48 protein-coding genes, 5 tRNA genes, 1 pseudogene and 1 riboswitch (1 of these 55 cut by a window edge) are annotated in these 57,671 nt (G+C 69.8%); of the genes and pseudogenes, 42 read left to right on the top strand and 12 right to left on the bottom strand.

Features of this window, described 5'->3' with window-relative positions; translation table 11 throughout:
• Positions 1 to 30 precede the first annotated feature (30 nt).
• From nrdH to FS770_RS00530, 5 genes and pseudogenes are all read left to right on the top strand, one after another.
• On the top strand, positions 31 to 267 hold the full coding sequence (gene nrdH, locus FS770_RS00545; RefSeq protein WP_144942617.1) for a glutaredoxin-like protein NrdH: 237 nt from the start codon (positions 31 to 33) through the stop codon (positions 265 to 267).
• A gap of 133 nt (positions 268 to 400) precedes the next feature.
• Positions 401 to 895 carry a class Ib ribonucleoside-diphosphate reductase assembly flavoprotein NrdI gene (gene nrdI, locus FS770_RS00540; RefSeq protein ID WP_244944659.1) on the top strand — a complete coding sequence of 165 codons (495 nt, stop codon included), beginning with the start codon at positions 401 to 403 and terminating at the stop codon, positions 893 to 895.
• Entirely contained in the window at positions 892 to 3,051 is a 2,160-nt protein-coding gene (gene nrdE, locus FS770_RS00535) for a class 1b ribonucleoside-diphosphate reductase subunit alpha (RefSeq protein WP_144942618.1), read from the top strand. Before nrdI ends, nrdE begins: the two co-directional genes overlap by 4 nt.
• A gap of 97 nt (positions 3,052 to 3,148) precedes the next feature.
• Positions 3,149 to 3,319, top strand: a pseudogene (locus FS770_RS13940) (ornithine cyclodeaminase family protein); the annotation flags it as partial.
• Positions 3,320 to 3,321: 2 nt separating this feature from the next.
• Positions 3,322 to 3,666, top strand: a complete 345-nt coding sequence (locus FS770_RS00530; protein WP_244944742.1) for a hypothetical protein — start codon at positions 3,322 to 3,324, stop codon at positions 3,664 to 3,666.
• A gap of 42 nt (positions 3,667 to 3,708) precedes the next feature.
• Here FS770_RS00530 and FS770_RS00525 read toward each other — a convergent pair whose 3' ends face one another.
• On the bottom strand, positions 3,709 to 4,062 hold the full coding sequence (locus tag FS770_RS00525; RefSeq protein WP_244944658.1) for a DUF2306 domain-containing protein: 354 nt from the start codon (positions 4,060 to 4,062) through the stop codon (positions 3,709 to 3,711).
• Between the two features lie 79 nt (positions 4,063 to 4,141).
• Between FS770_RS00525 and FS770_RS00520 the strand changes: the two genes are divergently transcribed.
• On the top strand, positions 4,142 to 4,822 hold the full coding sequence (locus FS770_RS00520; protein ID WP_144942619.1) for a MerR family transcriptional regulator: 681 nt from the start codon (positions 4,142 to 4,144) through the stop codon (positions 4,820 to 4,822).
• Positions 4,823 to 4,874: 52 nt separating this feature from the next.
• Here the strand turns inward: FS770_RS00520 and FS770_RS00515 are convergent.
• The 3 genes from FS770_RS00515 to FS770_RS00505 form a co-directional block, all read right to left on the bottom strand.
• Positions 4,875 to 4,949, bottom strand: a tRNA-Val gene (locus FS770_RS00515).
• 29 nt (positions 4,950 to 4,978) lie between these two features.
• Positions 4,979 to 5,049, bottom strand: a tRNA-Cys gene (locus FS770_RS00510).
• 57 nt (positions 5,050 to 5,106) lie between these two features.
• Positions 5,107 to 5,179, bottom strand: a tRNA-Gly gene (locus tag FS770_RS00505).
• A gap of 261 nt (positions 5,180 to 5,440) precedes the next feature.
• Between FS770_RS00505 and FS770_RS00500 the strand changes: the two genes are divergently transcribed.
• From FS770_RS00500 to rpe, 6 genes are all read left to right on the top strand, one after another.
• Positions 5,441 to 5,512: transfer RNA gene (locus FS770_RS00500), tRNA-Val, on the top strand.
• Between the two features lie 159 nt (positions 5,513 to 5,671).
• On the top strand, positions 5,672 to 6,592 hold the full coding sequence (locus tag FS770_RS00495) for a cytochrome (protein WP_144942620.1): 921 nt from the start codon (positions 5,672 to 5,674) through the stop codon (positions 6,590 to 6,592).
• 52 nt (positions 6,593 to 6,644) lie between these two features.
• On the top strand, positions 6,645 to 7,292 hold the full coding sequence (gene def, locus FS770_RS00490) for a peptide deformylase (protein ID WP_145009223.1): 648 nt from the start codon (positions 6,645 to 6,647) through the stop codon (positions 7,290 to 7,292).
• 23 nt (positions 7,293 to 7,315) lie between these two features.
• Positions 7,316 to 8,239: a methionyl-tRNA formyltransferase gene (locus FS770_RS00485; protein ID WP_145010285.1), complete on the top strand. Its 924-nt coding sequence runs from the start codon at positions 7,316 to 7,318 to the stop codon at positions 8,237 to 8,239.
• Positions 8,236 to 9,843: an RsmB/NOP family class I SAM-dependent RNA methyltransferase gene (locus tag FS770_RS00480; RefSeq protein ID WP_145009221.1), complete on the top strand. Its 1,608-nt coding sequence runs from the start codon at positions 8,236 to 8,238 to the stop codon at positions 9,841 to 9,843. Before FS770_RS00485 ends, FS770_RS00480 begins: the two co-directional genes overlap by 4 nt.
• 159 nt (positions 9,844 to 10,002) lie before the next feature.
• On the top strand, positions 10,003 to 10,668 hold the full coding sequence (gene rpe, locus FS770_RS00475) for a ribulose-phosphate 3-epimerase (protein WP_144942623.1): 666 nt from the start codon (positions 10,003 to 10,005) through the stop codon (positions 10,666 to 10,668).
• A gap of 46 nt (positions 10,669 to 10,714) precedes the next feature.
• On the opposite strand, the gene FS770_RS00470 is transcribed toward rpe, so the two are convergent.
• The gene (locus FS770_RS00470; RefSeq protein ID WP_052160694.1) at positions 10,715 to 11,071 is read right to left on the bottom strand and encodes an ArsR/SmtB family transcription factor; all 357 of its coding nucleotides are present in this window, start codon (positions 11,069 to 11,071) and stop codon (positions 10,715 to 10,717) included.
• Positions 11,072 to 11,126: 55 nt separating this feature from the next.
• On the opposite strand from FS770_RS00470, the gene arsB reads away from it, so the two are divergent.
• The 20 genes from arsB (at position 11,127) to pyk (ending at position 35,118) form a co-directional block, all read left to right on the top strand.
• Positions 11,127 to 12,260, top strand: coding sequence for an ACR3 family arsenite efflux transporter (gene arsB / locus FS770_RS00465; protein ID WP_144942624.1), 1,134 nt, complete (start codon positions 11,127 to 11,129; stop codon positions 12,258 to 12,260).
• Positions 12,257 to 12,697, top strand: a complete 441-nt coding sequence (locus tag FS770_RS00460) for an arsenate reductase ArsC (RefSeq protein WP_144942625.1) — start codon at positions 12,257 to 12,259, stop codon at positions 12,695 to 12,697. Before arsB ends, FS770_RS00460 begins: the two co-directional genes overlap by 4 nt.
• Positions 12,698 to 12,754: 57 nt before the next feature.
• Positions 12,755 to 12,926, top strand: a riboswitch (FMN riboswitch).
• 143 nt (positions 12,927 to 13,069) lie between these two features.
• Positions 13,070 to 13,777: a nicotinamide riboside transporter PnuC gene (pnuC, locus tag FS770_RS00455; RefSeq protein ID WP_145009219.1), complete on the top strand. Its 708-nt coding sequence runs from the start codon at positions 13,070 to 13,072 to the stop codon at positions 13,775 to 13,777.
• The gene (ribD, locus tag FS770_RS00450) at positions 13,774 to 15,156 is read left to right on the top strand and encodes a bifunctional diaminohydroxyphosphoribosylaminopyrimidine deaminase/5-amino-6-(5-phosphoribosylamino)uracil reductase RibD (protein WP_342353644.1); all 1,383 of its coding nucleotides are present in this window, start codon (positions 13,774 to 13,776) and stop codon (positions 15,154 to 15,156) included. Before pnuC ends, ribD begins: the two co-directional genes overlap by 4 nt.
• 28 nt (positions 15,157 to 15,184) lie before the next feature.
• Entirely contained in the window at positions 15,185 to 16,492 is a 1,308-nt protein-coding gene (gene ribB, locus FS770_RS00445; RefSeq protein ID WP_145009217.1) for a 3,4-dihydroxy-2-butanone-4-phosphate synthase, read from the top strand.
• On the top strand, positions 16,489 to 17,301 hold the full coding sequence (locus FS770_RS00440; protein WP_342353643.1) for a GTP cyclohydrolase II: 813 nt from the start codon (positions 16,489 to 16,491) through the stop codon (positions 17,299 to 17,301). Before ribB ends, FS770_RS00440 begins: the two co-directional genes overlap by 4 nt.
• Positions 17,298 to 17,777, top strand: a complete 480-nt coding sequence (gene ribH / locus FS770_RS00435) for a 6,7-dimethyl-8-ribityllumazine synthase (protein ID WP_144942628.1) — start codon at positions 17,298 to 17,300, stop codon at positions 17,775 to 17,777. Before FS770_RS00440 ends, ribH begins: the two co-directional genes overlap by 4 nt.
• 49 nt (positions 17,778 to 17,826) lie before the next feature.
• The gene (locus FS770_RS00430; RefSeq protein ID WP_145009215.1) at positions 17,827 to 18,090 is read left to right on the top strand and encodes a phosphoribosyl-ATP diphosphatase; all 264 of its coding nucleotides are present in this window, start codon (positions 17,827 to 17,829) and stop codon (positions 18,088 to 18,090) included.
• Between the two features lie 106 nt (positions 18,091 to 18,196).
• The gene (gene hisG, locus FS770_RS00425; RefSeq protein WP_144942630.1) at positions 18,197 to 19,042 is read left to right on the top strand and encodes an ATP phosphoribosyltransferase; all 846 of its coding nucleotides are present in this window, start codon (positions 18,197 to 18,199) and stop codon (positions 19,040 to 19,042) included.
• Between the two features lie 51 nt (positions 19,043 to 19,093).
• The gene (gene hisF / locus FS770_RS00420; RefSeq protein WP_144942716.1) at positions 19,094 to 19,858 is read left to right on the top strand and encodes an imidazole glycerol phosphate synthase subunit HisF; all 765 of its coding nucleotides are present in this window, start codon (positions 19,094 to 19,096) and stop codon (positions 19,856 to 19,858) included.
• Complete coding sequence (gene hisI / locus FS770_RS00415; protein ID WP_144942631.1) at positions 19,858 to 20,238, top strand: phosphoribosyl-AMP cyclohydrolase; 381 nt, start codon at positions 19,858 to 19,860, stop codon at positions 20,236 to 20,238. The genes hisF and hisI overlap by 1 nt, the downstream gene beginning before the upstream one ends.
• Positions 20,239 to 21,798, top strand: a complete 1,560-nt coding sequence (locus tag FS770_RS00410) for an anthranilate synthase component I (protein WP_145009213.1) — start codon at positions 20,239 to 20,241, stop codon at positions 21,796 to 21,798.
• A gap of 32 nt (positions 21,799 to 21,830) precedes the next feature.
• A complete protein-coding gene (locus tag FS770_RS00405; protein ID WP_094394058.1) occupies positions 21,831 to 22,499 on the top strand; it encodes a Trp biosynthesis-associated membrane protein in 669 nt (222 codons plus the stop codon).
• Positions 22,500 to 22,626: 127 nt separating this feature from the next.
• Positions 22,627 to 22,872 carry an HGxxPAAW family protein gene (locus FS770_RS00400; RefSeq protein ID WP_055084765.1) on the top strand — a complete coding sequence of 82 codons (246 nt, stop codon included), beginning with the start codon at positions 22,627 to 22,629 and terminating at the stop codon, positions 22,870 to 22,872.
• 117 nt (positions 22,873 to 22,989) lie between these two features.
• Positions 22,990 to 25,167 (top strand): bifunctional phosphoribosylanthranilate isomerase/tryptophan synthase subunit beta, encoded by a 2,178-nt coding sequence (locus FS770_RS00395; RefSeq protein WP_342353642.1) that lies wholly within the window; start codon positions 22,990 to 22,992, stop codon positions 25,165 to 25,167.
• Positions 25,164 to 26,021 (top strand): tryptophan synthase subunit alpha, encoded by an 858-nt coding sequence (gene trpA, locus FS770_RS00390; protein ID WP_144942634.1) that lies wholly within the window; start codon positions 25,164 to 25,166, stop codon positions 26,019 to 26,021. Before FS770_RS00395 ends, trpA begins: the two co-directional genes overlap by 4 nt.
• Complete coding sequence (lgt, locus tag FS770_RS00385) at positions 26,018 to 26,875, top strand: prolipoprotein diacylglyceryl transferase (protein ID WP_055084760.1); 858 nt, start codon at positions 26,018 to 26,020, stop codon at positions 26,873 to 26,875. Before trpA ends, lgt begins: the two co-directional genes overlap by 4 nt.
• Before the next feature lie 333 nt (positions 26,876 to 27,208).
• Positions 27,209 to 31,921 (top strand): glutamate synthase large subunit, encoded by a 4,713-nt coding sequence (gltB, locus tag FS770_RS00380; RefSeq protein ID WP_244944657.1) that lies wholly within the window; start codon positions 27,209 to 27,211, stop codon positions 31,919 to 31,921.
• A complete protein-coding gene (locus tag FS770_RS00375) occupies positions 31,914 to 33,380 on the top strand; it encodes a glutamate synthase subunit beta (RefSeq protein ID WP_144942636.1) in 1,467 nt (488 codons plus the stop codon). The genes gltB and FS770_RS00375 overlap by 8 nt, the downstream gene beginning before the upstream one ends.
• 229 nt (positions 33,381 to 33,609) lie before the next feature.
• Entirely contained in the window at positions 33,610 to 35,118 is a 1,509-nt protein-coding gene (gene pyk / locus FS770_RS00370; protein WP_144942637.1) for a pyruvate kinase, read from the top strand.
• Between the two features lie 269 nt (positions 35,119 to 35,387).
• Here pyk and FS770_RS00365 read toward each other — a convergent pair.
• Positions 35,388 to 35,472, bottom strand: a tRNA-Leu gene (locus tag FS770_RS00365).
• A gap of 238 nt (positions 35,473 to 35,710) precedes the next feature.
• Between FS770_RS00365 and FS770_RS00360 the strand changes: the two genes are divergently transcribed.
• The 4 genes from FS770_RS00360 to rpsA all read left to right on the top strand — a co-directional run bounded on the left by FS770_RS00360 (position 35,711) and on the right by rpsA (position 42,451).
• On the top strand, positions 35,711 to 36,265 hold the full coding sequence (locus FS770_RS00360) for an ANTAR domain-containing response regulator (protein WP_244944739.1): 555 nt from the start codon (positions 35,711 to 35,713) through the stop codon (positions 36,263 to 36,265).
• Positions 36,266 to 36,324: 59 nt separating this feature from the next.
• Positions 36,325 to 39,219, top strand: coding sequence for a DNA polymerase I (gene polA / locus FS770_RS00355; protein ID WP_145009208.1), 2,895 nt, complete (start codon positions 36,325 to 36,327; stop codon positions 39,217 to 39,219).
• A gap of 136 nt (positions 39,220 to 39,355) precedes the next feature.
• On the top strand, positions 39,356 to 40,753 hold the full coding sequence (locus tag FS770_RS00350; RefSeq protein ID WP_145009206.1) for a GNAT family N-acetyltransferase: 1,398 nt from the start codon (positions 39,356 to 39,358) through the stop codon (positions 40,751 to 40,753).
• A gap of 201 nt (positions 40,754 to 40,954) precedes the next feature.
• Positions 40,955 to 42,451, top strand: coding sequence for a 30S ribosomal protein S1 (gene rpsA, locus FS770_RS00345; RefSeq protein ID WP_055084751.1), 1,497 nt, complete (start codon positions 40,955 to 40,957; stop codon positions 42,449 to 42,451).
• Between the two features lie 292 nt (positions 42,452 to 42,743).
• Here the strand turns inward: rpsA and FS770_RS00340 are convergent, their stop codons facing one another.
• Positions 42,744 to 43,466 (bottom strand): IMPACT family protein, encoded by a 723-nt coding sequence (locus tag FS770_RS00340; RefSeq protein ID WP_244944656.1) that lies wholly within the window; start codon positions 43,464 to 43,466, stop codon positions 42,744 to 42,746.
• 124 nt (positions 43,467 to 43,590) lie between these two features.
• On the opposite strand from FS770_RS00340, the gene FS770_RS00335 reads away from it, so the two are divergent.
• The 5 genes from FS770_RS00335 to FS770_RS00315 all read left to right on the top strand — a co-directional run bounded on the left by FS770_RS00335 (position 43,591) and on the right by FS770_RS00315 (position 51,576).
• On the top strand, positions 43,591 to 45,984 hold the full coding sequence (locus FS770_RS00335; RefSeq protein WP_145009202.1) for a dephospho-CoA kinase: 2,394 nt from the start codon (positions 43,591 to 43,593) through the stop codon (positions 45,982 to 45,984).
• Positions 45,950 to 46,573 carry a dephospho-CoA kinase gene (gene coaE, locus FS770_RS00330; RefSeq protein ID WP_244944655.1) on the top strand — a complete coding sequence of 208 codons (624 nt, stop codon included), beginning with the start codon at positions 45,950 to 45,952 and terminating at the stop codon, positions 46,571 to 46,573. Before FS770_RS00335 ends, coaE begins: the two co-directional genes overlap by 35 nt.
• An 89-nt stretch (positions 46,574 to 46,662) precedes the next feature.
• A complete protein-coding gene (gene uvrB / locus FS770_RS00325; RefSeq protein WP_145009200.1) occupies positions 46,663 to 48,810 on the top strand; it encodes an excinuclease ABC subunit UvrB in 2,148 nt (715 codons plus the stop codon).
• Positions 48,811 to 48,915: 105 nt separating this feature from the next.
• Entirely contained in the window at positions 48,916 to 50,136 is a 1,221-nt protein-coding gene (locus tag FS770_RS00320; RefSeq protein WP_145009198.1) for a TerC family protein, read from the top strand.
• Positions 50,137 to 50,337: 201 nt separating this feature from the next.
• Entirely contained in the window at positions 50,338 to 51,576 is a 1,239-nt protein-coding gene (locus FS770_RS00315; protein WP_145009196.1) for a TerC family protein, read from the top strand.
• A 42-nt stretch (positions 51,577 to 51,618) separates the two neighbouring features.
• On the opposite strand, the gene FS770_RS00310 is transcribed toward FS770_RS00315, so the two are convergent.
• The 5 genes from FS770_RS00310 to FS770_RS00290 all read right to left on the bottom strand — a co-directional run bounded on the left by FS770_RS00310 (position 51,619) and on the right by FS770_RS00290 (position 57,225).
• The gene (locus tag FS770_RS00310) at positions 51,619 to 52,119 is read right to left on the bottom strand and encodes a hypothetical protein (RefSeq protein ID WP_145009194.1); all 501 of its coding nucleotides are present in this window, start codon (positions 52,117 to 52,119) and stop codon (positions 51,619 to 51,621) included.
• Positions 52,116 to 52,712, bottom strand: a complete 597-nt coding sequence (locus FS770_RS00305; RefSeq protein WP_144942646.1) for a transcriptional regulator — start codon at positions 52,710 to 52,712, stop codon at positions 52,116 to 52,118. Before FS770_RS00305 ends, FS770_RS00310 begins: the two co-directional genes overlap by 4 nt.
• 80 nt (positions 52,713 to 52,792) lie before the next feature.
• Positions 52,793 to 55,405 carry a DEAD/DEAH box helicase gene (locus tag FS770_RS00300; RefSeq protein WP_145009192.1) on the bottom strand — a complete coding sequence of 871 codons (2,613 nt, stop codon included), beginning with the start codon at positions 55,403 to 55,405 and terminating at the stop codon, positions 52,793 to 52,795.
• Between the two features lie 159 nt (positions 55,406 to 55,564).
• Positions 55,565 to 56,572 (bottom strand): bile acid:sodium symporter family protein, encoded by a 1,008-nt coding sequence (locus FS770_RS00295; RefSeq protein ID WP_145009190.1) that lies wholly within the window; start codon positions 56,570 to 56,572, stop codon positions 55,565 to 55,567.
• Positions 56,569 to 57,225: an MBL fold metallo-hydrolase gene (locus FS770_RS00290; RefSeq protein ID WP_145009188.1), complete on the bottom strand. Its 657-nt coding sequence runs from the start codon at positions 57,223 to 57,225 to the stop codon at positions 56,569 to 56,571. The genes FS770_RS00295 and FS770_RS00290 overlap by 4 nt, the downstream gene beginning before the upstream one ends.
• A gap of 87 nt (positions 57,226 to 57,312) precedes the next feature.
• Between FS770_RS00290 and FS770_RS00285 the strand changes: the two genes are divergently transcribed.
• A protein-coding gene (locus FS770_RS00285; RefSeq protein WP_244944654.1) for a MarR family winged helix-turn-helix transcriptional regulator crosses the window boundary here: on the top strand, positions 57,313 to 57,671 show its 5' portion. 286 nt of this gene lie beyond the right edge of the window; 359 of the gene's 645 nt are visible here — the first part of the coding sequence; the start codon lies at positions 57,313 to 57,315; its stop codon lies beyond the right edge, outside the window.

Below are 57,671 nucleotides of genomic sequence, written 5' to 3'. Positions count from 1 at the left end.
ATCGGTACTTCCCGCAAGGAGAGATGGGCTATGTCAGTCACCGTGTATTCCAAGCCGTCGTGCGTCCAGTGCAACGCCACCTACCGCGCCCTCACCAAGAAGGGCATCGACTACACCGTCGTGGACGTCACCGAGGACACCGCCGCGTACGACCACGTGGTGGGCCTGGGCTACCAGCAGGTCCCGGTCGTCGAGGCCGGCGGCGAGCACTGGTCCGGGTTCCGCCCGGACAAGATCAACAGCCTGGCGCTGCTGCGCTCGGCATGAGCCCCACGCCGTGGCACCCGAGGGTGCCACGGCGGACGCAGCCCGCACTCGGTGGTCCTGGGAGCGCGAGCGTCCCGGCGGCCACCGGTTCTCGCCACCCACCAACGTTCCCCCAGAATCGAAGTGACCCGGCATGAGTGCCCTGGCCTCCGTTCTAGCCCAGGCGAAGGAATGGGAAGAACGCAACACCCCCGTCGTCGTGGGGGAGGAAGCACCCCTGGTGGTGTACTTCTCCTCCGTCACCCGCAACACGGACCGGTTCGTCGCCAAACTTCCCGTGCGGTCCCTTCGGCTGCCCCTGAAGACCTCTGATCCCGTTCCTCGCCTCACGGAACCGTACGTGCTGGCCGTGCCCAGCTACGGCAGGCCCGGGGGAGCGGGATCCGTTCCCCCGCAAGTCGTCAAGTTCCTCAACGACGCCCCCTCACGGCAGCAGCTCAAGGGTGTGCTCGGCGCGGGCAACACCAACTTCGGCCCCCTGTTCTGCGTGGCGGCGGAGAAGGTGGCCGCCAAGTGCCAGGTGCCCCTGCTCTACAAGTTCGAGCTGATGGGCACGGACGAGGACGTCGAAAAAGTCACCCAAGGATTGGAAGAGTTTTGGCAAGCATTCACGCAACCCCGGGAGTGAGCATTGAGCCCGGCCACGAGGACCCCACCTGCCCCGAGAAGTACCGGGGCCTGGGCTACCACGAGCTCAATGCCCTGCTGAACCTCTACGATGCCGATGGCAACATCCAGTTCGAGGCGGACCGCCAGGCGGCACGGCAGTACTTCCTGCAGCACGTCAACAAGAACACGGTGTTCTTCCACGACCTCGAGGAGAAGCTGCAGTACCTGGTGGACCACCAGTACTACGAGGCCGAGGTGCTCGAGAAGTACAGCATGGAGTTCATCAAGGAGCTATCCAAGCAGGCGTACGGCTACAAGTTCCGCTTCCAGACCTTCCTGGGCGCGTTCAAGTTCTACACGTCCTACACGCTGAAGACGTTCGACGGACAGCGCTACCTGGAGCGCTTCGAGGACCGCGTGGTCATGGTCTCCCTCTACCTCGCGGACGGGGACGAGACCCTGGCGAAGCGTCTGGTGGGCGAGATCATCTCCGGTCGCTTCCAGCCGGCCACTCCCACGTTCCTCAACGCGGGCAAGAAGCAGCGCGGCGAGCTGGTCTCGTGCTTCCTGGTGCGCTTCGAGGACAACATGGAGTCCATCGGGCGCAACATCAACTCGGCGCTGCAGCTGTCCAAGCGCGGCGGCGGTGTGGCGTTCGCGCTGACGAACCTGCGCGAGTCCGGTGCGCCGATCAAGATGATCGAGAACCAGTCCTCGGGCGTCATCCCGGTCATGAAGCTGCTGGAGGACTCGTTCTCCTACGCGAACCAGCTGGGGGCCCGTCAGGGCGCGGGTGCTGTGTACCTGCACGCCCACCACCCGGACATCCTCAATTTCCTGGACACCAAGCGCGAGAACGCGGACGAGAAGATCCGCATCAAGACCCTCTCGCTCGGCGTCGTCATCCCGGACATCACGTTCGAGCTGGCGAAGAAGAACCAGGACATGTACCTGTTCTCGCCGTACGACGTGGAGCGCATCTACGGAATGCCCTTCGCGGACGTGAACGTGAGCGAGAAGTACCACGAGATGGTGGACGACTCTCGGATCACGAAGACCAAGATCAACGCCCGCGAGTTCTTCCAGACCGTCGCTGAGGTGCAGTTCGAGTCCGGCTACCCGTACATCATGTTCGAGGACACGGTGAACCGCGCCAACCCGATCGACGGCAAGATCATCATGTCCAACCTGTGCTCCGAGATCCTGCAGGTCTCCGAGCCCTCGGTCTACAACGAGGACCTCACCTATGCGGAGGTGGGCAAGGACATCTCGTGCAACCTGGGGTCCATGAACATCGCCATGGCCATGGAGTCCCCGGACTTCGGGGCGAGCATCGAGACCGCGATCCGCGGCCTCACCGCCGTGTCGGACATGTCCAACATCGACTCCGTGCCCTCGATCCGCCGCGGCAACCAGATGTCCCACGCGGTGGGCCTGGGCCAGATGAACCTGCACGGGTACCTGGCCAAGGAGCACGTGTTCTACGGTTCCGAGGAGGGCGTGGACTTCACGAACATGTACTTCTACGCCGTGACGTACCACGCGATCCGGGCGTCGAACCTGATCGCCAAGGAGCGCGGGGAGTCCTTCGTGGGCTTCGAGAAGTCCGACTATGCGAAGGGCACATACTTCGACAAGTACATCGACGGCACGTGGGAGCCTGCGACCGCCCGCGTCCGCGAGCTTTTCGCGCGCGCCGGTGTGGCGCTGCCCACCGCGCAGGACTGGCGTGAGCTGCGCGAGAAGGTCATGGCGGACGGGATGTACAACCAGAACCTGCAGGCCGTGCCGCCCACGGGTTCCATCTCGTACATCAACAACTCCACCTCCTCGATCCACCCGATCGCCTCGCGCATCGAGATCCGCAAGGAGGGCAAGCTGGGGCGCGTGTACTACCCGGCGCCCTTCATGGATGACGAGAACCTGGAGTACTTCCAGGACGCGTACGAGATCGGCTACGAGAAGATCATCGACACGTACGCCGCGGCCACGCAGCACGTGGACCAGGGCCTGTCCCTGACGCTGTTCTTCAAGGACACCGCCACCACGCGGGAGATCAACCGCGCGCAGATCTACGCGTGGCGCAAGGGCATCAAGACCATGTACTACTCGCGCATCCGCCAGCTGGCGCTCGAGGGCACCGAGGTCGAGGGCTGCGTCTCCTGCATGCTGTGACCTCCGCCGTCTCCTGACGGCACCGCGTCGGCCGACGCAGCTCCCGCCCCGCCCGGGTCTCTTACCCGGGCGGGGCGGGAGTTTTCCACCCACCTACATGCTCATGGACTCGGCCACCCTGAGTCTTCGAGCTCTGCTGGAAGGCAACGTCCTCACCACCCTGCGGACCCCCGCCTTCTCGGCCGTGGCCACCGACTACCTGGCCCCGAAGGAGACAACCAAGCTCGTGGTGTTCGGCACGGGGCCGCAGGCGCTCGCCCACGGCGCGGCATTCGCCGAGATCCGCTCGTTCACGGAGGTGGTGGTGCGCGGCCGGACGCTGCGTGCGTCGTCGCCAAGGGATCCCACGAGCCACAGTTCCGCGAGCTCGATTCCGCGCTCACGGGTCGCGCCCAGGTGGTCGTGGAGGACCGGGCCACCGCCATGCGTGAAGCCGGGGACGTGATCCAGGCCGTCGCCGACAGTTCCTTGCACGAGGACTCACTCGTGGACCTCGCGGACGTCGTCACGGGCGGGGTGGCCCCTGATACGGCGCGGCCCCGCGTGTTCAAGTGCGTGGGCATGAGCCGGCAGGACCTGGTCGTGGCCGTATGGGTGGTCGATCCGAACGCGTGAGAGGGGAGAGGGCGCCGTCGTCTTGCTTCGTCAACGGCCACATCAGGGCGACGGCGTGCGCTGCGTACGGATGATGGTCCCGCTCCACGCGGCCACCAGGAGGGTGATCCCCAGCGCCGCGCCCAGGAGGGTCACCGGGCTCGAGGCGAAGGTCTGGGAAATGGCCCGTGTGGGCACACCCACGGCGAAACCGAAGGCGGCCAGGGTGCCCAGGTAGCAACCGAGCATGTTCCGCCGGTGCATTCGGACGTCGTCGTGCAGGATCCCCCACATGGCCGACCCCACCGAGAAGAGGGTGAATGCGGCGAGTCCGTGCAGCAATTGCACCGGTCCCAGCAGCAGAACAGAGAACGCGCACGACGCGTGAACGGCGATGATCGGTGTGAAGTGCTCCATACCGCTAAGATAGTTGCGGTATCCAGCGCGCGCCATCAGGACAACTGGCGCGCGGACGACTATCCGAGGGGGCTGCGTCATGCTGCTCAATGCCCTGGCCGAGGTCAGCAACACCACCACGGCCAGCATCAAGTTCTACCGCCGGGAGGGACTGTTGCCGGCCGGTACCAGGCTCACCGCGACGCGGCAGGACTACGGTCAGGGTCACGTGGAACGCCTGCAGCTCATCCGGGTACTGAGGGAGGAGGCCGGTGCCACGATCCCCGACATCCGTGCGCTGGTCACCGTGATCGACGATCCACGGCGGCCCCTCGTGAATGCCCTCGAGATCGCCCAGTCGCTCGCCGAGGGCCTGTCACCTTCCGAGGCAGGCGGGCCCCCGGAGCACCGGGAGGATCCGATGATCCGGGACCTGCTCACGCAGCTGGGGTGGCCGGACGTGGCCAGCGGGCCGCGCCGGGCGCTCGGTGAGTTGTTGGAGGGCATGCGGGCCGCTGGTTCACCCGTGGACAGGGGCGTCCTGCTGCGATACGGCCGCGCGCTCGATGAGCTCACTCGCGTGGACATCGCGGGTATGCACGAGCCCGCGCAGCCTCCGGTGGATTCCCTCTCCGGCGACACCGGTGGAGCGGGGGAGACACCGTCCCGGGACGTCATCGTGGCCCGCGCGGTTTGGGGAATGGTCTCCTGCGATCGGCTGACCCGGGTGCTGCGGGCCCTGGGCCATGTCTCCCACTCGGTGCGCAGCGCCGGGTCGTAGGTCAGCGGTGGCACGCGGAAGGCCCCAGAACGTAGTGTTCCGGGGCCTTGTCTGGTGCGCGATACTGGGATCGAACCAGTGACCTCTTCCGTGTCAGGGAAGCGCGCTACCGCTGCGCCAATCGCGCTCAATCTCTTGAACGAGGTGGTTGCACCGAGGTGGAGACGGGATTCGAACCCGCGTAGACGGCTTTGCAGGCCGCTGCCTAACCACTCGGCCACCCCACCGGGGACCAGATCCTTGGAGGACAAGGTCTCAGGTCTCGACCAGGGTCGAAAACTGCGAGCGGACGACGGGAGTCGAACCCGCGACCCTCACCATGGCAAGGTGATGCTCTACCAGCTGAGCTACGTCCGCATTGTTGGCCGATCGGGACCCTGTTTCTGCAGTGCTCCGTTCTTCCGAGCGGAAACTTTATCACAGGTTCTCGCGCTGTCCTCCGCTGTGCCTTGGGAACCTGAGTTCCTTCGGTGCGTTGCATCGGGGCGTTGCCAACGAGCAGAAACATTACCGACACGATCCGGCGGGGGCAAATCGGGTGGTCGGGCCCGTGGGGGCGGGGGGTGAGCTCAATTTGCCGATCCCCGGGGACGTGCTCTAGAGTTTTCAACGTTGCAAGCGCGATTGGCGCAGCGGTAGCGCGCTTCGTTCACACCGAAGAGGTCACTGGTTCGATCCCAGTATCGCGCACTGTAACGAGGAACCCGGTCCCGGGAGGGGCCGGGTTCCTTTGCGTCCGAGACCTTTTCGGTCGGCTTGCCGAACGCCACCAACCATGCGGCACAGGCACTGGCATCGACGCCCACGCGCTCCACTGTCCGTGTCTGAGCCCTTTCCTACGCTGAGCCCATGACCCAACCTCGCCTGGCCCGCCAAACCGCCACCGGTCGCATGTATGCGCGCGAGGAGGGCGGTGACCTGCAGGTTCCGTCCATCACCACGATCATCGGCTGCGAGGCGAACGACCTCGGTGGCTGGTACGGCTACAGCGCGGCCCAGGCGCTGGCCTCCGACCCCCAGCTGCCGGATGCGCTGCGGGACTCGCGACGTCGTCGCGCCCTGGTGAACCATGCGGCGAAGGCCGCCGAGCGCCACCGGGATCAGGCGGCCCGGCGCGGTGACCGCGTCCACGACTACTGCGAGCAGCTCGCGCTGCGCGCCATGGGCCGGGAGCACCGGGCGGAGGAGGCACGGCGGGACCTTGCCGAGCACCACGAGTCCCGGTTTGCGGACAGCGCGGACCAGTGGTGGGAGCTCTACCGCCCCGAGCCACTGGCCGCAGAGATCACCGTGTGGAACACCACTGTCGGCTACGCGGGCACGCTGGACCTCGTGGCCCGTATCGGGGGCAAGGTGTGCCTGATCGACTACAAGACCCGCGGCACGGACCGTTCGGGGCGTGTTAAGGCCCCGGACCCGAAGGTCGTCACGCAGCTCGTGGCCGGGCTCAAGGCGGAGGAGTCCCTCGTGGACGCGACCACCGGCCGGTGGGAACCGTGGGCCTACGGGGATGCCGAGGTCCTCATGGCCGTGGCCATCGGGGAGACGGAGGCCCTGACCGTGCAGGCGGTGCCGGACCACCTGCCCGTGCACTGGTTCAAGTTCTGCGCCCTTGCCAAGGTGTGGGTGCGCTCCGCGGACCTCGAGGCCGCCGGCGCCCAGCTGCGGCCCCTCGCGCCGCCGCCCCTCGAGGACAACCCCACCGGGCGCGCGGGCGGTGTTCCGCAGAGCGCCACGGCCCGGACGGTCGAGGGCCCGGCCGTAGACTGAGACCCGCCCGCCCCACGTCCCACGACACCCAGCTAGAGGAGTGCATCGCCCGGTGAGTATTCTGCGCATCCGCACGATCGGGGACCCCGTGCTGCGGACCCCCGCCCAGGAGGTCACGCAGTTCGACGAGTCCTTGGAGACGTTGATCCGTGACATGTTCGAGACCATGTACGCCGTGGGTGGAGTGGGCCTCGCCGCGCCCCAGGTGGGCGTGGGCCTGCGCGTCTTCACGTGGGGCGTCCAGGGAGACGAGGGGCACGTGGTCAATCCCGAGGTGAGCCTCGGTGAGGACCCGCAGGAGGGCGGCGAGGGCTGCCTTTCCGTCCCCGGTCTGTCCTACGAGACGCCGCGCCGGAACTCCGTGGTGCTCACGGGCGTGGACCAGCACGGGAAGCCCGTGCGGCGCGAGGCCACGGGACTGCTCGCGAGGTGTTTCCAGCACGAGACCGACCACCTGTCCGGAAAGCTCTACGTGGACCGGCTCGTGGGGGAGGAGCGCAAGGACGCCATGCGGCAGCTGCGGCGGGCCACCTTCCAGGAGACGGCCGCGCGCATCACCCGTGAGCGGGAGGAGCAGCGCATCGGCGGCGGCCCGGGCACCGGGTCCGCACCGTCCGAGGACGACGCCGACCGCGCGGCTCACGCCGGGTCCTCGCGCGGTGCGGGAGGTTCCGCGTTCGGGCACGGAGGTGCACGATGACGACGAACGCTCCCAGCGAACCCTTGAAGGTCCTCTACGCGGGCACGCCCGAGACGGCCGTCCCCCCGCTCGAGGCGCTGCACGCCGATCCCCGCATCACCGTGGTGGCCGTGCTGACCCGGGAACCCGCACCCGTGGGACGCAGGAAGGTTCTCACGCCGTCGGCCGTCGGACGCCGCGCCGAGGAGCTCGGACTGCCCCTGCTCACCGCCAACCGCGTCACCGATGACCTGCTGGACGATCTCCGTGCCACGGGCGCGTCCATCGCGGCTGTCGTGGCCTACGGCGCCCTGCTGCCTGCGCCGGCGCTCGAGGTCTTCGAGCACGGCTGGATCAACCTCCACTTCTCTCTGCTGCCGCGCTGGCGCGGAGCCGCACCCGTCCAGCGCGCACTCATGGCCGGGGACACCACGATCGGTGCCACCACGTTCGTCCTGGACGAGGGCATGGACACCGGGCCCGTGGTCGCCACGGTCATGGACGAGGTGCGCGCCGAGGACACCTCCGGCTCCGTGCTGGAGCGGCTCGCCCACGAGGGCTCGCCGCTGCTCGCGGACTCGCTGCTCGACGTCGCCTCCGGCCGGGTGAGGCCCGAACCGCAGCGCGGTGAACCGAGCCCGGCCCCCAAGCTGAGCGGCGCCGAGGCCCGCGTGCGGTGGGAGGATCCCGCCCCCGCGGTGTCCCACCGGGTCCGCGGTGTCACGCCCGAACCGGGAGCGTGGACCGAGTACCAGGGCCAGCGCTTCAAGCTCGAGCGCGTGGTCCCCGCCCCGGAGGTCACGGGGATCGCACCCGGTCACGTGGAGATCCGCGAGAAGCACGTGTACGTGGGGACCGGGTCCTCAGCGGTGGAGCTGACCCGTGTGCAGCCCTCCGGCAAGAAAGAAATGGCGGCGCTCGACTGGGCGCGCGGCCAGCAGAACAGGGAGCAGGTGGCGTTCGCATGAGCCGGGATCAGCACGAGCTGGGTGGCGCGTCCGACGGGCGCAACGAGCGCCGCAGTCAGGGGCCGGGGGACCGACGGGGTCCCGGAAACAGTCGCGGCGCGTCGCGTGACGGCTCCCGCCGCAACGCCCGTGGGCACGAGCGCAACCGCCGGTCCCAGCAGGAGCGCTCCTACTCCGCGCAGGCCCCGGCCCAGCGGCGTCGGAACTCCGACCCCGCACGGTTGACTGCCTTCCAGGCGCTGCGGGCGGTGAACTCCGAGGACGCCTACGGCAACCTGGTGCTGCCCCGCCTGGTGCGTGAGAACCGCCTGGACAGGAGGGACGCCGCCTTCGCCACGGAACTCGCCTACGGGACAATGCGCTGGCAGGGAACGTGGGACGCCGTGCTCGAGACATGCGTGGACCGCCCGCTCGACCAGCTCGATCCCGCCGTGCTGGATGCCCTGAGACTGGGTACCCACCAGCTGCTCGCCATGCGCGTGCCCGACCACGCGGCCCTCGACGCCACCGTGGGCCTCGTGCGCGGCGAGGTGGGGCAGGGCCCGGCAGGGCTCGTCAACGCGGTGCTGCGCAAGGTCGCGCGCCAGAGCGGGGAGGAGTGGCTGGACCAGCTCGCCGCCGAGCAGTCGGACGAGCTGCGGCGGATGGCCGTCCGGCACGCGCACCCCGCGTGGGAGATCCGTGCCATGCGGCGTGCCCTGCGCGTGAACGGCCGGGGCACGGGGGAGATCGAGGCGCTGCTCGAGGCGGACAACGAACCGCCGAGCGTCCACCTCGTCGCGCTGCCGGGTCTGGGCTCCCTCGACGCCGCGATCGACGAGGGCGCACGCCCGGGCGACCTCGTGCCGGACAGCGCCGTGAGCGCGGGCGGGGACGTCCACCGGATCCCCGGCACCCGCGAGGGTGTGGTAAGGGTGCAGGACGCCGGGTCCCAGCTCGTAGCGCGGGTCCTCGCCAAGGCCCCCGTGCAGGATGACGCCGGCCGGTGGGCGGACCTCTGCGCCGGTCCCGGTGGCAAGGCGGCCCTGCTGGCGGCGCTCGCGAACGAGCGCGGGGCCACGCTGCTGGCCAACGAGGTCGGCGAGCACCGCGCCGACCTCGTCCGCAATGCCCTCGCCCCCGTCCCGGAGGACGCGTGGCAGGTGCGGGTCGGAGATGCACGGGACGTCCCCGGTGCGGAGCCCGCCCGGTTCGACCGTGTCCTCGTGGATGTTCCGTGCACCGGCCTGGGGGCGCTGCGGCGCCGGCCCGAGGCGCGGTGGCGGCGCACGCCGTCGGACGTGGGGAATCTCGCCAGCATCCAGCGGCAGCTTCTCGACGCTGCACTGGACGTGACCCGCCCGGGAGGGGTGGCGCTCTACGCCACGTGCTCGCCGCACACCGCGGAAACGCACGACGTGCTCCAGGAGGTGCTGGACGCCCGCGGGGACGTCGAGGTCCTGGACACGGCGGAACTTGCCCGTTCCGCGGCCCTGCCCGGTGCGCTGGACGGGGAGCGCGCCGTGGGCCACGAGGTGCCCGGCGGTGGCACGAGCGTCCAGCTGTGGCCGCACGTGCACGGTACGGACGCCATGTTCATGGTCGCTCTGCGCCGGCGGTCCTGAGACTCGCGCCGACGTCGGGCGGAAACCCGGCGTCCGTGCGCGAGTCAGACGCCCTGGCGGGCGCCGCCGCCCGCCCCTCACGTACGGGAATGTGCAGACAGACCCCCGGCACGTACATCCCGGCCACACCGGCCGCCCACCGGCTCCCAGGAGGAACCCATGTCACGCTGCGACATCCACCCGTCCATCCTCTCCGCAGACTTCTCGCACCTGGCGGAGGAGCTCCAGCGCATCTCCGGTGCGGACGCCGCGCACGTGGACGTGATGGACAACCACTTCGTCCCCAACCTGACCCTGGGTCTGCCGGCGGTGGAGAGACTCCAGGCGGTCTCGCCCATTCCCCTGGACCTGCACCTGATGATCGATGACCCGGACCGGTGGGCTCCCGCGTACGCGGAGGCCGGCTGCGCGTCCGTTACGTTCCACGCCGAGGCCGCCGCAGCGCCCGTCAAGCTGGCCCGGGAGCTGCGGGCCGCCGGGGCCAAGGCGGGTCTCGCAGTGCGGCCCGCCACCCCGGTCGAGCCCTACCTGGACCTGCTGGCCGAGCTGGACATGCTCCTGATCATGACCGTGGAGCCCGGCTTTGGTGGTCAGAAGTTCCTGGACGTGACGCTGCCCAAGTTGCGCCGGGCCGCCGCCGCCGTGAAGGACCACGGTGGAACGGTGGCCCTGCAGGTGGACGGCGGGATCACGGAGGAGACCATTGCCCGTGCCGCGGAGGCCGGCGCGGACACGTTCGTCGCCGGTTCCGCGGTCTACGGCCAGGACGACCCCGCCGTCGCGATTGAGGCGCTCCGCAGGACCGCGCGGGAGCACCGGGCCTGAATTTATGCGGGCCCCGATGACGGGTCAGCGGAGAACGCCCTGCCTGTCAGCGCAGGTCCAGGAGTTCACGCAGTTCCGTGAAGGCGCCCCGCACCACGGTGTAGTGCGCCCACTTGCCGCGCTGCTCGCGTGTGAGCAGTCCGGCGTCCACCAGCTTCTTGAGGTGATGACTCACGGTGGGCTGGCTGATGTCGAGGACGTCCAGCAGGTCGCAGGCGCACACTGCGTCGCAGCCCTGCGCGGCGATGTGGGAGAGCAACCGCAGGCGCGTCGGGTCGGAGAGCGCCTTGAGCTTCGCGGTCATGCGCTCGGCCTCGCCGGCCCCGAGCGGCGAGGAGGCGAGCGAGCAGCACTCGGTTGCTTTCTCATCGATCAGCTCGGGTCGTTGCGCGGGTGCTTTCATACCGACATTTTATATTGACGGAAATCTATATGACCTCGTAGCGTATGTCCCATAGATGACCGTCGATACGAGGAGCTCGCCGCCCGTGAGTACCACCATCGCCCCCGCACCGGTGAGGCAGAGCATGTCGTTCCTGGACCGGTGGCTGCCGGCCTGGATCCTGCTGGCCATGGGCGTGGGCCTGCTGCTGGGCCGGCTGGTGCCGGGGCTGAACACGGCCTTGGAAGCCATGACGATCGGACAGGTGTCGCTGCCGATCGCAGTCGGTCTGCTGGTGATGATGTATCCCGTCCTGGCGAAGGTGCGCTACGACGAGACCCGCCGCGTGACCGGCGACAAGCGATTGCTTGGCCTGTCGCTCGTGCTCAACTGGGTCGTGGGACCGGCGTTGATGTTCGTGCTCGCCTGGGTGTTCCTGCCCGATCTGCCCGAGTACCGCACCGGGTTGATCATCGTGGGCCTGGCCCGGTGCATCGCCATGGTCCTGATCTGGAACGATCTCGCATGCGGTGACCGGGAGAGTGCGGCCGTGCTCGTGGCCATCAACTCCGTCTTCCAGGTCGTAGCCTTCGGCGCTCTGGGGTGGTTCTACCTCCAGGTCCTGCCGTCGTGGCTGGGGTTGCCCACCACCACGGCCGAATTCTCCGTGGGGGCGATCGTAGGATCCGTCCTGGTGTTCCTCGGCATCCCGCTGCTCGCAGGCTTCCTCACTCGCGTCCTGGGTGAACGGGCGAAGGGCCGGGACTGGTACGAGGAGAAGTTCCTCCCCGCGATCGGCCCGTGGGCCCTGTACGGCCTCCTGTTCACCATCGTGATGCTCTTCGCGCTCCAGGGGGACGCCATCACCTCACAGCCCCTCGACGTGGTCAGGATCGCGCTGCCGTTGCTCGTGTACTTCGCTCTGATGTTCGTCATCGGCCTCTTCGCCTCGAAAGCGGTGGGGCTCGACTACGGCAAGTCGGCCACGGTGGCTTTCACCGCGTCGGGCAACAACTTCGAACTGGCGATCGCCGTGGCCATCAGCACCTTCGGCGTCACCTCCGGGCAGGCACTGGCCGGCGTCGTGGGGCCGTTGATCGAAGTGCCCGTCCTGATTGGCCTGGTCTACGTGGCCCTGTGGGCCGGCCAGCGCGTGTTCCCGAACGATCCTTCTGTCCCCACCGACCGAACCCGGGAGACCGCATCATGAGCGCACCATCACCCACGAAACCGACCGTGCTCTTCGTCTGCGTCCACAACGCGGGCCGCTCCCAGATGGCGGCGGGCTACCTGGCCTCGATGTCAGGCGGGAGCATCGATGTCCGCTCGGCCGGGTCCGAACCGGCAGAGAGCCTGAACCCGGTGGCCGTGGAGGCAATGGCTGAGGAGGGCATCGATATCACCGCAGCCGTGCCCACGATCCTGCGGACGGAGCAGGTCAGGGCCTCCGACGTCGTCATCACCATGGGCTGTGGGGACACCTGCCCCGTGTTTCCGGGCAAGCGCTACGAGGCCTGGGACCTCGACGACCCGGCCGGTCAGCCCCTCGCGGACGTGCGCAGGATCCGCGACGACATCAAGGCCCGCGTCACCGGACTGCTCTCGGATCTGCAGGGCCGTGAGAACGGCCGGAAAACCAGGACGTAACCGCCCGGTGCCCCCGATCACGGGCATGGTGCGGCCGCGTGGCATAATGAGCGCAGCAACGTGTTCCGGGGTCGGTGCAATTCCGAACCGGCGGTGACAGTCCGCGAACCGTGAACACCGTGCGCCACCTCGCCCCGGCCCCTGTGGCCGGCCGGGCAGTGCACGGAACCACGGCCGAACCGGTGGAATTCCGGTGCCGACAGTACAGTCTGGATGGTAGGCACACGTGCGCGTTCCGGCGTTCCGCCGTGCTCATCCGCTGACGGGGGAGCACCCGGTCCCGTCGTGACGCCTTCCGCCGCACGACCCTGACCGGTCGGCGTGCGTCCTTCTCCCCGGAACCACTGGTCGTGGCGGGTGAGAGGAGACTCCATGGATGTCCTGCGGTGGTTGTTCGATGCACAGATCCGCGTGGGTGACGGGTTCATCCTGTGGCGCGAGGTGCTCGGCAACGTGTTCGGCCTGCTCTCCGCCCTGGGCGGGATGCGCCGGAAGGTCTGGGCGTGGCCCGTGGGCATCGTGGGCAACGCGATCCTCCTGACCGTCTTCCTGGGCGCCGTGTTCGACACCCCCAATCCCGTAAACCTGCTGGGCCAGGCGGGGCGCCAGGTCATGTTCATCGCCGTCTCGGTCTACGGCTGGGTGCAGTGGCGCCGGTCGCGGGGCGCGGAGCAGGAGGCCGTCTCGCCGCAGTGGGCGGGTCTGCGGCAGCGCGTCCTCCTGGTCGTCGCGCTGGTGGCAGGCACAGCGGTGCTGACGCCCGTGTTCCGCATGCTGGGCTCCTACGAGCCGGTGTGGGCGGACGCGTGGATCTTCATGGGCTCCCTGCTGGCCACCCTCGGCATGGCCAAGGGGTGGGTTGAGTTCTGGCTGTTCTGGGTCGCGGTGGACCTCGTGGGCGTCCCGCTGCTCTTCTCCGCGGGCTACTACGCCTCCGGGCTCATGTACATCTTCTACGGCGCATTCACCCTTGCGGGATTCTTCGTGTGGTGGCGGGTGAACACGAAGCAGCGCAGGAGCGCCACTATCGGGACGGGCTTCCCGGACCTCCACCTCTCCGTGGGCGAGGAGGAGCGGTGACGCCCGACGACGCCGCGCGGCCGCGTCCCCACGACGGTCACCGAGCGGTGGTCGGCGAGGCCTTCACCCCCGCGGAGGAAGCTGCCATGCGGGCGGCCCTCGCCGCGGCGCAGCGGGGCGTGCGCGGCGCGAACCCCGTGGTTGGTGCGGCCCTCATCGACGCCGCCGGAACCCCGCTGCACGTGGGCCACCACCGCGGCGCAGGCACGGACCACGCCGAGGTGGACGTGCTGCGGCAGGCCCGCGCAGCGGGGACGCCGCTGGGCGACACCATTCTGCTGGTCACCCTGGAACCGTGCCACCACACCGGGCGCACGGGCCCGTGCTCCGCCGCGATCCTTGCGGCCGGGATTCCCCGGGTGGTCTTCGCGGTGCCGGACGCCACGGACACCGCACGCGGCGGCGGGGCCCACCTCGCGGCGCACGGGGTGGACGTGCGCCACGGGCTGCTCGCGGACCCGGCGCGTGACCTCAACGACCGCTGGTTCCTGGCGCAGCGGCGTCGTCGGCCGTTCGTGACCCTCAAGCTCGCCCAGAGCCTCGACGGCAGGGCGGCTGCCGCGGACGGCACGAGCCAGTGGATCACCGGCGCCCCCGCCCGCGCCGAGGGCCACGCCCTGCGCGCGCGGGCGGACGCGATCCTGGTGGGCGGTGGCACGCTGCGTGCGGACGACCCGTCCCTCACGGCCCGGGACGCCCACGGGACTCCGGTCGAGAGTCAGCCGTTGCGCGCAGTGATGTCCACGGGGCCGGTACCGGAGCAGGCGCGCGTACGTCGCGGCGTCGCGGCGGGGCAGAGCGCAGCCCGGCCCGGGGCCTCCGGTGACGACGGGAGGTTCGCCCACCTGCCGACCCACGACCCCGCCGAGGCGCTGCAGACTCTTCGCGAGCTCGGCGCCGCCCACGTGCTCGTGGAGGGCGGGCCCACCGTGAGCGCAGCGTTCCTCGCCGCGGACCTCGTGGACGAGCTGTGGCTCTACCAGGCGCCCCTGCTGCTGGGGGAGGGCTCCGCATCCGTGGCCCCGCTCGGGATCGGCACGCTCACGGACGCCTCGCGCTGGCGGAGCGACCCGGTGGGGCTTCCAGAGGGGGAGCGCCCCGTGGCGGGGCTCGGCGAGGATGTCCGCTGGCACCTGCGGCCCGCACCCCGGGAGACGGTGTCCCCGTACCGAGGCCTGCACGCAGCGACGTTCGACAGGACGGTGACCGGCACCCCGGCGCCGCAGGATTTGACCACGCCTGATCCGGCGCCTCACGACCCTGGCCCATCCCACGCGGACTTGCCCGGTGCGGCACAGCACTGTGCCGCCCCGCCCCGCCCAGCATCCGCCGTTGCTCAGCAACCGTACGCCCACCCGTGCGCGCCGCGCGGCGCCTGACCTGCACCCCCGTCACTGAGGAGACCCGTTGTTCACCGGAATTGTCGAATCCCAGGCCACCGTCGAGCGCGTCGAACGGCTCGCGGAGGACGCCGCCCGCCTGCACGTGTCCGCCGGAGCGCTCGTCGCGGACCTGCCGGAGGGCGGGTCCCTGGCCGTCAACGGCGTGTGCCTCACAGCAGTGCCCGCCCCGGCGTCCGTGCCGGGGGACTTCACCGCGGACGTCATGGGGGAGACACTGCGCCTGACGACGCTGGGCGAGCTCAGCGGCGGGGAGACGGTCAACGTGGAACGCTGCACGGCCGCCGGGCAGCGGCTGGACGGACACGTGGTGCAGGGCCACGTGGACGGTGTCGGCACCGTGCTGCAGCGCACCGCGCACACGGGCTGGGAGACGGTGCGCGTGGGCCTGCCACGCGAGCTCGCACGCTACGTGGCCGTCAAGGGCTCTGTGGCCGTGGACGGCGTGTCCCTCACGGTCACCGCCGTCTCCGGGGTGGACGAGGCCGCGGCGTGGTTCGAGGTGGGGCTGATCCCCGAGACCCTGCGCACCACGACGCTGGGTGTGCGCGGGCCCGGTGCGCGCGTGAACCTGGAGGTGGACGTGATGGCCAAGTACGCGGAGCGGCTCGGGGTCTTCACCGCCCCGCAGGCGGCTTCCACCGACCGGGGCGTGGTGCTCGACGCCGTGCCGGACGCCGTGGCCGCCATCGCCTCCGGCGCCGCGGTGCTGGTCGTGGACGACGAGGACCGCGAGAACGAGGGGGACCTGGTCTTCGCCGCGCAGCACGCCACCCAGCCGCTCATGGGCTTCACCGTGCGTCACAGTTCCGGGGTGGTGTGCGTTCCCATGCCGCAGGAGACCGCGGACCGGCTGGGGCTGCCGCCCATGACCTCCCACAACGAGGACGCGAAGGGCACCGCCTACACCCTCACGTGCGACGCCCGGGTGGGCGTGAGCACCGGCATCAGCGCCCGCGACCGCGCCCTGACCGCCCGTTTGCTCGCCCTGCCCACCACGTCCGCCGCGGACCTGACCCGACCTGGCCACATCCTGCCGCTGCGCGCCGCGGCCGGGGGAGTCCGCGAACGCGCGGGGCACACCGAGGCCGCGGTGGAGCTCGCCCGCCTGGCGGGGTGCGAACCGGTGGGAGCGATAGCGGAGGTCGTGGACGACGGCGGCCAGCCCCTGCGCGCGCCCGCCCTGCGCCGTTTCGCGGACCAGCACGGTCTGGTGATGATCAGCATCGCAGACCTGGTGGAGCACCTGGACGGCACGGCCGCGGCCACGCCGGACGCTCCCACCGGGCAGCGGAAGGGAGGGCTGCCCGCATGAGCGCACGCGAACGAGGCGACGGCACGTCAACCGGGGCCGACGACGTCGGCCCCGAGCGCGGCACGAACGCCGTCGACGCCGTACCGGTGCCCGGGTACGGCACAGGTCCAGCGGCGAGCACCGCGGCCCCGGAGGACCGGGCGGGCCCCGGGACGGACACCGCGGCGGCGTCCTCCGTGGGGGAGCTCGAGCACAGCGAGCCCGTGGTCGTGCCCACCGAGCACGGCACGTTCTCGACCATCGGGTGGCGCGTGCCCGTGCCCTCCGGCGTTCCCGCGGCCGAGCACCTCTCGCTCACGGCACCGCCGCCCCCGGAGGAGGCGCACCTGCCACCCCTCGTGCGGCTGCACTCGGAGTGCCTCACCGGGGACGTCCTCGGCTCGTGGCGCTGCGACTGCGGTCCCCAGCTGCACCTGGCCATGGAGCGGGTGGCCCGTCACGGCGGGGCGGTCCTCTACCTGCGCAACCACGAGGGCCGGGGCATCGGGCTGATCAACAAGCTGCGGGCCTACAAGCTCCAGGACGGCGGCGCGGACACCGTGGACGCCAACACCCTGCTGGGGCTGCCAGCGGAGGCCCGCGACTACACCGCTGCCGGGCGGATCCTCACGGCCATGGGACTCACCGAGATCCGGCTTCTGTCCAACAACCCGGACAAGGTCGCCAAGCTGGAGGCCCTGGGGATCACGGTCACGCAGATGGTGCCCCACGAGGTCCACGCCCGGCACGAGAACATCGACTACCTGCGCACCAAGCGCGATCGCATGCACCACCACCTGACCCACCTCATCCCAGGAGAGAACTCATGAGCGGACACGGCGCCCCCACCATCCAGGTCTCGGACCTCGACGCCTCGCAGCTGACGATTGCCGTCGTGGCGGCGAGCTGGCACACCACCATCATGGACGGGCTGGTGGCCGGGGCCCGCCGTGCCCTGGAGGAGGCGCACACGGGGAAGGTCCTCGAGGTGCGCGTCCCCGGAAGCTTCGAGCTGCCCGTGGCGGCGCGCCGGCTCGCGGAGTCCGCGGACGCCGTCGTGGCCCTGGGCGTCGTCGTGCGCGGCGGCACACCGCACTTCGACTACGTGTGCAGCGCGGCGACCACGGGGCTGACGGACGTCAGCGTGGCCACGGGCACACCGGTGGGTTTCGGCGTGCTCACGTGCGACACCGAGCAGCAGGGCCTGGACCGCGCCGGGCTGGAGGGCTCCACCGAGGACAAGGGCTACGAGGCCGCCCACGCCGCCGTGAGCACCGCCCTGACCCTGCAGGGACTGGGCGTGTGAGCGCGGCCGGCGGTTCGGGGGAGGCATGCGCACCCATTACCCTGGAACGGTGAAAACCTTCGAAGACCTCTTCACCGAACTCAGCGACAAGGCCGCGCGGCGCCCGGAGGGCTCCAAGACCGTCACGGAGCTGGACTCGGGAATCCACGGCATCGGCAAGAAGGTCGTCGAGGAGGCTGCCGAGGTCTGGATGGCGTGCGAGTACGAGACCGAGGCCGAGGCCGCGGAGGAGATCTCCCAGCTGCTCTACCACCTGCAGGTCATGATGATCGCCAAGGGCATGAGCCTCGAGGACGTCTACAAGCACCTGTGAGCCGCGCGCCGCCCGCGCGAAGCCCCCACCACGTCACCAAGGCCTCCCCACGGAGACCACGTCACCGAGTTCTCATCACAGAGTCCGCGTCGCGGAAAGGAACACCATGCTGCGAGTAGCCGTGCCCAACAAGGGTGCGCTGTCGGAAGCCGCCATCACCATGCTCACCGAGGCCGGGTACCGGCAGCGGCGCAGCAGCCGTGAACTCGTGCTCGTGGACAACGAGAACCACGTGGAGTTCTTCTACCTGCGCCCCCGTGACATCGCGATCTACGTGGGCAGCGGCACCCTGGACCTCGGTATCACCGGGCGGGACCTGCTCCTGGACTCCGGAGCCGAGGCCCACGAGGAGCTCGGTCTCGACTTCGCCCGCTCCACGTTCCGTTTGGCCGGTCCCCGCGGCCAGTTCCAGGACCTGCGAGAGCTGGAGGGCAAGCGGATCGCCACGAGCTACCAGCTGCTGCTCGGACGCTACCTTGCAGAGAAGGGCGTGGACGCCGAGGTGGTCCGCCTGGACGGTGCCGTGGAGTCCTCCATCCGCCTGGGGGTCGCGGACGCCATCGCGGACGTCGTGGAGACCGGCAACACGCTGCGCGCCGCAGGCCTCGAGATCTTCGACGAGCCCGTCATGCACTCGGAGGCCCTGCTCATCCGCCGCGGGGACGAGCCGGAGCCCGAGGGGCTGCAGGTGCTGCGACGCCGTCTGAAGGGCGTCCTCGTGGCGCGCCAGTACGTGATGATGGACTACGACATCAGCGAGGACCTGCTGCCCGCGGCCACCGAGATCACCCCCGGCATGGAGGGGCCCACTATCTCCCCGCTGGGCCGCGACGGCGCTGTGGCCGTGCGCGCCATGGTCCGCAAGAGCGACACGAACAACGTCATGGACGCCCTCTACGAGGTGGGTGCGCGGGCGATCCTTGTCTCACCCATCCAGGCCGCGCGGATCTGAGCATCCACGCGGGCAGGAAGCATTGATCGCAACAGTGAGGACGGTGGCGTGATGGGAGTGGCCGTACGGGTCATACCGTGCCTGGACGTGGACGCCGGGCGCGTGGTCAAGGGCGTGAACTTCGAGAATCTGCGCGACGCGGGGGACCCGGTGGAGCTCGCCGCCAGGTACAACCTGGCCGGGGCGGACGAACTGACGTTCCTGGACGTCACCGCGTCCTCGAGCGAGCGGGACACGATGTTCGACGTCGTCTCCCGTGCCGCGGAGGAGGTCTTCATCCCCCTCACCGTCGGCGGCGGGGTCCGCGCGCCCCAGGACGTGGACCGGCTGCTGCGCTGCGGGGCGGACAAGGCCTCGATCAACACCGCGGCGGTCGCGCGCCCGGGGGTGATCGACGAGATCACGGACCGTTTCGGCAACCAGGTGCTCGTGCTCTCCCTGGACGCCAGGCGCACGGGCAACACCCCGTCCGGTTTCGAGGTCACCACGCACGGCGGTCGCACCCTCACGGGCCTCGACGCGCTGGAGTGGGCCCGCGAGGCCGAGGACCGCGGCGTGGGGGAGATCCTGCTGAACTCCATGGACGCGGACGGCACGCGCAACGGCTTCGACCTGGAGATGATCTCCGCGGTGCGCGAGCGTGTGGGCGTGCCCCTGATTGCCTCCGGGGGCGCCGGGGCGCCCGAGCACTTCCCGCCCGCCGTCGCCGCCGGTGCCGACGCCGTGCTGGCGGCCTCGATCTTCCACTTCGGCCCGCACGAGGCGATCGCCCAGGTCAAGGACGCCCTGCGGGCGGCCGGCTGCGAGGTGCGCTGATGAACGGGGCGCAGGAACCCGGCGTCACGGGTGCACTGGACCCCCGGATCGCCGAGCTGCTCAAACGGGACCCGGCGGGGCTCGTGGCGGCCGTGGTGCAGCAGTACGACACCCTCGAGGTGCTCATGCTGGGCTGGATGGACGACGAGGCGCTGCGGCGCACCCTCACGGAGGGCCGGGTGACCTTCTGGTCCCGCTCCCGCCAGGAGTACTGGCGCAAGGGGGACACCTCAGGGCACGTCCAGACGGTGCACTCCGTCCACCTGGACTGCGACGGGGACGCCCTGCTGGTGCGCGTCGACCAGACCGGCGCGGCGTGCCACACGGGCGCGCGCACATGTTTCGACGAGCGGGACCTCCACGCGGAAAAGGCGGTTTGAATGCGGGACCTCGGCACCATCACACCCACCCTCGAGGAGTTCCGGGAGTACGCGCGCACGCGCCGTGTGATCCCGGTGCGCACCACCGTCCTCGCGGACGCCCTGACGCCCGTGGGCCTGTACCGGTGCCTGGTCACCCGCGACGGTGACCCCGCAGCCGGCACGTTCCTGCTGGAGTCCGCGGCCGAGGGCGGCGTGTGGTCGCGCTACTCGTTCGTGGGTGCCGGCTCCGTGGCCACGCTGACGTCGAAGGACGGCCAGGCCCACTGGCTTGGCGAGGCGCCGGCGGGCGCTCCCACGGACGGCGACCCCATGGAGGCCCTGCGTGCCACCATGGAGCTGCTGCACACCGAGCCCTTCGAGGGCGTGCCTCCCCTGACGAGCGGGATGGTCGGCTTCGTGGGCTGGGAGGCCGTGCGGCACTGGGAGAAGCTGCCGGACCCGCCCGAGGATGACCTGCACATGCCCGAGCTCGCCATGAACCTCGTCTCGGACATGGCGGTGCACGACAGCAAGGACGGCACCGTGATGCTCGTCGCCAACGCCGTGAACGTCAACGGCACCGACGAGAACGCGGACGCCGCCTACCACGACGCCGTCCGCCGGCTGCGCTCCATGGTGGACCGGCTGGCCACCCCGCTCGGGCACACCACCGTCTCGGTCACGGACCGGGAGGACCTCGACTCCGGGGACGTGGAGTCCGCCGTGAGTCAGTCGTGGGACCGCGAGCTGTTCATGTCCGCCATCGAGCGCGGCAAGCGGGCGATCGTGGACGGGGACATCTTCCAGGTGGTCGTCTCCCGCCGCTTCGAGGCCGAGTGCGGTGCGAGCTCCCTGGACGTCTACCGCACGCTGCGGCGGATCAACCCGAGCCCGTACATGTACCTGTACTCGTTCCAGGACGCGGACGGGCGGCCCTACTCGATCGTGGGGTCCTCGCCCGAGGCGCTCGTGACGGTCACCGGCAGGGAGGCCGTGACCCACCCCATTGCCGGTTCGCGGCCGCGGGGCGCCACGGTGGACGAGGACGTGGCCCTGGGCCAGGAGCTGCTCGCGGACCAGAAGGAGCGCGCGGAGCACCTCATGCTCGTGGACCTCGCGCGCAACGACCTCTCGCGGATCGCCGAGCCCGGCAGCGTGGACGTCAGCGAGTTCATGGAGATCGAGCGCTTCAGCCACATCATGCACCTGTGCTCCACCGTGGTGGCCCGCATGCGCGAGGACGTCAGCGCGTACGACGTGCTCGCCGCAACCTTCCCTGCCGGGACCCTCTCGGGTGCGCCCAAGCCGCGCGCCCTGCGGCTGCTCGACGAGTACGAACCGCTGCGCCGGGCGGTGTACGGCGGCGTGGTCGGGTACATGGACTTCGCGGGCAACATGGACATGGCCATCGCCATCCGCACCGCGCTGCTTCTCGAGGGCACGGCGTACGTCCAGGCGGGCGGGGGTATCGTGGCGGACTCGGATCCGGAGACGGAAGCCCTCGAGTCCCTCAACAAGGCCACGGCACCGCTGCGCGCGGCGCTGATCGCCGAGTCCCTGCGCTCCCTGCAGCGCTGAGAACCCCCACCGCATCCCGCGAGGAGCTGAGATTGCTGCGCCGTACCGCACCCGCCGTCCTGGTCACGCTGCTGTGTGCCCTGGCCCTGTTCGGCACCACCACACAGACCTGGATCCACGCCGGGGTCACCACGTCCCTGCAGCCGGTCACGGTGGATGTGACGGGTTCCGACGCCGCTCCGGCCGTGACCGCCCTGGGCCTCGTGGCCGCCGTCGCGGCGGTGGCGTCCGTGCTCGGCGGCCGGTGGCTGCGCAGCGTCGTCGGTGTCGTCGTGGCACTGGCGGGTGCGGGGGCGGTGGTGGCGGTCCTGGCCGTCACCACCGACGCCCGCGCCGCGGCGCAGCCCACCGTGGGCACGCGCACCGGCGTGATCAACGAGGGCGGCGACTACGCCCTCACCGGGTGGCCCTGGGGCGCAGTGGCCGCCGCGGTGCTGCTGGGGCTGTGCGGGGTGTGGCTCGTCCTGGTCGCCCAGCGCGTGCGCCGCCAGGCCTCTCAGCGCTACGACCGCGCGGCGGTCACGGGCGCGGGGGCCCAGGGTGGCAACGGCGAGGCGCCGGCAACGGCGACGTCGGGCACCCCCGCGCCGGGCGACGTCGGCACCCCGACCACGGTGGGGCAGGCTCAGGCCGCGGAGCACGCGGACGACATCGACACCTGGGACGCCCTGACCCGCGGCGAGGATCCCACCGGAGACTGAGTCGCGTGGCTGCCCGGGGCAGACGCCGGATAGTGGCACAATGGAGCCAGAGAATCCGACCCGCACACCACGCGGGCGCAGCACACCATGGGCCACAGGCTCAACCGGCACGGGAGAGTGGACACGAATGTCGAACACCGATCAGATCATCCTGGACCACACCGCCGCGGTGGGCCACGGCAACACCGTGGCCGGGTGGGCCTGCGTGGCCGTGATGACCGTGGGCGTCATCGTCGGCTGCACCGGCTTCGTGATGGCCTCCACCCCGGTCACCGTGGTGGGTGTCGGCCTGATCGTGGTGGGCGTGATCGTGGGGATCGTCCTGAAGGCCATGGGCTACGGCAAGGGCGGTTCAAAGACCGCGTCCCACTGATCCCCGAGTCCGGGACCAGCACGCACAACCATCGACGATGACCAGTTCCACGCACCGCGGAACTGGTCATCGTCTTCCGCACGCCGGGTGCTGCGGCACCGGCCTGCGGACCGACGAATGAGGAGACGCATGACGCAGCAGCACAGCGCTACGGTGCTGGACCAGATCATCGAGGGGGTGCGTGAGGACCTCGAGACCCGCCGGGCCGCGGTGAGCCTCGAGGAGCTGCAGCGTGCCGTGGCCCAGCGCGGTCCCGCGCTCGATGCCGAGGCCGCCCTGCGCGGCTCGGAGCCCGCGAGCGTGCAGGTGATCGCGGAGGTCAAGCGCTCGAGCCCCTCCAAGGGGGCGCTCGCCGAGATCACGGACCCGGCGGAGCTGGCCGCGAGCTACGAGCGCGGAGGTGCCTCGGCGATCTCCGTGCTCACGGAGCAGCGCCGATTCGGCGGCTCGCTCGCTGACCTCGACGCCGTCCGCGCCGCGGTGGGCATCCCCGTGCTTCGCAAGGACTTCGTGGTCGAGGACTACCAGGTGTGGGAGGCCCGCGCGCACGGAGCGGACCTCGTTCTGCTCATCGTCGCCGCGCTCGACGACGCCGCACTGCGCCACCTGCTCGAGCTCACCCACGAGCTCGGCATGCACGCCCTCGTGGAGACGCACACGGCGGAGGAGGTCGAGCGAGCGGTGGCCTCCGGCGCGCGGATCATCGGCGTGAACACGCGCAACCTCAAGACCCTGGAGGTGGATGTCCACACCTTCGGCCGGCTCGCCGGAGCCATGCCGCAGGACGTCGTGGTCGTGGCGGAGTCCGGTGTGCTGGGCGAGGAGCAGATTCGGCTCTACGCCGGTCACGGTGCGAACGCCGTCCTCGCCGGGGAGGTCCTCGTGACCTCCGACGATCCCGCACAGAGCATCTCCCGCTTCCGTGAGGTCGGCGCCCTCGCGCGGGCCGAGCACCTGGATGGCGCCACCCCGCCGGCCGCTCAGGCCGCGTTCGCCGCCGCCCAGGTGGCGGGGGAGACCGCCCAGGGCACGGCGTCGTCGCTGCGCGAGGCCCCGGGGCCGTACTTCGGGGACTTCGGCGGGCGCTGGATGCCCGAGTCCCTCGTGGCCGCACTGGACGAGCTCACCGAGACCTTCGACAAGGCCCGCACGGACGAGGAGTTCCTCGAGGAGTTCGCGCGGCTCTCCCGCGACTACGCGGGCCGGCCCTCCATGCTCACCGAGGCCGAACGCTTCGGCGCCGAGCTCGGTGTGCGAGTGTTTCTCAAGCGCGAGGACCTCAACCACACGGGCTCCCACAAGATCAACAACGTGCTCGGCCAGGCGCTGCTCGCCCGTCGCATGGGCAAGACGCGCCTGATCGCGGAGACGGGCGCGGGCCAGCACGGCGTGGCCACCGCCACCGCCGCCGCGCTGTTCGGCATGAAGTGCTGCGTCTACATGGGCGAGGAGGACACCCGCCGCCAGGCGCTGAACGTCGCGCGGATGCGGCTGCTCGGCGCCGAGGTGGTGGCCGTGACCAACGGCTCGCGCACCTTGAAGGACGCGATCAACGAGGCGTTGCGGGACTGGGTGGCCTCCGTGGACACCACCCACTACCTGCTTGGCACAGCGGCCGGCCCGCACCCGTTCCCGGCGATGGTCCGCTACTTCCACGAGCAGATCGGCGAGGAGGCGCGCGCCCAGATCCTCGAGAAGGCCGGGCGCCTGCCGGACGCCGTGACGGCGTGCGTGGGCGGTGGCTCCAACGCCATCGGCATCTTCCATGGTTTCCTGGATGACGCCTCGGTGGAGCTCTACGGCAACGAGGCAGGCGGCGACGGCGTGGAGACCGGCCGCCACGCGGCGACCATCACGCTCGGGCGTCCGGGCGTGATGCACGGCTCCAGGACGTTCCTGATGCAGGACACGGACGGGCAGACGGTGGAGTCCCACTCGATCTCCGCCGGCTTGGACTACCCCGCTGTGGGCCCGGAGCACTCCTATCTGCACTCGATTGGGCGGGTGAAGTACGAGGCCGTCACGGACGCCCAGGCCATGGACGCCTTCCAGCTGCTGTGCCGCACCGAGGGGATCATCCCCGCGATCGAGTCCTCCCACGCGCTGGCGGGGGCCCGCGAGGTCGCCGCGAACTGGGTGCGCGAGCTCGGTCCGGAGGTCGCCGCCCAGAAGATCATCATGGTCTCTCTCTCCGGGCGCGGCGACAAGGACGTCGCCGCCGCCGCCGAGTGGTTCGACATGCTCCCGCAGGACAGCCACGAGGAACGCGTGGCCCAGAAAGGCGAACAACTGTGAGCACCACCGGAACGAACGCCACCACGCCCGCCACGCTGACCGAGCGCATCGTCCCCGCCGGGCTCTCCCGCAACGGTGACTCCGCACTCTCGCGCCGCATCGAGGACTGCCGTGCGCAGGGGCGGCCCGCCCTCGTGGGTTACCTGCCGGCCGGCTTCCCGACCGTCGAGGAGTCGGTCGCGGCCGCCGTCGCGCTCGGGCAGAACGGCGCAGACATCATCGAGATCGGCATCCCGTACTCGGACCCGGTGATGGACGGTCCCGTGATCCAGGCCGCCACCACGAAGGCGCTGGCCAACGGCTTCCGTGTGGCAGACGTGTTCACCGTGGTGCGTGCCGTCGCCGAGCAGACGGACGCCGTGCCCGTGGTGATGACCTACTGGAACCCCGTGCTGCAGACCGGCGTGGACGAGTTCGCCCGCCGGCTGGCGGAGGCCGGGGGAGCGGGGATCATCACCCCGGACCTCATCCCGGACGAGGCCTCCGAGTGGTTTGCCGCATCCGAGGCGCACGGCCTGGACCGGATCTTCCTGGTGGCGCCCTCCACCACGCGCGAGCGCATGAACATGACGGTCGGCGCGGCATCGGGCTTCGTGTACGCCGTCTCGGTCATGGGCGTCACGGGCACCCGCGACCAGGTCTCCTCCGCCGCCGAGGACGTCGTGCGGCGGGCGCGCGAGGCTGGTGCCGAGCGCGTGTGCGTGGGCCTGGGAGTCTCCTCCCGGGAGCACGTGCTGGAGATCGGGGCCTACGCGGACGGCGTGATCGTGGGCACGGCCCTCGTTCGCGCCCTGGGCGAGGGCGGGCCCGACGCCGTCGGCCGCCTGGCCGCGCACCTGGCTGGACGCGAGTGACCGCGCTCGTGGTCCCCGCGTCCATCCCGTCCCCGAGCGTCAGCAGCATCCACCTGGGCCTCTTCACCCTGCACTTCTACGCACTGTGCATCTTGCTGGGCATCGCCCTGGCCATCTGGCTGACGTCCCGCCGCTGGCGTGCGCGGGGCCAGGACCCGGACGTGCTGTGGGACATCATCTTCTGGGCGGTCGTCGCCGGGATTGTGGGCGCGCGGGCCTACCACGTGCTGATCACCGACCCCGCGGGGTACTTCGGCGTCGGGGCGGACCCGCTCGCGGTGTTCCGGATCTGGGAGGGCGGCCTCGGCATCATGGGCGCGGTGCTCTTCGGGGCGGGCGCGGCGTGGTTCGTCTCCCGCCGCAACGGGCTGTCCCTGTCCGTCTTCGCTGACTGCGTGGCCCCGGCCCTGCTGCTGGCCCAGGCCGTTGGCCGCTGGGGGAACTGGTTCAACCAGGAGCTCTTCGGCAGGCCCACCACCCTGCCGTGGGGCCTGGAGATCTCCCCGTCCTCGCCCAACTTCCCGGCGGGGCTGCCCGCGGACACCCTCTTCCACCCCACATTTCTCTATGAGAGCCTGTGGAACCTGCTGGGCGTGGTGCTGCTGCTCGCCCTGGACCGCCGGTTCCAGCTGCGCCACGGTCAGCTGTTCGCGCTGTACATGGTCTTCTACGGCTTCGGGCGGCTCATGATCGAGCTGTTCCTGCGAGTGGACCCCGCACTGATGGTCGCGGGGGTGCGCGTGCACGTGTGGACCTCGCTGCTCATCGTGCTGGCTGGGATCGCGATCTTCGTGGTCGCGGGACGTCACACACGGCGGGAGCGGGAAGTCCCCGCCGTCGGGGCGGCCGCCTGAGACAAGGCGCCGACGGCGCACCACCGCTTGGCAGCACGCGCCGAGGAAGACCCCGGGACCCGGCCCGGGGTCTTCCTGCCGTGGCCGGGGGCGGCCCGCGGGCGCACAGAGTGACCCGGTTAACGTGGTAAATTACCCACGCGCCCGCCGGAACCGCTCACCCGCATGGTTCCCCGGCACGATCCTCGGCTCGTCGCAGAGCCGTCTCCTTCCGCAATGGGGCGGACACCGCGCGTCACACGGATCTCACGACGTCCGCTGCACACCCACCGAGTGTTCCCCGGGCTTCGTCGACGCACCAGACCTGCCCACCCCTCGGTGAGGAGCTCCCACATGAGCAGCCAGCACACCCGGACCACGGGACCCGAGAGCGCACCTGTCACGGACGAGTCCCGTGACGTGCCCACAGAGCCCACGGACGGCGGCGCGCCGGTCGTCTCCCCGTTCGAGCGCTTCTCCGTCGTCCCCCAGGACAGCGGCCTGTACCACCGCGAGGACGAGAAGGACGCGTGCGGCCTCGCTGTGGTCGCGACCCTCGACGGCGTGGCCTCGCACGAGATCGTCGACGCCGCCCTGACGGCCCTGCGCAACCTCGAGCACCGCGGTGCTGTGGGCGGTGACGAGGGCACGGGCGACGGCGCCGGGATGCTCACGCAGATCCCGGACGAGTTCCTGCGCCAGGAGGTCGACTTCCCCCTGCCGCCGCAGGGTGCCTACGTGGTCGGCACAGCCTTCATGCCTGCCGGGGGCAAGCACCTGGAGGACCTCAAGCGCTCCCTCGAGGAGCTCGCGCGCATGGAGCAGCTCACGGTGCTCGGCTGGCGCGACGTCCCCATCGTCGACGACGCCATCGGCGCCTCCGCGCGCGCCGTGATGCCCACGTTCTTGCAGCTCTTCGTCTCGGACCGCAGCCACAACGAGCGCGCCGCATCCCTGTTCGCCCGCGACGCGACGTCGTACGACCCCGTGGCCGCGCAGCGGGAGCTGGACCAGAAGGCGTTCCGCGTGCGCAAGCGCGCACAGAACAAGTTCGGCGTGTACTTCCCGTCCTTTTCCTCGCGCACCCTCGTCTACAAGGGCATGCTGACCACCGCGCAGCTCGAGCCGTTCTACCCGGACCTCTCGGACCCGCGCTACACGACCAAGCTGGCTGTGGTGCACTCACGGTTCTCCACCAACACGTTCCCGTCCTGGCCGCTCGCGCAGCCCATGCGCACGCTGGCCCACAACGGCGAGATCAACACCGTGGTGGGAAACCGAAACTGGATGCGCGCCCGGCAGTCGTCGATGTCCGGGGCGGTGCTGGGCCGCCAGCCCGAGGACCTGTTCCCCATCTGCTCGGAGGGCGCCTCCGACTCGCAGTCACTGGACGAGGTCGCGGAGCTGCTGCAGCTCTCGGGCCGTCCCGTGACCGAGACCATGCTGATGCTCATCCCGGAGGCGTGGCAGAACCACGACACCATGGACCCGCAGCTCAAGGCGTTCTACCAGTACCACTCCACGCTCATGGAGCCGTGGGACGGCCCGGCGTGCGTGTCCTTCACGGACGGCGTGCGCGTGGGCTCCGTGCTGGACCGCAACGGGCTGCGCCCCGGGCGGTTCTGGCAGACCGAGGACGGTCTGGTGATCTTCGCGTCCGAGGTGGGCGTGGTGGACGTGGGGGACCGCCGGATCGTGCGGAAGGGCCGCGTCTCGCCGGGAACGATGTTCCTCGTGGACACGGACGAGGGCCGGATCATCGAGGACAGCGAGATCAAGGCCGAGCTCGCTGCCGCGAAGCCCTGGCAGGACTGGGTCCGCGAGTCCGTGCTGCCGATCGCCGAGCTGCCCGAGCGCGAGCACATGACCCACCCGGCGCACTCGGTGCGGCTGCGCCAGAAGACCTTCGGCTACACGGAGGAGGAGCTGAAGATGATCATCGGCCCCATGGCGCTGGCCGGGGCCGAGCCGATCTACGCCATGGGCACCGACACCCCCGTGGCCGTGCTCTCCAACCGCTCCCGGCTGCTCTACGACTACTTCGTGCAGTCCTTCGCGCAGGTCACCAACCCGCCGCTGGACGCCATCCGCGAGGAGCTGGTCACCTCCATGGCCGGGTCCGTGGGGCCCATGGCCAACATGCTCTCCACGCAGCAGACGCGGACCCGTCAGATCCACCTGACCTTCCCGGTGATCGACAACGACCAGCTGGACCAGTTCGTGCACCTGGACGACGAGGACGGCGTGCCGCTGAGCCTGCGCGTGCGGGGGCTCTACCGGCCCATGGACGGGGCGGAGTCCCTGCGGAGCCGGATCGCTGAGATCTGCGAGAAGGTCTCCGCGGCGGTCAACCGCGGCGTTCAGTTCGTGATCATCTCCGACCGTGACTCCAACGCCGTCTGGGCCCCGATCCCGTCCCTGCTGCTGACCTCCGCCGTGCACCACCACCTGCTGCGCTCGGCGACCCGCACGAAGGTCGCGCTGATCGTGGAGTCCGGCGACGTCCGCGAGGTCCACCACGTGGCCCTGCTGCTCGGCTACGGGGCCTCTGCGGTGAACCCCTACCTGGCCATGGAGTCCGCCGAGGAGCTCGTGCGGCGCGGTCAGGTCAAGGGCGTCACCGAGGAGCAGGCCGTGGCCAATCTCCTCAAGGCCCTGGGCAAGGGCGTGCAGAAGATCATGTCCAAGATGGGCATCTCCACGGTGCAGTCCTACTGCGGCGCGCAGACCTTCGAGGCGCTGGGACTCTCCAGCGAGCTTGTGGAGGACTACTTCGCGGGCACCCGCACCCAGATCGAGGGCGTCGGCCTGGACGTGATCGCCGCAGAGACCCAGTCCCGCCACCGGCTGGCCTACCCGGAGGACGGGGTCACCGAGCCCCACCGTGACCTGGCAACCGGCGGCGAGTACGACTGGCGCCGCGAGGGGCCGCGCCACCTCTTCGACCCGCACACCGTCTTCCGGCTGCAGCACGCCACGCGCACCGGGCGCTACGACATCTTCAAGTCCTACACGTCCCGCGTGAACAGTCAGGCGAAGGAGATCGCGACCCTGCGCGGGCTCATGAGCTTCGCCTCCACGCGCGAGCCCGTGGACATCGACGAGGTCGAGCCCGTGAGCGAGATCGTCAAGCGGTTCTCCACCGGTGCCATGAGCTACGGCTCCATCTCCATGGAGGCCCACGAGACGCTCGCGATCGCCATGAACCGGCTGGGCGGCAAGTCCAACACGGGCGAGGGCGGTGAGGACCCCGAACGGCTCGTGGACCCCGAGCGCCGCTCGGCGGTCAAGCAGGTGGCCTCCGGGCGCTTCGGTGTCACGAGCCTCTACCTCGCCTCCGCGGACGACCTCCAGATCAAGATGGCCCAGGGCGCGAAGCCCGGTGAGGGCGGTCAGCTGATGGCACAGAAGGTCTACCCGTGGATCGCCCGCACGCGCCACTCCACCCCGGGTGTGTCACTGATCTCTCCGCCCCCGCACCACGACATCTACTCGATCGAGGATCTCGCGCAGCTGATCTACGACCTCAAGCGTTCGAACCCCCGTGCGCGCGTGCACGTCAAGCTCGTCTCAGAGCGGGGGATCGGCACGGTCGCGGCGGGCGTGACCAAGGCCAAGGCCGACGTCGTGCTGGTCTCCGGCCACGACGGCGGCACCGGCGCGGCACCCCTGAACTCCCTCAAGCACGCGGGGATGCCCTGGGAGCTGGGCCTTGCCGAGGCCCAGCAGACGCTGCGGCTCAACGGGCTGCGGGAGCGCGTGGTCGTGCAGGCGGACGGGCAGCTGAAGACGGGGCGCGACGTCGTCGTGGCCGCGCTGCTCGGCGCGGAGGAGTTCGGCTTCGCCACCGCGCCGCTCGTGGTGGAGGGCTGCATCATGATGCGCAAGTGCCACCTGGACACGTGCCCCGTGGGCGTGGCCACCCAGAACCCGGAGCTGCGCCAGCGCTTCACCGGCAAGGCCGAGCACGTGGTGAACTTCTTCGAGTTCATCGCCCAGGAGGTTCGTGAGCTGCTCGCGGAGCTCGGCTTCCGCAGCATCGAGGAGGCCGTGGGCCACGCCGAGGTGCTGCGCACCCAGGAGGCCGTGGCGCACTGGAAGGCCAAGGGCCTGGACCTCAGCCCGGTGCTGGACTCCTTCCGCGCCGAGGGCGTCAAGGACGGGCTGCGCAACACGACCACCCAGGACCACGAACTCGACAAGCACTTCGACAACCGGCTCATCCCGCTGGCGGGACCGGCGATCGAGTCCGCGGAGCCCGTGCGGATCCAGGAGCGGGTCATCAACACGGACCGTGCGGTGGGCACCATGCTCGGTTACACGGTCACGAATGCGCTCGGCCTGCAGGAGCTGCCGGACGACACGATCGACGTGACCCTGACCGGTGAGGCCGGGCAGTCCCTCGGGGCGTTCATCCCGCGCGGGATCACGCTCCGGTTGGAGGGCGACGCGAATGACTACACGGGCAAGGGCCTGTCCGGCGGGCGGATCGTCGTCCGCCCGCCGCGGGACGCCGGGTTCGTTGCCCACGAGAACGTGATTGCCGGCAACGTGATCGGCTACGGCGCGACGAGCGGCGAGATGTTCTTCAACGGCGTGGTCGGTGAGCGCTTCCTGGTCCGCAACTCCGGTGCCACGGCGGTCGTCGAGGGCATCGGGGACCACGGCTGCGAGTACATGACCGGTGGCGTCGCAGTTGTTCTGGGCGAGACCGGGCGCAACTTCGGCGCGGGCATGTCCGGTGGCGTGGCCTACGTCCTGGACCTGGACGAGCTGGACGTCAACAAGCAGGCGCGGGAGAGCGGTGACCTGCAGCTCGAGCACCTGGACGCGCAGGACCGCGAGCTGCTCACCGCGCTGGTCAAGCGCCACGGGGAGGAGACCGGCTCGGAGTTCGCCCGCGAGCTGCTCGCCGATCCGCGGGCGATCGCGGAGCGCTTCACCAAGGTGCTGCCGCGCGACTACTCCGCGGTGCTCGCGCTGCGCAACGAGGCCGAAGCCGCTGGGGACGACCCGGACGGCGACGGCACCTGGCACAAGATTCTGGAGGTGACCAGCCGTGGCTGATCCCCGTGGTTTTCTCAAGGTCCGCACGCGTGAGGACCGCCCCAAGCGGCCGGTCCCCGTCCGGCTCATGGACTGGAAAGAGGTGCAGCAGCGACAGGAGGCGGGCACCATGCACGAGCAGGCCGGGCGCTGCATGGACTGCGGCGTGCCGTTCTGCCACCAGGGCTGTCCGCTGGGCAACCTGATCCCGGAGTGGAACGACCTCGTGTGGCGCGAGCAGTGGGCCGAGGCCTCCGAGCGCATGCACGCGACAAACAATTTCCCGGAGTTCACGGGCCGCGTGTGTCCCGCGCCGTGCGAGTCCTCGTGCGTGCTGGGCATCAACCAGCCGGCCGTGACCATCAAACAGGTCGAGTACGCGATCGGCGAGAAGGCGTTCGACGACGACCTCATCACCCCGTACATCCCGCAGCGTCTCGTGGGCAAGACGGTGGCCGTGGTGGGCTCCGGGCCGGCAGGCCTCGCCGCCGCGCAGCAGCTCACCCAGGCCGGGTTCACCGTTGCGGTCTACGAGCGCGACGACGCCATCGGAGGTCTGCTGCGCTACGGCATCCCGGACTTCAAGCTCGAGAAGTCGGTCCTGGAGCGCCGCCTGGAGATCATGCGCCAGGAGGGCACCAAGTTCCGCGCCGGCGTGGAGATCGGCAGGGACATCACGTGGGACGTGCTGCGCCGTCGCTACGACGCCGTGATCGTCGCCACCGGTGCCACGCGGCCCCGCGACCTCGAGATCCCCGGCCGCGAGCTGGACGGCGTGCACTTCGCCATGGACTACCTCGTGCGCTCGAACAAGCACGTGGCGGGCCGGGAGGTCCCGGACCTGATCGATGCGAGGGGCAAGAACGTGATCGTCCTGGGCGGCGGAGACACGGGTTCCGACTGCATCGGTACGGCCCTGCGCCAGGGTGCGGCGTCCGTGACGTCGCTTGCGATCGGGCGCAAGCCCCCGGTGGACCGGGCGGACGAGGAGCCCTGGCCCATGATGCCGCGCGTCTTCGAGGTCTCCACGTCCCACGAGGAGGGCGGTGAGCGCACGTACCTGGCCTCGACCGTCGAGTTCGTGGGCGACGAGCAGGGCAGGCTCACCGGCCTGAAGGTCGCCGAGACCCAGTACCGCGAGGACGGTTCCCGCGTGCCCGCGCCCGGCACGGAGAAGGTGCTGCCGGCGGACCTCGTGTTCCTTGCGCTGGGCTTCACCGGCAACGAGTCGGACGAGCTCACCGAGCAGCTGCCCGTGGCCCTGGACCGGCGCAGCAACGTGGACCGGGACGAGACCTACATGACCGCGGTGGACGGGGTGTTCTCGTGCGGTGACGCCGGGCGGGGGCAGTCCCTCGTGGTGTGGGCCATTGCGGAGGGCCGCGCGTGCGCAGCCCACGTGGAGCGCCACCTGACCGGCCAGACCCGGCTGCCGGAGCCCGTGGAGCCCTCGGAGCGCGCCATCGACCTCAGCGTGTGAGACGCCGGCCCTCGTGTGCGGGCAGCCCGGCTGAGTGGCTGCGCGCCCGGGGGGGGAAGTGACGCACGGTGCACGGGCCCGTGAATGAGGTCGTACCCTTTCCCGGCGCGCGTTGCTAGAGTGGGGGAAGTCATCGGCGGAGCGGCCGCGGCCATGCAGCACTTCGTTGCAGGGCCCGGCCGCTTTGTCATGTGCGCCAACCATCCGCCATTCGAAAGGGAGTCACCCCATGCGTCGAGCGAAGATCGTGGCCACGATCGGCCCCGCCATTTCCTCGTACGAAAACATCACCCGGGCGATCGAGGCCGGGATGAACGTGGCTCGCCTGAACATGAGTCACGGCGACCACGACGTCCACAACGCCTCCTACGAGAACCTGCGCCGCGCGAGCCAGGAGCTCGACACCACCGTGGCGATCCTCGCGGACCTGCAGGGCCCCAAGATCCGTCTCGGCAACTTCGCGGACGGTCCCCACGACCTCGCGGTTGGCGACACGTTCACCATCACGGTCCGGGACATCCCCGGCACCAAGGAGATCTGCTCCACCACCCACAAGGGCCTGCCCGGAGACGTGAACGTGGGGGATCCGCTGCTCATCGACGACGGCAAGGTCGCGCTGCGCGCCACCGCCGTCTCCGACACGGACGTGACCACCGAGGTCGTCGTCCCCGGTCCCGTCTCCGACCACAAGGGCATCAACCTGCCGGGTGTGGCCGTCAACGTCCCCGCGCTGAGCGAGAAGGACGAGGCGGACCTGCGCTGGGCCCTGAAGCGCGGCGTCGACATCATCGCGCTGTCCTTCGTGCGCGACGCCAAGGACATCGACCGCGTGCACGAGATCATGGCGGAGGAGGGCGTCACGCTCCCCGTGATCGCCAAGATCGAGAAGCCCCAGGCCGTGGACGCGCTGCACGAGATCATCGACGCGTTCGACGGCATCATGGTCGCCCGCGGCGACCTCGGCGTGGAGCTGCCGCTGGAGGCCGTGCCGATCGTGCAGAAGCGAGCGATCGAGCTCGCCCGCCGCTGGGCGAAGCCCGTGATCGTGGCCACCCAGGTGCTCGAGTCCATGATCGACAACCCGCGCCCCACGCGCGCCGAGGCCTCCGACTGCGCGAACGCCGTGCTCGACGGCGCGGACGCCGTGATGCTCTCGGGCGAGACCTCGGTGGGCAAGTACCCCATCAAGACGCTCGAGACCATGTCGAACATCATTGTGGCCACCGAGACGCAGGGCATGGACCGCATGCCCCCGCTGGGCACCGAGCCCCGCACGCGCGGCGGCGCCATCACCCGTGCGGCGGTGACCATCGCCCGGCAGCTGGATGTGAGCTACATCTGCACGTTCACCCAGTCCGGTGACTCCGCGCGCCGCCTGTCCCGGCTGCGCCCGGACCGCCCGATCCTGGCCTTCACCCCCGAGCGCAGCGTGCAGTCCTGGCTGCAGCTGCTGTGGGGCGTGCAGCCCATCCGGGTGGAGCGCGTGGAGCACACGGACGACATGACCCGCCAGGTGGACCACTACCTGCTCGAGCACGAGCTCGCGAGCACCGAGGACATGGTCGTCATCTGCGCCGGATCGCCTCCCGGACACGCCGGGTCCACCAACCTGGTCAAGGTCCACCGCGTGGGCGACCTGCAGGACGCCGGAGAGGCCCCGCAGCGCGAGGAGCACGAGAAGGTGCGCCCGTGGGGGATCGACAAGCTCCAGGGCTCCGCGTCCTGGCGTGAGCCGTGAGCCGCTGACCGAGTGGTGACCCGCCGCGGCTGACACGCGGCGGGAGCACCGGGCCGACGGCGCGGAGTGCCGGATCGAGAGGATCCGGGCCCCGCGCCGTCGTCGTGCCCGGCGCGAGCGGGGAACGCGAGACACCGGTGGCCATCAAAACGGGGGACAGGGGGCGCCACAGCAACGTCGCGGCGTAGGCGAGGAACAGGACGTACCCACGAAAAAACGGCCCCGCGTCAACGAGGCCGTTCCCGCACCGCTCCGCAGAGCGGTTTCTGTGGTGCCCAAGGTGGGACTCGAACCCACACATGTTTCCATACCGCATTTTGAGTGCGGCGCGTCTGCCAATTCCGCCACTTGGGCCTGACCGCGGGGCTCCTGACATGGGGCGACCGCCGCCGGTGCGGCTCACAGCATACACGATGGGGGTTAGGCTGGAGCCGGTCGCCTCGCTCCTCGTGCAGCGGCCCGGAACCACCGAGACCACCCCATCCCGAACCAAGGAGATCCCGTGACGGATGCACCGAACACCCCGGAGCCCACTGCCCCGGAGGCCGGGGCCGAGGAGCCCGCCGCCGCCAGCACCGCGGCCAGGACGGTCGTGGTGGCGGAGGACGAGGCACTGATCCGAATGGACATCGTCGAGATGCTCGAGGATGCCGGCTACCGGGTCCTGGCGCAGGCGGAGAACGGTGAGCGTGCCGTCGCCCTGGCCACCGAGCACCGCCCGGACCTCGTGCTCATGGACGTGAAGATGCCTGTGATGGACGGAATCACGGCCGCGGAGCAGATCGCTGGCCAGCGGATCGCACCGGTCGTGCTGCTCACCGCGTTCAGTCAGCGGGAACTGGTGGAGCGCGCCCGCGAGGCCGGTGCCATGGCGTACGTGGTCAAGCCGTTCACGGTCGAGGACGTGGTCCCGGCCATCGAGATCGCCATCTCCCGGTTCGTGGAGATCAGGGCGCTCGAGGACGAGGTCTCGGACATGAAGGAGCAGTTCGCCACTCGCAAGCTCGTGGAGCGGGCCAAATCCCTGCTGCAGACCAAGATGGGCCTGTCCGAGCCCGAGGCGTTCCGCTGGATCCAGAAGACCTCGATGGACCGGCGCCTGTCCATGCGCGAAGTGGCCGAGGCCATCATCAGCCAGGTAGCCTGAACCGGCGTCCACCGCCGGTGCGACCCGCGCGCGTCGGGGGCTGGCCCTAGGATGGACCCGTGACTGAGACGAAGCAGCAGGCCGCCCAGGACGATCCCGCCATCCGCACCGTGGTGATCGGCGAGAAGACCGACTCCCCGCGGGAGGTCCCGCTGCCGGAGCCCGTCTCGCGGCCGGAGAAGCGACTGCTGCTGATCGACGGGCACTCCCTGGCGTTCCGCGCGTTCTTCGCGCTCTCCCGCGCGGCCGAGTACGGCGGGGGCCCCGGTTTCGTGACGTCCGAGGGTGTCCACACCGAGGGCGTCTACGGATTCGTGAACACCATGGTCAAGCTCGTGCGCGAGGAGAAGCCCACCCACCTGGTCGTCTCCTTCGACCTCGAGGGCCCTACCCTGCGCTCCCGGGAGTACGGGGAGTACAAGGGCGGCCGGGACGAGACCCCGGAGGAGTTCCACGGGCAGGTCCCCAACATCCGCCGCATCCTCGAGGCTGTTGGCATTCCGATCGTCACGAGCGAGGGCCACGAGGCGGACGACGTCCTGGCCACGCTCGCCACCACGGCCGCAGCCGAGGACTTCGAGGTGCTCGTGTTCTCGGGTGACCGGGACGCGTTCCAGATGATCACGGATCACGTGACGGTGGTCTACCCGGGCCGCACGCCGTCGGACCTGCGCCGCATGGACGCGCAGGCGGTCTTCGAGAAGTACAAGGTCGCCCCGCAGAACTACCCGGATCTCGCCGCGCTGACGGGGGAGACCGCGGACAACCTACCGGGTGTGCCGGGCGTGGGCCCCGGGTTCGCCGCCAAGTGGATCACCGCCTACGGACCCGTGGAATCCCTGCTGGAGCACGCCGGGAAGATCACCGGCAAGAAGGGCGAAGCGCTGCGCGAGAACGAGGACCTCGTGCGCCGCAACCGCAAGCTCAACCGGCTGCTCACGGACCTGCCCCTGGAGATCGACCTCGCGGACGCCGCCCTGCCGCACGCGGAGCCGGAGCGCGTCGCGGAGATCTTCGACGAGCTCGAGTTCGGCTCCCAGCTGCGCGGGCGCCTGCTGGACGCCTTCGGAACCGCCTCGGAGGGCGACGACGTCGCCACGGTCCCCGAGGTCACGGACGTCACCCGGGTGCGCACCGCCGCGGAGTTCACCGCGTGGCGGGACGGGCTCGCGGACGGCGCGGCCGCCGTCGTGCGGCGACTGGCGCTCGATCCCAAAGCCCCCTCCGGCAGGGAGGTCACGACGCTCATGCTCACGGGGGCGGACGGCGCGGCCGTGGACCTGGTCACCGCGGACCCGTCCCTCTCGACGGCCGTCGAGGAATGGCTCGCAGACCCGGCGGCGCCCAAGATCGTGGACGGTCTCAAGGACCTCTACCGTGGCCTGGCCCAGCGCGGGATCGAGCTCGCCGGAGTGGTGGACGACGTCCAGCTCTCCGGGTACCTGGTGCGCCCGGCACTGCGCAGCTACGAGCTGGAGGCGCAGCTGGCCCAGCACCTCGACGTCGAGGTGGCAGCGGTGGCCGCGGCGGAGACGTCCGGCGCGAAGGACCAGGGACAGACCGCACTGGACCTCGACACCGCCGGCGAGCAGGACGAGCTCGACGGCACCCCGGACGCGGAGCTCGTGCGCCAGGCTACCCTGGGTGGTGCGTGCCGTTCCCTGAGCGAGCACCTGCGGGGACTGCTCGAGGCGGACGGGCAGCTGCCGCTGCTCACGGAGCTGGAGATGCCGCTCGCGGTGATCCTCGCCCGCATGGAGGCGGCGGGGATCGCCGTGGACCGGCACGGGATCGACCGGCTGCACGAGGACCTGCAGCAGCCCATCGACCAGGCCTTCGAGCTCGCCCAGGCGCAGATCGACCACGAGATCAACCTGGGCTCCACCAAGCAGCTGCAGGCCGTGATGTTCGACGAGCTGGGCCTGCCCAAGACCAAGAAGACGAAGACCGGCTACACCACGGACGCCTCGGCCGTGGCTGACCTGCTGGGCCGGGTGGACCCCGAGACGCAGGGCTCACGCTTCCTCGTGGCGCTGATGAACTGGCGCGAGTACTCCAAGCTCAAGCAGATCGTGGCCGGACTGAGGGACGCGATCGCCGAGGACGGCCGCATCCACACCACCTACCAGCAGACCGTTGCCGCCACCGGGCGGCTGTCCTCCACCGGGCCCAACCTGCAGAACATCCCGGTGCGCACCGAACAGGGCCAGCGCATCCGGGACGTGTTCGTGGTGGGGGAGGACGCCCAGGGGCCTCTGGAGTGCCTCATGACGGCGGACTACTCCCAGATCGAGATGCGGATCATGGCCCACCTCTCCGGGGACGAGGGACTGATCGAGGCGTTCCGCGCGGGGGAGGACCTGCACCGCTTCGTGGGCTCCCGTGTGTTCGAGGTGGCGCCGGAGGAGGTCACCCCGGCCATGCGCTCCAAGGTCAAGGCCATGAGCTACGGGCTGGTCTACGGCCTGAGCTCCTACGGCCTCTCGCAGCAGCTGCACATCGGCGTGGACGAGGCCCGCACCATGATGAGCGGGTACTTCGAGCGCTTTGGCGGTGTGCGGGACTTCCTGCGCGGCGTCGTCGAGGAGGCCCGCTCCAAGGGCTATACCGAGACCATCGACGGGCGCCGCCGTTACCTGCCGGACCTCACGAGCGACAACCGCCAGGCCCGCCAGGCCGCAGAGCGCATGGCACTGAACGCGCCCATCCAGGGCTCGGCGGCGGACATCATCAAGAAGGCCATGATCGGCGTGGACCGCGCACTGCGCGAGGCCCGGCTGCGCTCCCGCGTGCTGCTGCAGGTCCACGACGAACTGATCGTGGAGGTGGCCCCCGGCGAGTCCGAGGCCGTCGAGGCGATTCTGCGCACCGAGATGGCCGGCGCTGCGGACCTCACCGTCCCCCTGGACGTGAATGTGGGCACCGGGCGCACCTGGCACCAGGCCGCCCACTGACGCACACCCCGGCACCGGCCCGCCCGGTGCTGACCGGCGCGAGCACTGCAGCGCGGTCCGCACACCGTTCCACGCACGTCCCCCGGCCGTCCCGCGGACTCCACCCGCGAGACGATCCCGTACAAGGAGGAGCACCATGACCACCACACCCCCGACCGACCAGCCGAGTGAGACGACCTACAGCGCGCGCGGGAGCAACTACGTGCTCCGCAAGTTCTTCGTGAGGGAGGGCGGTGTTGATGCCAACCCCGAGGCCGAGCAGTGGAACCGCGCGGTGGACCACGGCTTCCACGGGCCGGAGCCCACACGGGAGGCCACCGGCCACATCCTGGACTCCATGCGGAACTCTGGCGTCCGGCTGCGGGCCGCCTACACCGCGGACCCCGTCCCGGCCGCCGCCCTGGGCGCGGACCGCCCGGTGGCCACCTTCTGCTCATGGGACTCGGAACTCACGGTGTGCCCCGGTGTCGGCATCCCCGCGTGGCTGATCTCCGAGGTCACGGTGCGCCCCACGCACGCCCGGCGGGGGCTGCTGCGCCGGCTGATGACGGACGACCTCACCGAGGCCCACGAGCGGGGCTTCCCCGTGGCGGCCCTGACGGCGTCCGAGGCGACGATCTACGGTCGCTTCGGCTTCGGTGCGAGCACGTTCAACACCGAGATCACTGTGGACGCCCACACGCGGCTGCAGCTCAAGGCGCCCACGGTGGGCGCGGTGGAGATGGCGGACAACGAGGCCGTGGCCCGGCTCGCCCCGGAGATCTTCGCGCGGTTCCACGAGGGCACGGCCGGTTCAGTCACCCGCCAGGACAAGTGGTGGGGCCTGGTCTCTGGCGCGTGGGACTGGCACGCGGGCAAGGCGGATCCCGAGATCCGCACCGCGGTGCACTACGACGACGCCGGGCAGGCGGACGGCTACGTGAGCTACAAGTTTCTGCCCACTCAGGGCTTCGAGGGGGCCCTCAAGGTCGTGGACCTCGTCTCCCCCAGCTGGCAGGGCCGGATCGCCCTGTGGGAATACCTGTGCAACCTGGACCTTGTCACGGAGGTGCGCTATGGCAGCGCCCCCATGGAGGACCCGCTGATGTGGAGCATGGTGGACATGTCCAAGTACACGGTGCGCAAGCGCTTCGAGCGCGTGTGGCTGCGCGTCCTGGATCCCGTGGCGGCGCTGTCCGCGCGGCACTACACCTCCCACCGCCGGATCACGGTCTCGATCGTGGACTCGATGGGCTTCGCGGACGGGCTCTACGAGATCGACACCACCGGGACCGAGACCCGGGTCGAGCGTGTGGGGGAGCGGCCCCGCACGCAGGACGACCTCGAGGGCAAGTCGATGCCCGCCGTCGATCTGCCGGAGGGCGCGGACGTCGCGCTGAACGTGGACAGCCTGGGCTCCCTCTACCTCGGCGCGGTGAAGGCCTCCACGCTGTACCACGGGGGTCTGCTGAAGGTGCGGGACGCGGACGCGCTGCGGGACATCCAGGCCCTGATGTCCACGCCCACCGACCCGTACTGCATCTCCCCGTTCTGAGCCGATCGGCGCTGCCGGGCGACGCCCCGCCTCCGCATGCACGCGCCGTTCCAGGCTTGAACCCGACGTGGTCGGGCTCTAGACTGGAGCGGTGCGTGTATTCGCACGCCCGAAGCACCACATGAGTTCCCGGCCCACGTCCCATCGGGCGGAACCGGGAACGGCAAACCATCAAACCAATTCCATCGGAGTCCCTACTACATGACCACCACCACCCAGCAGGTTGCCGTCAACGACATCGGAACGGAAGAGGACTTCCTCGCCGCTGTCGACGCGACCATCAAGTACTTCAACGACGGCGACCTCGTGGAAGGCACCGTCGTCAAGGTCGACCGCGACGAGGTCCTCCTGGACATCGGGTACAAGACCGAAGGTGTCATCCCCTCGCGTGAGCTGTCCATCAAGCACGACATCAACCCCGACGATGTCGTGGCCGTGGGTGACGAGGTGGAGGCTCTGGTCCTCACCAAGGAGGACAAGGAAGGTCGCCTGATCCTCTCCAAGAAGCGCGCTCAGTACGAGCGCGCCTGGGGCGACATCGAGAAGGTCAAGGAGGACGACGGCGTCGTCACCGGCACCGTCATCGAGGTCGTCAAGGGCGGCCTCATCCTGGACATCGGCCTGCGCGGCTTCCTGCCCGCCTCCCTCGTGGAGATGCGCCGTGTCCGCGACCTTGCGCCGTACATCGGTCAGCAGCTCGAGGCCAAGATCATCGAGCTGGACAAGAACCGCAACAACGTGGTCCTCTCCCGCCGTGCCTGGCTCGAGCAGACCCAGTCCGAGGTGCGCGCCAACTTCCTGCAGCAGCTGCAAAAGGGCCAGGTCCGCACGGGCACCGTCTCCTCGATCGTCAACTTCGGTGCGTTCGTGGACCTGGGCGGCGTCGACGGCCTGGTGCACGTCTCCGAGCTGTCCTGGAAGCACATCGACCACCCCTCCGAGGTCGTCGAGGTCGGTCAGGAAGTCACCGTCGAGGTGCTGGACGTCGACATGGACCGCGAGCGCGTCTCCCTGTCCCTGAAGGCCACCCAGGAGGATCCCTGGCAGCTCTTCGCCCGCACCCACGCCCTGGGCCAGGTCGTGCCGGGCAAGGTCACCAAGCTGGTTCCCTTCGGTGCGTTCGTGCGCGTCGAGGACGGCATCGAGGGCCTGGTGCACATCTCCGAGCTGGCGCAGCGCCACGTGGACATGGCCGAGCAGGTCGTCTCCGTGAACGAGGAGCTTTTCGTCAAGGTCATCGACATCGACCTGGACCGTCGCCGCATCTCGCTGTCCCTCAAGCAGGCCAACGAGGGCGTGGACCCCGAGTCCACCGAGTTCGACCCGGCCCAGTACGGCATGGCCGCCGAGTACGACGAGCAGGGCAACTACAAGTACCCCGAGGGCTTCGATCCCGAGACCAACGAGTGGATCGAGGGCTACGAGGACCAGCGCGCGGCGTGGGAGGAGCAGTACGCTCAGGCCCAGTCCCGCTGGGAGGCCCACAAGGAGCAGGTGCGCAAGCACATCCAGGACGACCTGGAAGCCGCGACGACCACGTCGTCCTCCTCTTCCTCGTCGTCTTCGTCCTCCTCGCCGGCTCCGAGCCGCGCGTCCGGTCCCACGAGCTACTCCTCCGAGCAGTCGGCCGAGGACTCCGGCACGCTGGCCTCGGACGAGGCTCTGGCCGCGCTGCGCGAGAAGCTCACCGGTCACTGAGTCACGCGTGAGCGTCACCCCGCCGGTTCCGGTGGGTGACGCACGCTGACCGTCGCCGAGAGGCCCCGCACCCGTCACGGGTGCGGGGCCTCTCGCGTTTCCGGGGTGTCTCAGGTGTCCGGGGTGTCTTTCCTGCGCGGGGCCGTTGCCGCGCCACGTCGTGCGGGCAGCACGGTGGGAGAGCGGGGGCAGCACGGTGGGAGAGCGGGGGCAGACAGGACCCGTTCGACCGCGGCGGCGGCTCTGCGGGCAGGGGCCGGTGTGAGGGCACGTGCCCGAAAGAACGGGTGCGTCAGAGAGCAGGGACGTCCTGCCACGTGGGTTCCCCGGTCACGGGCTCCCCGTGTCCCGAGGTGACGGTGGCGAGGACGGCCCGGGCGGCGTCGAGCTCGGAGGGTGTGTCCGGCACGAGGACGTGGAGGATCGCGTGCTCGGACCCGTAGCTGGTGGGCTGCACGACGAGGTCGCGCGCCCGGATCTCGGCCTCCACGCGCCCGGCGTCCGCGTGCGGCACGGGCAGGGAGAGTTCGCGGCAGCGGACGCGCCGTATGAGGGGTGCGTCCTGGAGCGCGGCAGTGACGGCGCCGGAGTACGCGCGCACCAGGCCTCCCGCCCCGAGCTTGATCCCGCCGAACCAGCGGACGACGACGGCGCACACGTCCGAGAGGTCACCGGCCCCGTCCGCCTCGCGCTGCTTCGCCGTGAGGTGGGAGGACAGCGCCTGCAGAATTGGCACGCCCGCGGTGCCGGCCGGTTCGCCGTCGTCGGAGGAGCGGCCGATCTCACGGTGGGGGCCGACCAGGAACGCGGAGCAGTGGTGGCGCGCGTCGCGGTGCTCGGAGGCGGTGCGTGCGATGAACTGCCGGGCCTCGTCCTCGGTGTCCACGCGGGTGAGCAGGGCCAGGAAGCGCGACTTCTTGATCTCCAGCTCCGCCGAGTGGACGGTTCCCGCCCGGGGCACGGTGTACGACACGCGCGGGGCGGCGGCAGGTTCGGCGAAGAGTTCGGGGGACACGCTCCCAGTGTAGGGACGGGTGCTGGGCACCGCGCCGACCGCGGCGTCGTCGGCCGCTACAGTGGGTGCGGCCGGTCGCGGGACCGGGCCGTCCGACCCCATCCCCCAGCCGAAGGGCCCCTCCGTGCTCCACCGACTCCACGACCGACTCGGGCTGCGCACCACGCCCTCGATCTTCTTCGTCTCCGCGGCGCTCATCGTGGTGTTCACCGCCGCCATGGGGCTCTTCCCGGGCCCGGTGCAGGGCATCTTCGGGAGCATCGCCCACGTGCTGCGCTACCGCACCGGGTGGTTCTACACGTTCAGCGTGACGGCGCTGGTCATCTTCGCGGTGGGCCTGGCAGTGAGCCGCTACGGCCGCGTGAAGATCGGCGACGACGATTCCCAACCCACGTACTCGGGCCTCACCTGGTTCGGAATGCTCTTCGCGGCCGGCGTGGGTGCCGTGCTGATGTTCTGGGGCGTGGCCGAGCCCATCACCCACTACGCGAACCCGCCCATGTACGGGACGGAACCGGAGTCCGACCGCGCTGCGGTGGAGGCGCTGAACATCGCGAACTTCCACTTCGGCGTGCACATGTGGGCGATCCTCGCGGTGCCCGGCCTGGCGTTCGGGTACTTCACGTACAAGCGCAAGCTGCCGCCGCGGGTCTCCTCCGCCTTCCACCCCCTGCTCGGGGACGGGATCCACGGGCCGTGGGGAAAGGCGATCGACATCCTCTCCATCGTGGCCACGGTGTTCGGCCTGGCCGTCTCCGTGGGCCTGGGTGCACTGCAGATCAACAGCGGGCTCACGTACGTGTACGGGATCCCCATGGCCGGGTGGATCCAGGCGGCGATCATCGCCGTGATCACGGCGGTGGGCCTGGCATCCGTGCTCGCGGGCATGGAGAAGGGCGTCAAGCGGCTGTCCTACGCGAACATCGTGCTGGCCGTGGCCCTGCTGCTCTTTGTGCTCATGGCGGGCGCGTCCATGGACACGATGCGCGCGATCGTGGAGTCAGTGGGTGGTTACGCGCAGCAGCTGCCCACCCTCGCGTTGTTCAACGACACCTACGGGGGTGGCACGTGGTCCGGGGACTGGACAGTGTTCTACTGGGCCTGGACCGTCACCTGGGCGCCTTTCGTCGGCATGTTCGTCGCCAAGATCTCCCGCGGGCGCACCATCCGAGAGTTCGTGGTGGGGGTGCTTGGAGTGCCCTCGGCGTTCGTGGTCGTGTGGATGGCGATCTACGGCTACAACGCCATCCGGATCGACCGCGCCCCCGAGACGCGGGCAACGCTCACGGAGACCATCGTCACACAGGGCAATCCGGAGGCAGCTCTGTTCCAGTTCCTGCAGACCATGCCGTGGTTCGCGGTGACCGCGTTCGTGGCGCTGATCGTGATCACCATCTTCTTCATCACCTCCATCGACTCCGGTGCCCTGGTGATGGATGCTATGGCCAACGGCCACGAGGACGAGGGGCCCCGGCGGCAGCGGATCTTCTGGACGCTCGCGGTGGGTGCCGTCTGCACGGCGATCATTGCGACGTCGGGGGAGAACGGGCTCAACGCGCTGCAGGAGGTCATCATCGTGATCGGCGCTCCCGTGATGCTGCTCGAGGTGCTCCAGGCGGTCATGCTCCTGCAGGCGCTGCGCCAGGACGCGGGAACGGCACGGCCCATGCGCACACGGCAGTGGAAGCGCGTGCTGCCGGCCGAGGAGTACCACCGCCGCGCGCAGGAGGACGGCACGGCCGTCTCGGACTACGTGATCCGCCCTGAGTACGAGGTGGGCACGGAACCCGAGCACGACACCCACCAGCCGCGCACGTGGCACTGGCAGCGTGAGCGGGAGGGGCGCCCGGTCTACCAACTGGCGCTCACGGGGGGCGCGTCGTCGGGCAAGCGGACCGCGGCCCGGGCTTTCGAGGAGCTCGGCGCTGTGGTCCTGGACAGTGCCCAGATGTGGCAGGAGCTGCTGGAACCAGGGTCCGGCACGCGCGCGGAGGTCGAGCGGATCTTCGGGGAGCAGCTGCCCACGGCGGCAGACACCCCCGCGGCGGACGTCGCCGTCGCGCTTGACGAGCTCATGGCCCGCAACGAGACCGCGCGAGCCAGGGCCCATGAGCTGCTCATGCCCGAGATGCGCGAGAGCGCGCGGCGTCGGGCGCGTGAGGCGGGTACCGATCGCGTCATGGTCCAGGTGGTCAGGGATCCCCTGGAGGCGGAGCAGCGGGACCGCTTCGACCTCGTGGTCGCCGTGGAGGCGCCCGTTGAGGAGCGCGTGCAACGGCTGCGCCGCACGGAGGGCGTGGCGGCCGACGTCGCGTGGGACCTCGTCGACCAGGCCCCGTCGGACGGGGAGACCCGCGACGTCGCCGACCGCATGATCGTCAACGACAGGGACGTCGAGCGCGTCCGGGAGCAGGTGCGCGAGATCTGGCAGGATCAGATCCAGCCCGTCCTGGACCACGAGAGCACGGAAGAAGGCCACGACCATGAAGGAACTGTTCACCAGACCGGATCGCGCTGACGTGCTGCGCGTGGGGCTGACCGGGGGGATCGCCTCCGGGAAGTCCACGGTCTCGCGCCGGCTTGCGGAGCACGGCGCGCTCGTCGTGGACGCGGACGCGATCGCCCGCGAGCTGCAGGAACCCGGCGCGGTGGGTTACGAGGCGGTTCTCGAGCACTTCGGTCCGGCCGTGGTGCGCGACGACGGCGCCCTGGACCGCGCGGCGCTGGCCAGGATCGTCTTCGGGGACCCGGCTCAGCTCGAGGCGCTCAACGGGATCATGCACCCGCTCGTGCGTGCGCGCACGTCACGGCTGCTCGCCGACGTGCCACCGGGAGGGGTGGTGGTCCACGACATCCCCCTGCTCGTGGAGACCGGCCAGCACGAGCAGATGGACCGTGTGCTCGTGGTCGAGGCGCCGGAGGCCGAGCGCGTTCGGCGCATGGTCGAGGACCGGGGAATGGCCGAGCAGGACGCCCGACGCCGGATCGCCGCCCAGGCCAAGGACGAGGACCGGCGGGCGGTGGCCACCACCGTGCTCGAGAATACCGGCAGCATCGCGGAGCTGGAGGCGCAGGTGGACGAGTGGTGGAACCGGGAGGCGGCCTGAGACCGGGTCCTGGGAAGGCGCCGGAACCCGCGGGGCCCGCGGCGGTGCGCGGGCGTCGTCGTGTCTGAGCCTGCGCGTACCCTGATGCCATGTCGCTCGCCCAGAAGATCAACCGCGTGGTCGCCCCCTTCGAGGTCGTCTCCGAGTTCCAGCCCGCCGGTGACCAGCCCAAGGCCATCGCCGAGCTCGCCGAACGCATCCAGGGCGGTGAGAAGGACGTGGTGCTCATGGGCGCCACGGGAACGGGCAAGTCCGCCACCGCCGCGTGGCTGATCGAGGCCGTGCAGCGGCCCACACTGCTGCTCGTGCAGAACAAGACGCTCGCCGCGCAGCTCGCGAACGAGCTGCGGGAGCTGCTGCCCAACAACGCCGTCGAGTACTTCGTCTCCTACTACGACTACTACCAGCCGGAGGCCTACGTCCCGCAGACGGACACCTTCATCGAGAAGGACTCCTCCGTCAACGAGGAGGTCGAACGGCTGCGCCACTCCGCCACGAACTCCCTGCTCACCCGCCGGGACACCGTGGTGGTCTCCACCGTCTCGTGCATCTACGGCCTTGGCACGCCGGAGGAGTACGTCAAGCAGATGGTCACCCTGGCCGTGGGCCAGGAGATGGACCGGGACGCCCTGCTGCGCCAGTTCGTCAACATGCAGTACGTGCGCAACGACATGGACTTCCACCGCGGCACGTTCCGCGTGCGCGGGGACACCGTGGAGATCATCCCCATGTACGAGGAGATGGCGCTGCGCATCGAGTTCTTCGGGGACGAGATCGAGGCCATCTACACGCTGCACCCTCTCACCGGCGAGATCGTGAACGAGGAGCAGGAGATGTACGTCTTCCCCGCCTCGCACTACGTGGCCGGCGCCGAGCGCATGGCGGTGGCCATCGAGTCCATCCAGAAGGAGCTCCAGGAGCGGCTGCAGGAGCTGGAGTCACAGAACAAGCTCGTCGAGGCACAGCGACTGCGCATGCGCACGCAGTACGACCTCGAGATGATGGAGCAGATGGGCTACTGCAACGGCATCGAGAACTACTCCCTGCACATCGACGGCCGTCCCCGCGGCTCGGCCCCGCACTGTCTGCTGGACTACTTCCCGGACGACTTCCTGCTCATCATCGACGAGTCCCACGTGACCGTGCCTCAGATCGGCGGCATGTACGAGGGGGACATGTCCCGCAAGCGCACACTGGTGGAGCACGGCTTCCGGCTGCCCTCCGCCATGGACAACCGGCCCCTGAAGTGGGACGAGTTCCTGGAGCGCATCGGGCAGACCATGTACATGTCCGCCACACCTGGCCCGTACGAAATGTCCAAGGTGGACTCGGTGGTGGAGCAGATCATCCGCCCCACCGGGCTGGTGGACCCGCAGGTGATCGTCAAGCCCACCAAGGGCCAGATCGACGACCTCCTGGAGCAGATCGAGCTGCGGGTGGAGCGCAACGAGCGTGTGCTCGTGACCACCCTGACGAAGCGCATGGCCGAGGACCTCACCGAGTACCTCATGGAGCACGGGGTGCGCGTGCAGTACCTGCACTCGGACGTGGACACCCTCAAGCGCGTGGAGCTGCTGCGGGACCTGCGCATGGGCACGTACGACGTCCTCGTGGGCATCAACCTGCTGCGCGAGGGCCTCGACCTGCCGGAGGTGTCCCTGGTGGCGATCCTCGACGCGGACAAGGAGGGCTTCCTGCGCTCCACCACCTCGCTGATCCAGACGATCGGCCGAGCCGCCCGCAACGTCTCGGGCGAGGTCCACATGTACGCGGACAAGATCACGCGCTCCATGGACGTGGCGATCGAGGAGACGAACCGCCGCCGGGAGATCCAGGTGGCGTACAACAAAGAGCACGGGATCGACCCGCAACCCCTGCGCAAGAAGATCGCGGACATCACGGATCAGCTGGCCCGAGAGGACGAGGACACCCGGACCCTGCTGGCCCAGCGCTCCGCCGCGAACAACCACACCGCGCCGGTCAAGGGCAAAGACGGCGGTACGCGTGGCAGGGCCCCCGGCAGGGACCAGGCGGCAGCGGCAGCGGAGTCCAAGCTGCTGCGGGACGGTGTCGCGGCGGCCCCGGCCGAGGACCTGGTGCAGCTCATCGAGGAGCTCAGCGAGCAGATGCGCAATGCCGCGGCGGAACTGAAGTTCGAGCTCGCCGGGCGGCTGAGGGACGAGATCGCGGACCTCAAGAAGGAGCTACGCCGCATGAAGGACGCCGGGCACGCCTGAGCCCTCCTGAACCGTGCCTGGCGGCTCGGCGGTCGGGTACACTTCCACATCTGTGTGGTCCGTTCACGGGCTGCTCCCAGCAACGCTCTCGTCTAAGGGGTACTCGTGGAGATTTCCGGACTGCAGTGGGGGATCACCATCGCGGTGATCCTGGGCCTGCTCGCCTACGACTTCATCTTCCACGCGCGCAAGCCGCACGAGCCCACCATCAAGGAAGCGGCGCTGTGGACGAGCCTCTACGTGTCCCTCGCGCTGCTGTTCGGGCTGATCGTGCTGATCTGGGACGGGCCGGGCTTTGCGGCGGAGTACTACGCCGGGTTCATCACGGAGCAGGCACTGTCCGTGGACAACCTGTTCGTGTTCCTCATCATCATGGCGTCCTTCAAGGTGCCGCGGGCGGACCAGCAGAAGGTGCTGCTGTTCGGGATCGTGGTGGCGCTGATCGCCCGGACCCTGTTCATCTTCGTGGGGGCGGCAGCCATCAACCGCTGGTCCGCGCTGTTCTACGTGTTCGGCATCTTTCTCATCTACACCGCAGGCAACCTGGTCAAGGGCGAGGTCACGGACGTGGACGAGGAGGACGGCGCCAACAACGTCATGGTGCGCCTGGCCAAGCGTTTCCTGAAGACCACGGACGAGTACGACGGGGACAAGCTGTTCACCGAGGTGGACGGCAAACGCATGATGACCCCCATGCTCCTGGTCATGGTGGCGATCGGGCTCACCGACATCATGTTTGCGCTCGACTCGATCCCCGCGATCTTCGGGCTGACCCAGGAGACCTACATCGTCTTCACGGCCACCGCGTTCTCGCTCATGGGCCTGCGCCAGCTGTACTTCCTGATCGACGGGCTGCTGGACCGCCTCATCTACCTCTCCTGGGGCCTGGCGCTCATCCTCGGGTTCATCGGCGTGAAGCTCATCCTGCATGCGCTGCACGAGAACACCCTGTCCTTCATCAACGGGGGTGAGCCCGTGCACGTGGTCGAGGTGAGCACCGGGTTCTCGCTCGCCGTCATCATCGGCGTCCTGGTGCTGACCGTCCTCGCTTCGCTCTACAGCCCCAAGGGCCGTGCCGTGCGGATCATCAATGGGGCCCAGCTGTGGGCCGAGCGCTACCTCGACACCCCGGAGAGCGCTCCGGTGGAGGAACGCACCAAGGCGGCCCGGAAGATGAACAAGTACCGTGCGCAGCTGCCGAACGTGAAGGAGAAGTACCGGGACGAGCTCATCGAGTCCGAGACCCGCTACCACGACCTCCTCGAGCGGGCTCACGGTCTGCGGGAGCAGCGCATCGCGGACGCGAAGGGTCGCGCGCGGAACTGACCCCGCGGCCGGCCGGCGGCTCCGGTATGATCGACGGCAAGCAAGGGAGTATCCCTCACCTTCCGTGTCCGTCAGTACGTCCGACGCCATCGTCGGGCCGGGCACGGACCACGCCAAACCGCGCACTCCGGTCGTTGCACCGGACATCACGGGCGTGGGGGAGAGACTTGTGTGGTTTCTCGACCCGCAAGGAGACTCCCTGTGGAGATCACCTCCCTCCAGTGGGGCATCACGATTGCCCTGATCCTCGGCCTGCTGGCCTACGACTTCGTCTTCCACGTCCGCAAGGCGCACGAACCCACCATCAGGGAAGCGGCCATCTGGTCCGCTGTCTATGTGGGGATCGCGCTGCTCTTCGGGCTCGTGATCCTGTGGCTGGACGGCCCCACCCTGATGGCCGAGTACTACGGCGGCTACATCACGGAAAAGGCGTTGTCCGTGGACAACCTCTTCGTGTTCCTCATCATCATGGGCTCGTTCGCCGTGCCCCGCGCGGACCAGCAGAAGGTGCTGCTCTTCGGCATCGTCTTCGCACTCATTGCCCGCACCGCGTTCATCTTCGTGGGCGCCGCGGCGATCAACGCGTTCTCCTGGGTGTTCTACCTCTTCGGCCTGATTCTCATCCTCACGGCTGGCAACCTCATCAAGGGGGAGATCAGCGAGGGCAAGGAGGACGACGCCAACAACATCGTGGTGCGCCTGGCCCGGAAGGTCTTCCACACCACGGACTACTACGACGGCGACAAGCTCTTCACCGTCCACGAGGGCAAGCGCGCGCTGACTCCCATGCTGCTGGTCATGGTCGCGATCGGCGGCACGGACATTCTCTTCGCGCTCGACTCGATCCCCGCGATCTTCGGGCTCACGCAGGAGCCCTACATCGTCTTCACGGCCACGGCATTCTCGCTCATGGGCCTGCGCCAGCTGTACTTCCTGATCGACGGGCTGCTGGACCGCCTCATCTACCTGTCGTGGGGCCTCTCGCTCATCCTGGCGTTCATCGGTGTGAAGCTCGTCCTGCACGCCCTGCACGAGAACACGCTGCCCTTCATCAACGACGGCGCCCACGTGCCCGTGGTCGAGATCGGCATCGGAGCGTCTCTCGCCGTGATCATCTCGGCGCTCGTGATCACCGTGCTGGTGTCCCTCTACAGTCCCAAGGGGCAGGCGCTGCGCACCATCCAGCGCGTCCAGGACCTCACGGAGCGCTACCTGGCGCTGCCCGCGGGCGCACCGGCCGAGGAGCGCAACGCCCTCGCGCGGCAGATCGCCGAGGCTCACGCGCACTTCCCCCGGATCTCGGAGAAGCACAAGGACGAGCTGATCACGTCGCGGGCCCGCTTCCGCGCGATGCTGGAGACAGCGCGCGGCCAGCACCGGGAGTTCGCCGAGACCGGCCGGGTCAGCACGCCCTCCCCAGATCTCGACGCGGACCGCTGAGGGCCGACGACGCCGATCGACCCGGTCTGGGAGACGGAACCGTCAGGTGCCGAACGGCCCGGGCGGCGTCGTGCACCACAGGCCGGCACCAGCGAACAGGGCCGCCCAGAGCAGGGAGACGAGCGTGCCGATGATGAACTGCTCCCGCTGCTGCGCGTTGGTGAACTCGCCGTAGCGGGCGAGACCCTTGACAGCCACGATCACGGCGATCCCGGCCACCATGCCGGTCATGAGCGAGACGATCGCCGCTGCGCGTTCGAGTGCGCCGATCACAAGTCCTCCGCGCAGGGGCGGGTCCACGGGGTCGGCCTCGGCATCGGACTCGGTCCAGGGGCTCACCTCAGGCGCGGGGCGCTCGTCGGAGACGTCCGCGAAGGAGAAGACCGCGCGGACCACGGGATCCCCAGACAGGGTGCCGGCCACGAGGAGGGCGGGAAAGGTCCACACCCCCGGTGCGGTGCCTGCGAGCCACGTCCACACCGCTGTGACCGCCACGAGCACGAGCGGCAGCGCAACGGTGGCCAGGGGGCGCAGCGCCGTCATGAATCCCGCCCCTGATCGGCGAGGTCCAGCAGCGCCACGAGCGTCTCCCGCACCGCGTGCTCCTCGTGCCACAGCGCGGCTGCGAGTCGTCGTGACACCGAGGACTGGGCGATTCCCAGGGAGGTGGCCATCTGCTGCTGGGTCTGCCCGTCGTCGGCCAGGGCAGCGGCCCGGGCCCCGGCGTCCGTCCGGCGGTCCCGGACGGCGCACACGAGATCCAGCACGATTCCCGTCCGCTCGGCCCACTCGTTGCCGCTCACCACCGGGGCGCCGTGGTCCTTCGCACGGGTGACCGCGTCACGGGCGGCGACGAACGCCGGGCCCGTGGACTCCCGTACGGAGTCGCCCAGGGGCAGGTCCACGGGGCCGATGCCCAGGCCGACGTGCCACCGGGCCGAGTCCGCGAGGTGCAGCAGCGCGCTCAGGGCGGCCGCAGCGTCGTCGTACAGGGCCTGGAGCTCGTCCCCCGCGCTCACGTCCCAGCCGAGAACCGGGCGGGGCAGGCCGTGCTGCAGCTCGTCGCGCAGCGCGGAGATCTCCAGCGCCGGGCCGTCACGGCGTGACGCGCGTCGGTCGATCGTCAGGACGAACACGATGACTCCCTCTGCTTTATGCGATCAGCACTGCATGACAGCATGTTATGCGTTTAAAACCGCATATCAGCGGCAGTGCGTTACCGCCCCGTCTCCGTCACGTTGCCCACGTTGTCTACAAGGACCGCGGGGAAGCCGTCCTCGTCCGAGGCGGCGAGGTCGATGCGCGCATTGATGCCCCAGTCGTGGTGACCGTCGGGGTCGTCGAAGACCTGCGTGACCGTCCAGAAGCCCGCGAGACCGTCGGGGTTCTCGTTGATGCGGATCAGAGCCGGCCCGCGGGACTGGGCATCCGTGTAGATGTCCTCGTACTCGGCGAAGTAGGCGTCCAAGGCGTCTGCCCACCGGTCGCGGTTCCACCCGGTCTTCTCGTCGAGCGCGCCGAGGACCTTGTCCTTCTCCTGAGCGAAGAGCTCCACGCGCTGGAACAGGGCGTTGCGCACCATGACGCGGAAGGCCCGCGTGTTGGAGGTGACGCCCTCGGGCTGCTCCGCCACGAGCTCCTCGAGCGAGTCCACGCTGGTCCCGGAGGGAGACTCCACACCGGAGGCGAGCTTCTCCCACTCGTCCAGCAGGGAGTTGTCGGTCTGGCGGATGCTCTCGCCGAGCCACTCCACGAGGTCCGTGAGCGCCTCGGTGCTCGCGTCCACGGGCACCGTCTGGCGCAGGGCCTTGTAGGCGTCCGAGAGGTAGCGCAGCAGGATGCCCTCGGAACGGGCCAGACCGTAGAACTGCACGTAGTCCCCGAACGTCATGGCGCGCTCGTACATGTCCCGCACGATCGACTTGGGGGAGAGCTCGAACTGGGAGACCCAGGGCGCGGAACTCCGGTAGGTCTCGAACGCCTGCTCGAGGAGCTCCTTCAGCGGCTGCGGGTAGGTGATCTCGTCGAGCTCGCGCATCCGCTCCATGTACTCGAGACCCTCGGCCTTCATGGCGGCCAGCGCTTCGCCCTTGACCTTCTTCTCCTGCAGGTTCAGTACTTGCCGGGGCTTCTCGAGGGTGGCCTCGATGACGGAGACGACGTCGAGGGCGTACGTCTCGGACTCCGGGTCCAGCAGTCCCAGCGCGGCGAGGGCGAATGGTGACAGCGGTTGGTTGAGCGCGAAGTTCTCCTGCAGCTCCACGGTGAGCCGGTAGCGGCGCCCCGTCTCGTCCGGCTCGGGCAGCCGCACGACCACCCCGGCGCGCAGCAGCTCCTTGAGGATGGCGAGGGCCTGGCGCACGAGAGCGCGCTGGCGCGCCCGGGGCTCGTCCACGCTGGTGAGCAGCCGGTAGCCCGCGGTGATGTTGTCCCCGGGGCGCTGGAGCATGTTGAGCACCATGGAGTGGGTGACGTCGAAGGACGAGGTGAGGGGCTCGGGCGTGGCTTCCACCAGGTGGTCGAAGGTCTTGCGGCTCCAGGACACGAATCCTTCGGGCGCTTTCTTCTTGGGCACCTGGCGCAGCTTCTTCTGGTCGTCCCCGTGCTTGGCCCGTGCCTTCGCCATGGCCCGCTCGTTCTCGATCACGTGCTCCGGGGCCTGGACCACCACCGTTCCGGCGGTGTCGTACCCGGCACGGCCGGCACGACCGGCGATCTGGTGGAACTCGCGCGCGCTCAACCGGCGGGTGCGGTGGCCGTCGTACTTGGACAGCGCCGTGATCACTACCGTGCGGATGGGCACGTTGATCCCCACGCCCAGGGTGTCTGTGCCACAGATGACCTTCAGCAGCCCGGTCTGGGCGAGCTGCTCCACGAGCCGGCGATACTTGGGCAGCATGCCCGCGTGGTGCACGCCGATTCCGTGGCGCACGAGCCGGTTCAGCGTCTTGCCGAAGCCGGCCGAGAACCGGAAATCCTTGATGAGCTCCGCGACCCGCTGCTTCTCGTCCTTGCTCAGCACGTCCACGGACATCAGGTTCTGCGCCTGCTCCGCGGCCTGCAGCTGGGAGAAGTGCACCACGTAGACCGGGGCCTGGTGGGTGGTGAGCAGCTCCTCGAGCTCCTCGTGGATCGGGCGCTCGGAGTAGTAGTAGTGCAGGGGGATGGGCCGCTCGGTGGAGGTCACGAGCGCCGTGGCGCGCCCGGTGGTCTCCTCGAGCCGCTGCTCGATGCGGGAGACGTCCCCGAGGGTGGCGCTCATGAGGAGGAACTGGGCCTGGGGCAGCTCGATGAGCGGGGCCTGCCACGCCCACCCGCGCTGGGGGTCCGCGTAGAAGTGGAACTCGTCCATGACCACCAGGCCGAGGTCTGCGTCCGGGCCTTCGCGCAGGGCCACGTTGGCGAGGATCTCCGCGGTGCAGCACACGATGGGGGCGTCCTGGTTCACGGCGGAGTCGCCGGTGACCATGCCCACGTTCTCCGCGCCGAAGATCTCGCAGAGGTCGAAGAACTTCTCGGACACGAGTGCCTTGATGGGTGCCGTGTAGTACGAGCGCTGCCCGCGAGCGAGCCCCGCGAAGTGCGCGGCCACGGCCACGGTGGACTTCCCCGAGCCCGTGGGGGTCGCCAGGATCACGTTGGACCCGTTGGCCACCTCCAGCACGGCCTCGTCCTGCGCGGGGTACAGCTCCATGTCCCGGGAGGCGATCCAGCCCAAGAACCCCTCGTAAACCTCGTCCTCGCTCAGCGGGTTGGACGCGAAGTCACCCCGCAGGTAGTGGTGGCCGGGTGCGGAGAGATCGGGTGCCAGGGAGTCGAGGAGTTTCATCCCAGCCAGCCTATCGGGAGCCCCTGACACGCAGAACGACGTCGCTCTCGCCCCAGTGGGGGGACGCGCAGGCGCCGCGCCCCGCGGGCGGGAAGGGGTTCCTCCAGGTGGCCACGGCGCGGCGGGAGGTGGCCGCCGTGCCCGCGGGAATCGACCGGCCTAGAGTTCGCCCCGTGCGGCGGCGCGGGCGTCCACCCGGCGGCACAGCAGCGCGAAGACCGCACCCGAGAGGTTGTGCCACACGGAGAACACGGCACCGGGCAGGGCGGCCACCGGGGACATGTACTGCGCGGCGAGACCGGCTGCGAGACCCGAGTTCTGCATGCCCACCTCGATGGCGGTGGTGCGCCGCACCGGCGCGGGCTGGCCCGTCACCCGTCCCACGGCCCAGCCGAGGAGCAGCCCGAGCACGTTGTGCACGGCGACGGCCGCGAGCACGAGCAGCCCCGCCTGCACGATCTTGTCCGCCGACCCGGAGACCACGATGGCCACGATGGCGGCGATCACCACCACGGAGAACCAGGGCAGCACCGGGAGCAGGCGGGAGACCACGCGGGGCAGGGCGAGGCGGACCACCAGCCCGAGCACCACGGGCAGCAGCACGACCATCGCGATCGAGCGGGCCATGGCGGCGCCGTCGAGGGGCATGTACGCACCGGCGAGCCACAGCGTCAGCAATGGTGTGAGCAGGGGAGCGAGCAGGGTGGAGATCGAGGTCATGGTCACGGACACGGCCACGTCACCGCGAGCCAGGTACGAGACCACGTTCGACGCCGTGCCGCCCGGGGCGCAGCCCACAAGGATCACGCCGGCGGCGATCTCCGGAGGCAGCTGCATCAGCCACGAGACGAACACGGCGACCCCGGGCATCACCACGTACTGCGCGAGCACCCCCACCACGATGGGCACCGGGCGCTTGGCCACGAGCGCGAAGTCCGCCGGGCGCAGGGTCAGGCCCATCCCGAACATCACGAGCCCCAGCAGGGTGTTGGTCCAGGGCGACGCGTGGTGCACGGTGGGCGCGAAGAGGTACCCCGCGAGCCCACCGCCCAGCACGAGGACGGGGAACACCAGGACGGCCACGTAGGCGGCGCGGTCCGCCGCGGAGCGTGCGGCCGCGGCGTCGTGGTCCGGGGTGGACGGGGCGGAGGAGGAGGCGGGGCTCACCAGCCGCGCTCTTCCCACTCCCGCAGGTGCGGCCGCTCCGCGCCGAGGGTTGTGGGGGCACCGTGGCCGGGGTGGACCACGGTGTCGTCGTCGAAGCGATCGAAGATCCGCTGCGTGACGTCCGAGTAGAGCTGACGGAACGCCTCGGGGGAGTCCGTCTTGCCGAGACCGCCCGGGAAGAGTGAGTCGCCGGTGAAGATGTGGGCGGGGCCGTGCGGGTCCCGGTAGACGAGCGCAATGGAACCGGGGGTGTGCCCGCGCAGCTCGATGACCTCCAGCTCGAAGCCGTCCAGCTCAGCGGTGTCCCCGTTTTCGAAGGTGAGGTCCATGGGCACCGCGATGTCGTTCTCGTCCGCCGCGCCGCACGCGGTCATGGCCTCCGAGTGCGTGGCCACCTCCTCCAGCGCCCGCACGTGGTCCCAGTGCGAGTGCGTGGTGACGATCAGCTGGAGGTTGGCCCAGTCCGAGCAGTCACCCGAGCCCGCGGCGACCATCCCGGCGATGGCGCGGGCGTTGTCCGCGGCGTCGATGAGCACCTGCGTGCCCTCCGCCTTGGAGGTCAGCAGGTACACGTTGTTGTCCATGTCACTCACGGAGATGCGCCGAATCGTGATGTCGGTGAGCTCCGTGACCTCTGTCTGGGTGGCGATCATGGCAGAGAGTCTAGGCCGCAGCCCGGTTGCGGGCGAACGGTCCAGGCCGTGCGACGCGCGGGGTGTGGCGGATCCAGCACCGTCCCCGTGGACGCGGCACGCATCGCACCATATAGTTGCGTGAAACAAATATCTTTCCGTGGCACCCGTGTGCCCTCCGACCCCGCCCGGGAGGTGCCCGTGCCCCTGTCCCGCGAGACCGCCGAGGAGCTCGTCCGCGACCTGTTCGAGCTGCAGCGGGCCACCCGCCGGGTGCTCAAGGAGACGGCGGCGCACCGGGGGCTGTCGACGTCGCAGGTGAACGTCCTCACGTTCCTCTCGTGCCGGCCTGGTCGCCGCGCGAAGGACCTGGTGGCCGAGTCCAGCCTGGGGGCGTCCGGGATGAGCCGGCACCTCGCGGCCCTGGAGCAGCTGGGCCACGTGGCCCGCGCGCAGGACCCTCAGGA

Source organism: Kocuria salsicia, assembly GCF_007681555.1.
Taxonomy (GTDB): domain Bacteria; phylum Actinomycetota; class Actinomycetes; order Actinomycetales; family Micrococcaceae; genus Kocuria; species Kocuria salsicia.
This window is presented reverse-complemented; position numbering and strand designations above follow the sequence as displayed.

Excerpts from the sequence above, each read along its gene's own strand:
- FS770_RS00410 (WP_145009213.1), top strand. The coding sequence starts at position 20,239 with ATGCGGGACCTCGGCACCATCACACCCACCCTCGAGGAGTTCCGGGAG.
- FS770_RS00400 (WP_055084765.1), top strand. The coding sequence starts at position 22,627 with ATGTCGAACACCGATCAGATCATCCTGGACCACACCGCCGCGGTGGGC.
- FS770_RS00525 (WP_244944658.1), bottom strand. The coding sequence starts at position 4,062 with ATGGAGCACTTCACACCGATCATCGCCGTTCACGCGTCGTGCGCGTTC.
- FS770_RS00310 (WP_145009194.1), bottom strand. The coding sequence starts at position 52,119 with ATGACGGCGCTGCGCCCCCTGGCCACCGTTGCGCTGCCGCTCGTGCTC.
- hisG (WP_144942630.1), top strand. The coding sequence starts at position 18,197 with ATGCTGCGAGTAGCCGTGCCCAACAAGGGTGCGCTGTCGGAAGCCGCC.
- FS770_RS00300 (WP_145009192.1), bottom strand. The coding sequence starts at position 55,405 with ATGAAACTCCTCGACTCCCTGGCACCCGATCTCTCCGCACCCGGCCAC.
- hisI (WP_144942631.1), top strand. The coding sequence starts at position 19,858 with ATGAACGGGGCGCAGGAACCCGGCGTCACGGGTGCACTGGACCCCCGG.
- FS770_RS00460 (WP_144942625.1), top strand. The coding sequence starts at position 12,257 with ATGAGCGCACCATCACCCACGAAACCGACCGTGCTCTTCGTCTGCGTC.
- gltB (WP_244944657.1), top strand. The coding sequence starts at position 27,209 with ATGAGCAGCCAGCACACCCGGACCACGGGACCCGAGAGCGCACCTGTC.
- rpsA (WP_055084751.1), top strand. The coding sequence starts at position 40,955 with ATGACCACCACCACCCAGCAGGTTGCCGTCAACGACATCGGAACGGAA.
- FS770_RS00350 (WP_145009206.1), top strand. The coding sequence starts at position 39,356 with ATGACCACCACACCCCCGACCGACCAGCCGAGTGAGACGACCTACAGC.
- pyk (WP_144942637.1), top strand. The coding sequence starts at position 33,610 with ATGCGTCGAGCGAAGATCGTGGCCACGATCGGCCCCGCCATTTCCTCG.
- coaE (WP_244944655.1), top strand. The coding sequence starts at position 45,950 with ATGAAGGAACTGTTCACCAGACCGGATCGCGCTGACGTGCTGCGCGTG.
- arsB (WP_144942624.1), top strand. The coding sequence starts at position 11,127 with ATGACCGTCGATACGAGGAGCTCGCCGCCCGTGAGTACCACCATCGCC.
- hisF (WP_144942716.1), top strand. The coding sequence starts at position 19,094 with ATGGGAGTGGCCGTACGGGTCATACCGTGCCTGGACGTGGACGCCGGG.
- FS770_RS00470 (WP_052160694.1), bottom strand. The coding sequence starts at position 11,071 with ATGAAAGCACCCGCGCAACGACCCGAGCTGATCGATGAGAAAGCAACC.
- FS770_RS00395 (WP_342353642.1), top strand. The coding sequence starts at position 22,990 with ATGAGGAGACGCATGACGCAGCAGCACAGCGCTACGGTGCTGGACCAG.
- FS770_RS00480 (WP_145009221.1), top strand. The coding sequence starts at position 8,236 with ATGAGCCGGGATCAGCACGAGCTGGGTGGCGCGTCCGACGGGCGCAAC.
- nrdH (WP_144942617.1), top strand. The coding sequence starts at position 31 with ATGTCAGTCACCGTGTATTCCAAGCCGTCGTGCGTCCAGTGCAACGCC.
- pnuC (WP_145009219.1), top strand. The coding sequence starts at position 13,070 with ATGGATGTCCTGCGGTGGTTGTTCGATGCACAGATCCGCGTGGGTGAC.
- FS770_RS00495 (WP_144942620.1), top strand. The coding sequence starts at position 5,672 with ATGACCCAACCTCGCCTGGCCCGCCAAACCGCCACCGGTCGCATGTAT.
- rpe (WP_144942623.1), top strand. The coding sequence starts at position 10,003 with ATGTCACGCTGCGACATCCACCCGTCCATCCTCTCCGCAGACTTCTCG.
- FS770_RS00440 (WP_342353643.1), top strand. The coding sequence starts at position 16,489 with ATGAGCGCACGCGAACGAGGCGACGGCACGTCAACCGGGGCCGACGAC.
- nrdI (WP_244944659.1), top strand. The coding sequence starts at position 401 with ATGAGTGCCCTGGCCTCCGTTCTAGCCCAGGCGAAGGAATGGGAAGAA.
- FS770_RS00520 (WP_144942619.1), top strand. The coding sequence starts at position 4,142 with ATGCTGCTCAATGCCCTGGCCGAGGTCAGCAACACCACCACGGCCAGC.
- FS770_RS00290 (WP_145009188.1), bottom strand. The coding sequence starts at position 57,225 with ATGATCGCCACCCAGACAGAGGTCACGGAGCTCACCGACATCACGATT.
- uvrB (WP_145009200.1), top strand. The coding sequence starts at position 46,663 with ATGTCGCTCGCCCAGAAGATCAACCGCGTGGTCGCCCCCTTCGAGGTC.
- ribH (WP_144942628.1), top strand. The coding sequence starts at position 17,298 with ATGAGCGGACACGGCGCCCCCACCATCCAGGTCTCGGACCTCGACGCC.